The following is a 55,594-nucleotide window of genomic DNA, read 5'->3' as shown; positions in this document are numbered from 1 at the left end:
CGCACCGCATCTTCCGGCGCGCCCTGCCCCTGTTCGGGCAGCAGTTGACCCCACCAATCGAACAGCCGCTTCCAGCTGCCGGGGTCGTCGCCAGCCGGCGCACCGGGCGTGGTCGCATGGCGCAGGGCATCGCCCCAGGCGCCGAAATACTGCCGGGCCAGCGTCTCGAAATCGCTGCTGCCGGCATCATGGGCCGAGCTGGTCATCGCAGGCCTCCGCAGCGCTGGCTCATGGCTTGGGGATACGCAGGGTCTTGCTGATCATCAGCGACCCGGACAGGGCGAACAGCAGCACCATCGGATGCAGCTGCCACGGACCGATCTGCCACTGGCCGAACCAGATGTCCCGACCGATGGCGCCGGTGCCGGCAGCGATCGCCAGCACGATCACCAGCACCAGGCTGGTCGGGATCGGGGTGCCTTCGAAATACGTGACCTTGCCCTCGTCGCCGGCCAGTGCCTCGGCGGTGACGTTGTAGCGCGCCAGGCGGCTGACGCCGCAGCAGACGAAGTAGCTCAGCACCAGCCAGTCCCAGCCGCCCTGCATGCCGCAGGCATACGCCAGCGCCGCCGGGGCCACGCCGAAGGAGATCACGTCTGACAGCGAATCCAGCTCGCGGCCCAGGGTGGAACTGGACTTGCGCCAGCGCGCGATGCGCCCGTCGAGGGCGTCGAAGATGAAGGCCAGCGGGATCAGTGCCATGCCGAACAGCAGGTAGCCACGCTCGCCATCCTGCAGGAAGCGCATCGCGGCAAACACCGCACCGGTGCCGCAGAACGCATTGGCCAGGGTGAACCAGTCGGCCAGCTGGAATTCGCGCAGCATCGAGAAGTGACGTTTCATGGAGTCTCACGGGGCATCAAGGCCCACAGGTTACCGCGAGCGCCACCGCCGGCGACAGCGCCGACGGGACTGATTCTTCACCGCTCCCTCACCCACCCTCACCGGCGGTGAATTTTTCGCCACCCATCTTGACAGCCTAGGGGGGTGGCGCCTGTCGCGGCTTATCCACAAAGTTGCCCACGCGTAATCCACACCCCCTGTGGACAACCAGATCTCACCGACTGCGACGGTGGACATTTCCTCATCACCCTGGAGCGGGGTTTCCCTACTTCCCAAGCCACAAGGTCGGCGCTATGGTCACCGGCGGACCCGCCGCCGCCACGTCCGAAACTCTGCAACGGACGATGATGATGCTGGATGCTCCCACCCTGGCCGCACAGCTGCGGCAGCCCCATGGCGAGGCGGCGCTGGCGGTCGCCGACTCGATGAACCGCAGCAACGGCGCACTCAACCTGGCCTCGATCGGGCTGCTGGCCGTTGGCGCTGGCGAACGGATCCTGGAGGTCGGCCCGGGCAATGCGGCCTTCGCGCCGCTGATGCTGCAGGCCGCCGGCAGCCACTATCTGGGCATCGAGCTGTCCACGGCCATGGTCGAGGCCGGCAACCAGCGGCTGACCAGCGCCGGGTTGACCGAGCGTGCGGCGATGCGACATGGCGACGCCCATGCGCTGCCGGTCGCCGATGCCGCGATGGATGCCGCGCTGGCGGTCAACACCCTGTACTTCTGGCCGAACCTGGCCCCGGTGCTGGACGAGCTGGCGCGGGTACTGCGCCGGGGTGGCCGCCTGTGCCTGGCCTTTGGTGATGCCAGCTTCATGCGCAGCCTGCCATTTGCCGCCGACTTCCAGCTACATGAGCTGGACGCGGTGGAGCTTGCCCTGCGTGTGTCCGGCTTCCGCGTGTCGGCCTGGAGGAGCCACCGGGAATCCACGGCCGGCAATGACGGCCAGACCCGCGAAAAGCACTTCCACCTGCTGCTGGCACATCGGCGCTGAAGTGGTAGAGCCGGCCGCTGGCCGGCTGCCCCGGCCATTCCGGATTGCCGGCCAGCGGCTGGCACTACCCAGCCTGCACCCGCCGCCAGCGAGCAAAACAGAGCACCTGCATCACCAGCATGGCCACCAGTCCCAACGGCCACGCCCACCACAGCCCCGGCAGACCCTGCCGCGCCTGCAGCCACATCGCCAGCGGCAGCTCCAGCAGCAACACGGCAGCCATGCCCAGCAACGCTGGCAACAGCACCGTGCCGCTGCCGCGCATCACTCCGACCAGCACCGCACTGCCTCCCATCGCCAGCACGCCCCACACCACCGTACGCAACTGCTGCGTGGCCAGTTCGCGCGCCTCTGCAGCCGCCAGGATCAAGCCAGTCAGCCATGGCGCCAGCGCCATCACCAGCAGCACCACGACTGTCAGCATCGCCAGACCCAGCATCACCCCGGTGCGGGCGATGGCGGGCAACCGCTCCGTACGCCCGGCACCCATCGCATGCGCCGCGAGGATGGTGGCGGTGATACCCAGCGACATCGCCGGCAGCTGCACCCAGCTCATCAACTGATTGACCGCGCCGTAGGCGGCCGTGGCGGTATAACCGTGGCGATTGATCCAGCCCAGCAGCACGATCTCGGCCACGGCCAGACTGAGCATCTGCAGCGAAGACGGTACGCCGATGCGCAGCATCGAACGGATCAGCGCTCCATCGAAGCGGATGGCTTGCAGCAACTCATGCCCCGGTGCCAGCGGGTGCCCCATCCGCTGCCACTGCCACATCAGCCAGGCCAGGGCCAGCAGCGAGGCGAGCGCCGCCGAGACTGCCGCACTGGCCGCGCCCAGCCGTGGCAGGCCGGCCCAGCCCAGGATCAGCAGCGGCGTGCACAGCAGGCCAACCACCGTGGCCAGCAGCAGCGCATGCAGCGGTGTCTTCGGGTCGCCCACCGCACGGCTCACCGTAGTGGCCAGCCACAGCAGGAAGAACGCCGGTGCAGCGAGCAGCAGAACACGGGCATAGACGATGGATTCGCCGAGGATCGGCGCTGGCGTGCCCAGTGCCGCCAGCAGCTGTGGCGCGAAACCGCCGCCCACCGCCATCACCAGCACTGACAACAGCAGAATCAGTGCCACCGCACTGCCGGCCACCGCGCGAGCCTGTTGCGGCCGGCCCGCGCCCCAGGCCTGGCCGATCAGCACCATCGCGCCGGTCGCCAAGCCCAATACCAGGGCCAGCAGCAGGAAGAAGACAGGGAAGAACGCCGCGGCGGCGGCCACCGCCTGCGTACCCAGCAGATGGCCGAGGTAGATGTTGTCCAGCGTGCCTGCGGCCAACTGCAATGCGTTGGTCAGCAGCATCGGCAGCAGCAGGGTCAGATAGGTGCGCCAGAGGGCCGGCGCGACCGGGGGGATGGGATGTGCGGGGGTGTCCATGGGGTTCTCTGGGCAAGGCGCCGCCCTGACCGGCGTTTCCGCCAGCAAAGCAAGCACAGGGGAGCGGGCGGTAGCCCGCGATCAGGTGGCGCCGCCGCTCAACGACGGCTCGATGGCTCAGCTGTCGGCGTGGCCCGAAGAATCATCGAAAGCCAGGCGCAGGGCGTGATCGCGCACATCCTCGGGCCAGCTGCGCAGCGCCATTTCCAGGCCCGCCCGGTCGTGCGCGAACAGGACACGGATCGCTTCCTCGAAACCCGGAAGGTCACCGGCGATGGTCTGCAGGAAGTGATAGGCACGCTCGCTGTGGCGGCGCTGCCGGTCCTTGTCCGCACCGGCACGGCTGGCCGACTCCACCAGCCTGCGCAGAACCACGGAGGCTCCACCCGGCTGTTCTGCCAGCCATGCCCAGTGGCGCGGCAGCAACGTCACTTCGCGGGCGACCACGCCCAGCTTGGGGCGGCCGCGGCCGCGCGGGGCAACAGGTGCGTCTTCGAGAGCGATTCCGGCGTCCGCTTCCACGGCCGATGGAAACGCCTCCGCCACCCGCGCCAGCAGTTCTGCGTCGCAACCGCGCGTATCGAAATCACGGGTGCGGCCGGTAGCGTTGTCGAACACGAGCAGCGGACCGGCAGCGTTGTCGGCGCGCAGCTGCTTCAACGCCAGCGCAGCCACTTCCCGGGTACCGGAAGCGACCAGGCGGTGGCCGTCGAAGCAGCTGAAGGGAGGGAGTCGGGACGCAGGCATGGCACTGACATCAGAGGCGATGCGCAAATATTACCCGGGTAATTTTATCCCGTCAATATTGCCCGGGTATTAATCGATCAGAAGGGCGTGCCAACCAAGGTTGGCACCCACCCGAATGGTAGGCACCCACCAGATCCCCGGAGTCACAGCCGGCTGTAGGACCAGCTCACCATGCGGCCATCCTTGTACGGCATCACGCCGTGGAACGGGCGCGGATCGGCGTCGAACACCAGCGGCAGGAAGTTGCGGTCGCCCTCCCACATCGGCAGCGTGTCCAGCTTGTCCAGGTCCACCCACTCCAGCGTGCCTTCGTGGTTGCCACCATGTGGAGTGCCCTCGAATCCATCGATGACGAACACGAAGCCCAGCCAGTCTTCGCCGTGCTTGCCGAAACCCGGCCAGCTGATGGTGCCGCGCAGGCGCATGCCGGTGCAGTCGATGCCGGCTTCCTCGGCGATTTCGCGGCGCATGCCTGCCGCGACGTCTTCGGTCGGTTCGATCTTGCCGCCCAGCCCGTTGTACTTGCCCAGGTGGTGGTCACCCGGCCGGGTGTTGCGGTGGATCATCAGCACCTGGCGACGATCGGGCGACAGCACGTAGCCCAGGGTGGCGACGATCGGGGTATAGGGCATGGGGCAGCATCCAGCGGCAGGTCAGCCGGGGATTATGGCCGATCAGCGCACCAGCGACAGGCGGCGCTCGGCAGCCGCACCGGCGCCATCGGGATCGCGGCGCAGGGTGGCCACACCGTGGCCGCGCTCGGCCAGATATTCCAGCCACTTGCCGAGGAAGGTATTCATCCGCATGCGGTGGCTGATCAGCTCCGCCGGCGGCGGGTACAGGCCCATGGTGTCCTGCCAGCGACGGCCCACGTAGCAGTGGGTGGTCTCGGCCTGGCGCGCGTCACGGTACAGGCGCACATAGGCTGACGGATCCGGCTCGCCGGTGACCGGGTCGGCCAGGTCGTAGGTCAGGCGCAGTTCCACCGTGTAGCGATGGCACTCGATCACGTCCAGGCGAACATCCAGGCCGTCGCCGATGGAGGAGATGTAGCTGCCCGCCACCAGTCCGGCCGGTTCGAACAGGCGCACCAGGTGGCGGTAGTTTTCCGCGTACAGGCCCATGAGCCAGCTCAACCGGCTCAGGCGGGGAATGCGTTCGGTGCGGGGCAAGGCTCGGGCCATGGGTCGATCCTACACGTTGGTGCTTCAACGTGGGGGCGCCTCGAGCCACAGCCAACCCGACGACGACGACCCCCCTGTAGAGCCGAGCCCATGCTCGGCTGCTGTTCGGGAAGAACCCGGCGGCCCAGCCGAGCGTGGGCTCGGCTCTACAGCACGAAGTGCGGCGCGCCGGAAAGGATCAATACAGCTCGCGCTGCAGCCCCAGCGTGGCCAGCACCTTGCTGGAAATCTCCTCGATCGAGGTGTGGGTGGTGCTCAGGGTCGGAATCCGCTCCATCTGGAACATCACCTCGGCCGCGGCCACCTCACGCTTGCAGGTGTCCAGGTTGGCGTAGCGCGAGTTCGGGCGGCGCTCCTGGCGGATCTGCTGCAGGCGGTCCGGGTCGATGGTCAGGCCGAACAGCTTGCGCCGGTAGGCACGCAGGCGCGGCGGCAGGCGGTCGCTTTCCAGATCCTCGTCGGTCAGCGGGTAGTTGGCCGCGCGCACCCCGTAATGCAGGGCCAGGTAGATGCAGGTCGGCGTTTTGCCGGCGCGCGAAACCGCCACCAGGATCACGTCGGCATCGTCGTAGTTCACCGCGATGCCGTCGTCATGGGTCAGGGCGAAGTTCATCGCATTGATGCGGCGGTGGTAGGTGTCGAAGTCCACCATGCCGTGGGCCTGGCCAACCCGGGCAAGGCGCGGGCTGGCCAGTTCACGCTCCAGCGGCTCGATGAACGGTGCGAACACGTCCAGCATCAGCGCCCCGCTGTCGGCCAGGATCAGGCTCAGGCTCTGGTCCACGCAGGAGTTCACCACGATCGGCCGGACCTGGTACCGCTCCCCCGCCGCCTGGATCCGGGCGCAGGCTTCACGCGCTTTTTCGGGGTCGTCGACAAACGACATGCGGTCGGTAATGAAGCTGAATCCGGAGAACTGGGTCAGCAGGCTATGCCCAATGGTTTCAGCGGTGATACCGGTTCCATCGGAAACGTAGAACACCGGACGGATGGTCGACATGCGCGCTTTTACCCCCTACGAAGCTTAAAAAGGCCGTCAGCACAAGCTTGTGCCGACGGTGCTCTGCCCGGCATCATATCGGCTTCTTCCTACGGACGCGGCCACTCAGCCCGCCTCGGGCGATGGCCAAACGGAGCATCGCGCTTGAACGAGAACATCCTGTGGTTGCACGAACTGCGTCTGGCCGATCTGGCCCGCGTAGGCGGCAAGAATTCGTCCCTGGGCGAGATGATCGGCAACCTGGCCGGTCTGGGCGTTTCGGTGCCGGGCGGTTATGCCACCACCGCTGAAGCCTTCAAGGACTTCATCGCGCACAACGACCTGTCCAAGCGCATCTTCGACAAGCTGGCCACGCTGGACGTCGAAGACGTCAACGCGCTGACCGCAGCGGGCAAGGAAATCCGCGGCTGGGTCATCGATGCTCCGCTGCAGCCGCAGTTGGACCAGGACATCCGCACTGCCTACGCAAAGCTGAGCGCCGAAAACGGTGGCGGCGACGTGGCCGTGGCCGTGCGTTCGTCGGCTACCGCCGAGGATCTGCCCGATGCCTCCTTCGCCGGCCAGCAGGAAACCTTCCTCAACGTCACCGGTGCCGACGATGTCGTGCACAAGGTCAAGGAAGTGTTCGCCTCGCTGTACAACGACCGCGCCATTGCCTACCGCGTGCACCACGGCTTCAAGCATGAGGACGTGTTCCTGTCCGCCGGCGTGCAGCTGATGGTGCGTTCGGGCGTCGGTTCCTCCGGCGTGCTGTTCACCCTGGACACCGAGTCCGGCTTCCGTGACGTGGTGTTCGTCACCTCGTCCTTCGGCCTGGGCGAAATGGTCGTGCAGGGCGCGGTCAACCCCGACGAGTACTACGTCTACAAGCCCACCCTGCAGGCCGGCAAGCCGGCGATCCTGCGCCGCTCGCTCGGCAGCAAGGCGATCCGCATGGTGTACTCGGATGTCCCGGGTGAGCGCGTCAGGATCGAAGATACCCCGGCCGAACTGCGCAACACCTTCTCGATCAGCGACGAGGACGTGCAGGAGCTGTCCAAGCAGGCGCTGGTCATCGAGAAGCACTACGGCCGCCCGATGGACATCGAGTGGGCCAAGGACGGTGTCAGCGGCAAGCTGTTCATCGTGCAGGCGCGCCCGGAAACAGTGAAGTCGCGCAGCCACGCCACCCAGATCGAGCGCTTCGCGCTGACCGAAAAGGGCGGCAACGTGCTGGCCGAAGGCCGTGCCGTCGGCGCCAAGATCGGCTCGGGTGTGGCCCGCGTAGTGAAGACGCTGGACGACATGAACCGCGTGCAGCCGGGCGACGTGCTGATCGCCGACATGACCGATCCCGATTGGGAGCCGGTGATGAAGCGCGCCTCGGCCATCGTCACCAACCGTGGCGGCCGTACCTGCCACGCCGCGATCATCGCGCGCGAGTTGGGCGTGCCGGCCGTAGTCGGTTCGGGCAACGCCACCAAGGTCATCGAAGATGGCCAGCTGGTCACCGTCAGCTGCGCTGAAGGCGATACCGGCTTCATCTACGAAGGCAAGCTCGGCTTCGAGCGCACCACCACTGATCTGGGCAACATGCCGCCGGCGCCGCTGAAGATCATGATGAACGTGGCCAACCCGGAACGTGCCTTCGACTTCGGCCAGCTGCCGAACGCCGGCATCGGCCTGGCCCGCCTGGAAATGATCATCGCCAGCCACATCGGCATCCACCCGAACGCGCTGCTGGAATACGACCGCCAGGACGCGGCAACCAAGAAGAAGATCGACGAGAAGATCGCCGGCTATTCCGATCCGGTCGGCTTCTACGTCGACCGCCTGGCCGAAGGCATCGCCACCCTCACCGCCTCGGTCGCACCGAATGCCGTGATCGTGCGCCTGTCGGATTTCAAGTCCAACGAGTACGCCAACCTGATCGGCGGCAGCAACTACGAGCCGCACGAAGAGAACCCGATGATCGGCTTCCGCGGCGCCAGCCGTTACGTCGACCCGAGCTTCTCGGCCGCCTTCGCGCTGGAGTGCAAGGCCGTGCTGCGCGTGCGCAACGAAATGGGCCTGGACAACCTGTGGGTCATGATTCCGTTCGTGCGCACCCTGGAAGAAGGCCGCAAGGTCGTCGAGGTGCTGGAACAGAACGGCCTGAAGCAGGGCGAGAACGGCCTGAAGATCATCATGATGTGCGAAGTGCCGTCCAACGCACTGCTCGCCGATGAGTTCCTGGAGATCTTCGACGGCTTCTCGATCGGCTCCAACGACCTGACCCAGCTGAGCCTGGGCCTGGACCGCGACTCGTCGATCGTCGCGCACCTGTTCGACGAGCGTAACCCGGCGGTGAAGAAGCTGCTGTCGATGGCGATCAAGGCAGCACGTGCCAAGGGCAAGTACGTTGGCATCTGCGGCCAGGGCCCGTCCGATCATCCGGATCTGGCCGAATGGCTGATGCAGGAAGGCATCGAGTCGGTGTCGCTGAACCCGGACACCGTGGTCGATACCTGGCTGCGCCTGGCCAAGCTGAAGGCCAACGGCTGATGCCATGATGGCCGCAGGCTGACGTCATGTTCATCGACGTCAGCTGATACTGCTGCTGCACGCAAGCCCCGCCTCTGCGGGGCTTGCTGTTTCTGGCGTCCGCACACGCCACGCGCACCTCGCGCCCGTCCCGCAGCAGCAAAGGAACTCCCGCATGATCGCCGCCGCAACGCCCGCCCCCGCCGCAACCCCTTGGCTCCATTCACTCGACTGGGAACGCCTGCTGGAAACCTATGGCGTACCGTTGCTGGCCGCGATTGTGGTGCTGCTTGTGGGCCTGTGGGTGGCACGACGCCTGTCCAACGCGATGCCGCGCGCTACGGCGCGCATGGGTGTGGACCCGATGCTCGGCAGCTTCCTGCGCAACGTGGTGTATGCCGCATCGCTGGTGATCGTGGTGGTGCTGGCCATTGGGACGCTGGGCGTGCAGATCACCCCGCTGCTGGCCGTGCTCGGCACCGCTGGCCTCGCTGTTGGCCTGGCATTGAAGGATTCGCTGTCCAACATCGCCTCGGGCGTGATGCTGGTGACGCTGCGACCGTTCCGCGTGGGCGATGTGGTCACCGTGGCCGGGCAGACCGGCACGGTGCGCGAAGTGCGCATCTTCCAGACCGTTCTGACCGGTGCCGACAACCAGCACACCACCATTCCGAACACGCTGATCACCGCCGCGCCGATCATCAACCTGACTGCCGAGCCGACGCGCCGCGTCGAACTGGTGATTGGCATCGGCTACGAGGACAACATCCAGCTGGCACGCGATACCGCGCTGGCACTGATGAAGGCCGACCCACGCGTGCTGCAGACGCCAGCACCGGACGTGGTGGTGTACGAGCTGGGTGCGCATGCAATCAACCTGGGCATCCGCTGCTACGTGAAGTCGGCCGACTGGTTCGGCACCAAGGTCACGCTGCTGGAGCAGCTGAAGCTGGGCTATGACAAGGCGGGCATCAACATCCCGTATCCGCAGCAGGACATGCACCTGTACCTGCATGGCAAGGATGGTGGGGTGGTAGAAGCTGACGCGCTGGTGCGCGACAAGCCCTGATACATGCCGGTAGTGCCGACCAACGGTCGGCACCCACCCATCGGCGATACGACATTGAAATGCCGGCCAGCGGCCTCCAGGATCAGGCCGCGACGCTCTCTTCCAGCGTCGGGTAATCGGTAAACCCAACCGCACCGCCGCCAAAGAACGTCGCCCGATCCGGCGGATTCAGTTCCGCCCCCAGGCGCAGGCGCTCCGGCAGGTCCGGGTTGGCGATGAAGGGGCGACCGAAGCCGATCAGGTCAGCCCAGCCTTCGGCCAGTGCCTGCTCGGCGCGCTCGGCGGTGTACTTGCCGGCGTAGATCAGCGTGCCCGGGTAGCCCATGCGCAGCGCCTGCTTGAATGCCACCGGCATCGGTGGTGCATCGTCCCAGTCGGCCTCGGCGATGTGCAGGTAGCCCACACCCATCTCGCCGAGCAGGTGCGCTGCGGCCAGATAGGTCGCCTGCGGCGTATCGTCCACCGCACCCTGCAGCGTAGTCAGCGGCGCCAGGCGCACGCCCACGCGATCACCACCGGCTACCGCGACCACCGCCTGCACGACCTCGCGCAGGAAGCGCAGACGGTTCTGCAGCGAACCACCGTAACGATCGGTGCGCTGGTTGGCCTGTGAGTCGATGAACTGGTTGATCAGGTAGCCGTTGGCGCCGTGCAGTTCCACACCATCAAATCCTGCGGCCAGCGCATTGCGCGCAGCCTGCGCGTAATCGGCGACGATGCCCGGAATCTCGTCCTCGCGCAGCGCGCGCGGCATCGAATGCTGGATCATCTCGCCCACACCGGCTTCGGGGCCCGCCCCTGTCGGGTCGACGAACACCTTCACGCCTTCGGCCAGCAATGCCGAGGAAGACACCGGCGCCGCGCCATCGGGCTGCAGCGCCACATGCGAGACACGGCCGACGTGCCACAGCTGGGCGTAGATGCGGCCACCGGCGGCGTGCACCGCATCGGTCACCTGCCGCCAACCCTGCACCTGTTCGGCGCTGTGGATGCCCGGGGTCCAGGCGTAGCCCTGGCCCTGTTGGCTGATCTGCGTGCCTTCGCTGACGATCAGGCCGGCACTGGCGCGTTGCGCGTAGTAGGCGGCCATTTCCGCGGTGGCGACGTTGCCGTCGGCGGCACGCGAGCGGGTCATCGGCGGCATCACGATGCGATTGGGCAGCGCCAGCGCGCCCAGGCGGTGGGGGGTGAACATCATGGCGGCAATCTCTTGCGGGGGGAGTGCCGCAAAGGATGGGGATGCCGGCCGCCACGCAACAGGCATGCACTGGCAAAACAATTGTTCCCCCAAGGCAAGGATCACCCGGTACAAGGGCTCATCCACGCGTGGCGTGGCGCTACTCCAGCCTTGGCTCGATCTTGACCGCGCCATGCGCCACGCGGTCATAGCAGGTGCGCACCACATCTTCCCCGTACTTCAACTCCAGCCGGCGCACGATGAAGTGGCCGCGCGCCATGTCCTGGTAGTAGTCGGTGAACATGGTATTCAGTGTTGCACCGGCGGCAGCACCGACGATTGGTACCGCCTGTGCAGCAAATTTTTCGGTGACCACCACGCCGAAGCGCGCCGCCACCTTCTCCACCATCTTCGCCAGCAGCTTGCCGGCCTCCTTAGGCGCCACGCCCAGGGTCAGGTCACGGCCGGTCACCACACGCCCGGCCAGTTCAGCCGACAGATGGCGCATTACATCAGTGGTGAAGCCGCGGGCCAGGTAATAGCCGGTCTCACTGGCGTCATCGCGCGGCGAGTTGCCACCCAGCGCGAACACCTCCAGGCACGCCTGACGGGTGCTGAACTCGGACAGGTCGAACCCCTCGCTGCGGGCCACGTCGGCCACCGCACGCATCATGATGGTGGTCGACACCGGCAGTTCGATGAACAAGGCTGCGAAGCCAAACGCCCCGCCGACCGCGCCCGAGGTGGCCGCCGCCAGTTTGTGCCAGCGGGTGGACGCCCCCTTGCCGGGGGTGTTGTCCATGCTCCACAGCGCGGCCTGCGCCGATTTGCTCAGCGCTGCCTGCACCGCACCGTGGATGCGGTTGGAGACCGAGCTGGGCAGCGCCTTCACCGCGAACTCCAGCGGCGTGCCGACCAGATTGGCCATGCGCGCGGTCAGGGTCGGCGCTTCCAGCAGGGCCACCGCCCGCTGCAGGTCGGACCAGTCACGGGCGTCATGGGCGATGTCGCGGGGGAGCAGGATGGGCTCGTTCATGGCGCCGATCTTAGCGCCAGGGAGTTGAACGGTTCGTCGCGGGGCACGACAGAGGGGTCAGAGCCCTTTCCGCTGGAAAGGGATCCGACCCAAGCCTTGCCGGCCATCGGCCGGCACTACCGATCAAGGCGTCGAAAGCCCCGAAAGCGCGCCCATGAACTGGCGGTAATGGCGCAGCTCGGCGATCGAATCGTGCACATCGCTCAGTGCGGTGTGGTTGCTGTTCTTGCCGACGCCGGCAGCCACGGTCGGCGCCCAGCGCTTGGCCAGTTCCTTCACCGTGGACACGTCCAGGTTGCGGTAGTGGAAGTACTTCTCCAGACGCGGCATCTGGCGGTGCAGGAAGCGACGGTCCTGGCAGATCGAGTTGCCGCACATCGGCGACAGGCCAGCCGGGATCCACTGCGCCAGGAAGTTCACGGTCTGCGCCTCGGCCTGGGCCAGCGTGGTGGTACTGTCCACCACGCGCTGCCACAGGCCCGAACGGCGGTGCTGGTTGCGGTTCCACTCGTCCATCGCTTCCAGCGTTTCCAGCGGATGATGGATGGCGAATTCCGGGCCCTCGGCCAGCACATTGAGCTGGGCATCGGTCACCACCGTGGCGATCTCGATGATCGAATCGTTATCGGTATCCAACCCGGTCATTTCCAGGTCGATCCAGATCAGTCGCTCGTTGGCCGCGCCGGTGTCCGCCATTGTGTCGCCTCGTTGCTGGGCAGGCGCGCGGCCTACCGGTAAGGGAAAGAAGCGCCCATCATACCCTTTCGCCCCTCAGCCCTCGCCGGCGTGGTCTTCCAACAACAGCGGCGGCTTGCCACGCTTGGCGCGGAAATAATTGGTCAGGCGCGTACTGGCTTCCTTGGCCAGCACCCCGCCGTGAATCTCGACGCGGTGGTTGTGGCGGGCGTCGCCAATGAGGTCGAACACGCTACCGCAGGCACCGGTCTTGGGGTCGCTGGCGCCGTAGACCAGGCGCGAGACACGTGCATGCACGATTGCCATTGCACACATCGCACACGGCTCCAGGGTCACATAGAGCGTGCTGCCAAGCAGGCGATGATTGGCCAGCAACTTTCCGCCGGCCCGCATGGCCACGATCTCGGCGTGTGCGCTGGGGTCGTGCGAGGCGATGTTGAGGTTCCAGCCCTCGCCCAGCAGCTGCCCATCGGCCCCCACCAGCACGGCTCCTACCGGAATTTCGTCGAACTCGCGCTGCGCGCGCTCGGCCAGCGCCAGCGCGTGGCGCATCCAGCGTTCATCGGTGTCGTGCACCGGCACACCCAGGGCATCGGTCATGGCGGTTCTCGCGTGAGTACAGGGCCAGGATGGCCGCCGGGGCCGCATTGTACGCCCGCGGCCGTGCAGGCGCCGCTAGCGCGCGTCGAAGCGCTCGCGGGCGGCATCCAGCGCCGGGAAGTTGTGCTCGGCCCAACGATCCAGAGCGGACAGCGTCTCGACCAGGCCGCGCGCGACCTCGGTCAGGTGGTACTCCACATGCAGTGGTTTGCTGCCCAGATCACACCGCTCGACCAGGCCATTGCGCTCCAGCTGCCGCAGGGTCTGGGTCAACACCTTCTGCGAGATGCCTTCGATCTTCCGCAGCAGCGCACCGTTGCGTTGCGGGCCCTGCGCCAACGCCGGCAACAGCAGCATCACCCACTTGCCGGAGATCAGCGCCAGCGCATCGCGCGCCGAGCAGTCGGCGGCATAGACATCTCCGGGAAAGGCCATGGTTACCTCAAGGTGCGTAATTGCCGGTGCATGCCGGCGCCGCGAGGATGGTCGCACACTCCTCGAACACCTCGCCCCATGCGCGCCCTGATCCTGCTTGCCCATCCCGAACCCCGCTCCTTCAACGCCTACCTGGCCGCGCAGGCCGCCGAGCAGCTGCGGCATGAGAACCTGCAGGTGGACGTGGCCGACCTGTATGCGGAAGGCTTCGATCCGCTGGAAGCGGCCTGGCACCATCCACGGCGCCTGCAGCCCGAGCGCTTCGATGCCCAGCGCGAACAACGCTACAGCGCCGAACACGACCAGCTGCCCGCCGATGTGCAACGTCACCTGCACCTGCTGCGGGCTGCGGATCTGGTGATCCTGCAATTCCCACTGTGGTGGTTCACGGCGCCGGCCATCCTCAAGGGTTGGCTGGACCGCGTGATGGTCTATGGGCCGATGTACAACAGCCGTCAGCGCCACGAACATGGCGTGATGCAGGGCAAGCGTGCGTTGCTGAGCGTGACAACCGGTTCGTCGGCACGGGCGTGCGCGGTCGATGGCCGCGAAGGCGATACCCGGCTGTTGCTGTGGCCGTTGATGTACAGCCTGCGCTACGTCGGCTTCGAGGTGATGGAGCCGCATGTGGTGCACGGCGTGCGATCAGGGCTTGCGGCGGAACGCGTACAGGCCCACGACAAAGCGCTGGTTGCAGCCACCCTTTCCTACCGCGGGCGACTGACGCATTGGCGGCAGTGGCCGACCGTGCCCTTCAACGACAGCGGTGACTTCGAGGATGGCGGGGTCCTTCGCGCGCAAGCCACTGCCTACAGTCCCTTCATCCGCCATCGCAACGCGGGATGAACCCGCACCTGCAGGCGCGGCCGGAAAGCTCCATACTGCGCATTCCTGTCAAGCACCTTGGTGAACATATGACCACCCTGCGCCCCTCGCGCGCCGACGACGGCGTCGCCCTTGTCGACCTCTGGCGCCGCGCCGTCGACGCCACCCACGACTTCCTCAGCACTGAAGACCGCCAGGCGATCGATGCCGAAGTCGCCGGTTTCCTGCCGCACGCGCCGTTGACCGTTGCTGTGGATGCGCAGGATCGGCCGCTGGGCTTCATGCTGATCGATGGCACGCACATGGAAGCGCTGTTCATCGATCCGGACGTGCGTGGCACCGGGATTGGTCGCCAACTTCTGCAGCATGCGCTGTCCCTGCATCCGCAGCTGAGCACCGACGTCAATGCGCAGAACGCGCAGGCAGTGGGCTTCTACCGACGCATGGGCTTCGTCGAAACCGGACGCTCGCCGCTCGATTCGCAGGGACGTCCGTATCCGCTGATCCATCTCCGGTACAACGGCTGACATCTCTCGGTAGGAGCCAGGTGCGGGCGTGACGCCGTCAGTTCACTTGAGCACATCGGCGGCTACCGCATTCCGAAGCCGCAACCCGAGCCCACCGTCTGGCGTGCGCCCTGATCTTCCGCATGCTCAGGCGGTGGCTTCGAAGGCCATGGAATAGCTCACCTCGCCCTGCGCCATCGGCGGCCGCAGGCACAGCGCCTGGAAGTACTCCGCCGGCACACCCGGCAGCACCAGGCCCGACTCGGCGCGGAAGCCGAAACGACCGTAATAGGCCGGCTCACCCAGCACCACGCAGCCATGCGCACCCTGCTGACGCAGTGCTTCGAGTGCGGCGCGCATCAGGACCGCACCGATGCCCTGCCCCTGCCACGCGGGCAATACCGAAATCGGGCCCAGGCCGAACCAGCCCATGCTGCCATCGCTGATCGTCACCGGCGACACCGCCACATGGCCGATCACCTTGCCGTCCATCTCGGCCACCAGCGAAACGCTCAGCTCCCCACGGGCGCGCAGGGCGTCGACGATGAACTGCTCGGTATGGCTGCTGTGCGCAGCATCCCAGAATGCGGCCTCGGTGAGCGCACGGAGGGTGGCATGATCATCAATGGCTTCGGCACGGATGGTGTAGTTCATGGCGTAATGTTCGCTTGCGTGAGCGCTGGGTGAATTTGCGACCTTTGTCACAAATTGGCGGCGAAATGTCGAGCGCGAGGCGCAATCGCCCCGCGAACCTCGAATCGCCCGTGCCGCAATCGATTCGGCGACACCACCGAACGCTGAATGCGTCAAAATTCCGTCGCAGACGCCCTGCCGTCGCTGGCGTCGGGTTTCCAGAACACTCCATAATCGATAAACCTGTCACCAGGGAAGGATATATGGACACGGACGCACGATGCAGGATGCCGCCATGGATGTAGCCATGCCGACACGCAAGGGACGCCATCTGGTACCGATGGGCCTCTTGCTGGCACTGACGGCCTGCTCGCCCTACGCGGACGCAGAGCGTGACGTTGCCGCAGGTGGACGCGGCCTGGCCAAGCTCAACCCGTCACCGCAGCAGGGCTACGAGCTGGTACTGACACTGAAGGATGCCCCTGGTCCCTTCGCGGTCGTCGAGGGCGTTGCCCAGTACGACGTCAGCAACCACAAGGACTGCGGCCGGGTCCTGAGGGCGACCGGTACCGCCAGCCGTATTACCAGCCAGGAGCTCGTCACGCTGCGCAAGGTCGGTGAGAACGAGTACCGCGGCACGTTCTACCTCGACCGCATGCAGGACGAGGACTACTACGGGCGTGGCGTCTGCCATTGGTCGCTGACAGGTGTCGGTGCGATGTTGCGCGCCACGAACGGCAAGGCGGATACGCGATTCCTGACGTTCATCGACAAGGAGCGCATGGAGAGCGACTCACCTCTTACGCTCTATTACCCAAACCTTATCTATCCGCGCGCCGCCACTGTCGCCAACTTTGGCGCCAGTGGCGAGGAAGATCCGTCGGGGTACAGCGAAGATCTGCGCAACGCGCTGTTCTCAACCACCACCACTGTGCAGAAACTCGCGCCATGAGCTGCCAGTTCAACCATCCCTACCCCCAAGGAGGCCGACATTGCGCCACAAGATGATCCCGTGCCTTGCTCTGCTTCTATTGACCGCCTGCAATCCGGAGACCGCCATGAACCAGGAACGTGCCGCTGCTGAAGCCGATGTCGCCCAGGGTGGGCGTGGCCTCGCCAAGCTCAACCCCAGCCCGCGCAAGGCCTATGAACTGGTGCTGCGCCTGAAGGATGCCCCCGGTGATTTCGCAGTGGTCGAAGGCGTAGCGCAGTACGACGTCACCAACGAAGACCAGTGCGGCCACATCGAACCAGCCACCGGTACCGCCGCACGCATCACCAGCCAGGAGCCGGTGGAGCTGCGCAAGGTCGCTGAGGGTGAGTACCGCGGCACGCTGTATGTGGACCGCATGCTGGATGAAGACTACTACGGTCGTGGCGTCTGCAAGTGGGAGTTCACCGGTGCCGGGGCAATGCTGAAGGCGACGGGTGCCGAAGGCGAAACGCGCTTCCTGACCTTCGTCGAGGCCAAGCCACTGACCGAAGGTAGCGCGCATACGCTCTACTACCCGGACGCGGCCTATCCGCGGGCACCGCTTGCTGCCAACTATCCGGCCACGGGCAAGACCAATCCTGCAGACTACGTCGCCGAGCTGCAGGGCAAGCTGTTCACCATGAGCCTCAGCGCCAGTGAGGTCACCCAATGACCATCACCTCTCAGGACTACGCCGCACTTTCCGATGACGCCTATAAGGATCGTGCAGTCGGGCGACGGGCTCCGGGTCAGGAAGAGAAAGTCACGCTCAACGGACACGAGTACAAAGTACTTGAGCATGTCGACAATCGACTCAACGGCTACCAAGGCACCATTTACCAACGCACCGACACCAACGAGATCGTCGTCGCTCATCGCGGCACCGAACAGATTGCTCGTGATGCAATCCTCACCGACGGAGGCATGGTCGTTGCCCGCACCAACGTGCAGGCCCCCGATGCCATCGCCCTGACCAAAAGCGCGCTGGACTATGCGAAGCAGGAAGCTGCATTTGGAGGCCGCGCGCCTCAGGTCACCGTCACAGGCCACTCCCTCGGCGGCGCCTTGGCCCAGATCACCTCGCACCATTTCAACGTCAAGGGCGAGACCTTCAACGCCTATGGCGCGGTCAGCCTCAGCTACCGCATTCCGGAAGGCGGCAACACCATGATCAATCACGTCACGGCGTCCGATCCGGTCAGCGCCGCCTCGCCGCATTTCGGCCAGGTCCGCATCTATGCCAAGCCCGACGAGATCAAGACGCTCGCGGCAAACGGCTTCAGCAATCACGCCCTGCGTGATCTGATTCCGGACCGGCCGATCATTGCGGCGACCAGCTCGTTCGGCGCGCACAAACTGGGCAACTTCCTCGACGAAGGCTCGGTGCTGAAACATCCGGAAACCCAGAAGCTGGCAAAAGACAACGCCAAGATGATCGAGGAGTACCGCGATGACGTCGAGTCACTGCGTCGCGGCGTCACCCGCGCGGCACGGGGCATCCCGGGCGGCGCCATCGATCTGTACGACCACATCCGCGGCCCGCTGCAGCCCGGTGAACCGGCACGCCGCGAGGCGGAGAAGAACGGCCATCACACCAGCATGCTGCGCATGGACGATGCCAACCACCTGGGCAACCCATTGTTCAACGATGCGATCCGTGGCGTGCATGCGCAGGACGTTCGCGTCGGCCGCGTGCCGGATGTGATGAGCACGCAGTTGGCCGGTAGCTTGGCGGCGGAGATGCACGCTGCAGGCGGCAAGCGCATCGACGAGGTGGTGATGAATGCCGACGCCTCACGCAGCTTCGCGGTGCAGGGCCAGGGCGGCGACCCGGCACACCTGCGCGTGTCGGTGGATACGGCGGTGGCGATGAACACGCCGCTGGAGCAGAGCAGCCAGCGGATTGATCAGCAAGCCGCGGGACAGCGCCTGGCACAGGACCGCGATCAGCAACTGGAACAACAGCAGAACCAGACCCGCAGCATGCAGGCCTGATGAACAGCGCGGGAGCCGGTCAATCCGGCTCCCGCTTCAGCACCGTGCCTCAGGGGCTGGTGGCCGCGACCGGTGCAGACGTACTGGCGGTCACGAACAGATCCGGCCCGGAATCCGGGAAGCCGCCACAGGCGTGATCGCCCGGCGCTACCGGGTCACAGGGCCACTGCGCCCGCGCGACCTTCTCACGCAGCTCGAAGCGATCCCCCGTCCAAACCACGAACGCGATGTGCTCGCGGTTCCAATCACCGTAGGCGCGTGGACCGCCCTTCTGGGCTGTCTCCGGATATTGCACGAACCAGCGCATGGCCGGGCCGAACTGCAGCTTGCTGTGATCCAGCGTGATCCTGCCTTCGCGAGCCAGCTGGCGCGCACGATCGGCTTCCGTCAACGGTGGCATGGCCGGCATGACCTCGGCCGTTACATCCCTCGGCGCGGCATCGCCGCGCACCTGGTATACGCGCTGAGCGATGTAAGCTTCGCGGCACTCACCGGCCGGCAGGCGCACCGGCTCCTGCAACTGCACTGTGGTCCCGGCCGCCGGATTGCTGCAGAGGAAAGGCGCCGAGACCAGATAGAACGTGCTTTCGGCGTCACGGCCCTCCAGCGAACGCACCCAGATATCCCCCATCCGCGCAATGAAGTCCGGACGCTGGCCAAAGCCCGGCACCGCCTTGAACCACACCTTCTGGCGCACCTCACGCTCGCGCCAGCTGCGCGGCAGGTGAATGTCCTGCTCGGGAAGTGCCACCAGCACGGCCGCCAGGTGCGCCGGCATCTGCCCCTCGCAGGCACCGATCAGCAGGTCGCCCTGGGCCGCCAGGCGACCGGCCAGATCCACCGGGCAGCGGGCGCCGAGCGCGCGCTCGGTGGCCTGTTCCGGCGGCAACGGCACGATGGCGAGTGCGGGAGGCGTCGGCGGATTGGGGGCGCGCACCACGGCGGGTGATTCGGGCGCCGCAGACGGCGCGGACGTGGGCGCTGCCGCTTGGGTCTGGGTTGGCTCGGATGCAGGGGCCAGTTCCTGCGCCGCAGCGGGTGCAGGAGAGCGCATCGCCGACGCCTGAGCCACCGGAGCCGGTGCATCCGGCACTCCGGCGGCATCAACCACCGTCGGTGCGGCCAACGCGGGCGCTGCTGCCAGCTCGGTCAACGGCGGAGCCTGCGGCAGCGGTGGTGGCGCGTCCTGGGCCTGCGCCAATGAAGCCACCAGACTCAATGACAGGAGCCAGACTGGCGACGGGCTCGGCCGGACAGACGCGAAGCTGGCAACGGCGTGCTGGAACACTGGAAGTACGGTTCGCATGTGGTGTCCTTACGTTGGGTTTCCCTATCGGCGCCGATAAGCGCCACGCGTCGTGCGTCCAGCGCCTGCGGGCCTCCACCCCGCAAGCGCCCCCTTGAATCATATTGAGCGCGAGCGCTGCTCCTGCTCACGGGCAACCGAAGCTGCCTGATCCTGTTGCGAAACACTGGCCGCCACCTGCTGGCTGCTTTGCGCCAACGGCTGCTGGGCGGCCTGTTCCCCGTCTATGGACGCGCGCAGCATCGCCGGATCACCCAACGTGCCCTGCACTGCAAACAACGTGCGTCCGTCGTTGCCCGCCAGCAGATGGTCAATGCGCGACATCCCCGCCTTCTGTGCACTCAGCGCCAGTGCGCCGGCCGCATTGTCCAGTTCCTGCGCACTGCGCAGCCCGCTCTGCGGCCCCATCTGCTGCAGGTGTTGGCGTGCGTCCTGGAACAGGACGTGTCCCGGCTCGCCCGGCTGCGACATGTCCCGTGCACCGGGCTGCTGCGCCGGCGCACCGACTTCGCCCCTATCCAGCCGCGCCATCACGTCCGGCGTCAGCTTCTGCTGCCAGACCTCGAAGCGCTGCTGGCGGGCCTCGATGCCATTGAGTGCGCCATTGATCGCACGCGTGGCCTCGCGCACATCCTCGCGTGCCGCCTCCGGCACGCGTGTCTGCCATTGCCAGACCGCGATGCGGCCGGCGTGCTCGGGCTGCGCAGCCAGTTCGGGATGGTTCACAAGGTCCAGGTCCAGCGCCTTGCCGGCACGCTCGTAGTTCTCCTTGCCGACCAGCGGCAGATAGCCGCGGCCGTGATACTTCAGCGCGTCGCCCGGTGCGTCATTGCCCATCCGCCCGCCGTACATCAGCTCGGCCAGGTTCTCCGGGCGACCGCGCAACGCCTCTTGGCGGGCACTCTCCAGCGCACCATTGCCATTACGCCACGCGGCCTCGACCGGGATCTGCGAGATGCCCCGGGTGAAGTTGAAGCTTTCATTGAGCCTGCTCAGGCCACGCGACTCGTGCCCGGCCTGCGCCATGAAGTTGGCCAGTTCCCGGGACGAGGTGATGCCGGCCTCCGTGGCCTGTCGCAACAATTGCGACTCTCTATCCTGCGACACGGTCAAACTCCTGCTCGATCATCGTGGGGTCCTCCTGCCTCCTCACAGGCGCGGCACTCAAGGCAAGCTCACGTCGGCAACCACGGACGGGTCAAAGTCCTCAAACCGTACCCTGCCCAGCTCGGCCGCCGAGAAGTCACGGGTGTGGGTTGCCTCGGTCTCGGTGTCGACCACCCTGCGCTGCACGCCATGGACCCAACAGACCTGCTCGGACGGCGCGTAGCGGAACGTGTAGGTGCTGCTCCATCGCTCGCGGCTGCCGCCGTTGGTGATCACGCTGAACGCGCCATCCTCGATCGTCACGTAGGCGAAGGGATCACCGGCAATGCCGCCGCGGGTAGAGCATGGCACCAGCTTGTCGTTGCGCGCCGCCAGCTGCCATCGGCCGGCAGCATCGCCCAGCAGCAACAACAGCACCCGGTTGGGACCGTGCTCGCCCGGCACCAGGCCATCGGGGGCGGGCTGATCGATCACCAGCAACTGGTCGTCGATGCCATTGCCGGTCAGATCACCGCGCACGGCTTCCAGCAGGTTCGCGCCGGACGGCACGAACGCCAACGCATTGTCCATGTTCGTGCCGCTCCCCTTCTGCATCCGCTGCCACTCCTTCAATCCCGTCTTGCCAGTACCCGTGCGCCGGCCGGGACACCGCGCAATGCGCCGCAGGCCCCGGTGTCCGCCAGAGCGGATGATAGCCCCGGCCCTGCGGTGGTGGTGTTGTGGGTGTGCGTCACCCGCACCGCGGGTCGTCAGCGTCCTCATGGACGGGAAAGCTCCTGCGCTCGATGGCACCGATGCGCCGGAATTTTGACGCGCACGCAGCTTACTTCGAGGAGCCCTCAGTCGTCGAAGGGGGAACGGAGCGAAAAGCGGACTTGATCACATAAAAGCGGGATTGGCTCTGCTGACCTATCTGACGCCTTATCAATACTTCCGGAAGACGGGCAAGGAGCATTCGGAATAGACGACGCGGCCATGTACCTCTGACTGCCGAGCAAATCGCGTGAAGGTAGTGACGGTGGTGTACCGGCCTGCACCAACATACGCTCCCCTAAAGCCACCAAGCATCCGGACGCCGCCTGGACACACTTTCAATACTTGCGGAAGACCGGCGCGGAACATGCCGAGTAGATCATCCTGCAATGCGCCCCGCCTGCTACCTGACAGTCACGCATGGCCTACTCCCCGGCGCTCTCCACGGTCCCCGAACTGGCGTACTGGGTACCGGTGGATGCCAGTTCCGAGGTGACAGCAGCCACACATTGATTCTGGTAGGTGAACTCGATCCTGCAACGTCCACCGTTCTTCTCGCAATTCGAAATCGCGACCCTCTTCGCAGTACGCTCACTGGGTTCGCCCACAGACGCGCCGCCCTCCGAACCGCTGGATGAGCCAGCGAGTGCGCCCCAGGTCTTAACCCATTCACCCAATGGTCTGGGCGGAGGAGTAGGAATCGTAGCGCTGCCCCCAGAACTGGCTCCTGGAATTGGCGCGCAGCCCTGTACTCCCTGCCCTCCAATCGGATACATACCGGGAGGGCAGTTCCCTTCCGCACTTGCGGATGAGAATGCTAGAAAGAACATTGCTGCGATGACCGCTTGCATCAATCGACCAGTCATGACCACACAGCCACGCCCGAACTCAGTTTCCAGCCATCTGCGAACATGCATGAAGTCTCCCAGACTCCTCGGAACAAAGTCACAGCCATAGCAGATGCGGCCCGAGTAACGCCACCTTCCAGTGCAGCATGAATACCTGCTGATAGCCGTCATGCAGAGCCTGGCGATCAGCGATACGCCCTGAATTCCGACATGCTGCAGGCCGAGTAGGCCACTTCACACGCTCCCCCATCATTCACAGAGGCGCATTCCTTAAACGCGAGCGATTGAGCTTCGTCAAGTGTTTCAGCACTGGCAACGATTGAATTTCCGGCAGCCTTTCCGCCCGAGCGGGGCGACGGATCGGCGATCGCGGCGCATTGATCGTGATAGCTCAAACGAATCTCACACTTGCTTCCTCCTCGCCGGACACATCCGTCGATCGCCGCCGCTTCCGCAGCTCGCTTCGATTTCTGGGATACGGAAGCACCGGTTGCCATCAAGCCACCAGTTGCTGGTTTTTTGTCCTCAGCGATGGCTCCCCAGCGCGTCTCCCATTTTCCGGCGGGAACCGGCGCAGAAGATCCAGTGGAGGGAGAGCTGCTTCCGCCAGGAATAGGCGCACACCCGCCGACGCCCTGCCCACCAACAGGGTACTGCCCAGGGGGACACCTCCCCTCCGCCAGAGCGGAGAAAGGGGCTATCAGCAGCGTGACCACAAGAAAGAATCTACCCACTGCTCTCACTCCTGCTCTCATCCGTGAAAATTGCAGCCCAGTCAACGGCCTGCAGCCAGCTGCCGTGTGCCTTCCCCACCTTGGCATTGCGACACGACAGCTGCCACATGACCAACCATTCCACCCAGCCGGTACAACTGGGTCAGAACTGCTCGAAAACAGGATCACTACACGCTGAATACATGACCTTGCATTGCACTCCTCCCTTCTTTCCGCAGCCAGCCATCGCGTCCTCTTTCGCGTCTCCAACTTCAGCCGCGCTCGCGAAGAACGCACCGGTCTGCGAGGCCTGAGGCGAGGCAATAGCAACGCACTGATTGTGGTAGGTCAACTTGACTTGGCAGTTCGTTGCCCCCCCCAGTGGCACACTGGGAAAGAGCTTCCTTTTGGGCTTCTCTTGCTGAGCTTCTGCTTGGACACACCAGTATCGCCTTGTCCGCCTGTCGCAATAGCGCCCCACGTTTTGTGCCACCGGCCCGTGGGATGGCTTGCCTGTATACCGACCTGCCGCTGCCCTCCAGTTCCAGCACCGGGAATCGGAGCACAACCTTGCACACCCTGCCCTCCTACAGGGTAGAAACCCGAAGGGCAGTTCCCTTCAGCCATTGCGATTGGCGTCCATGCACAGAACAGGAATGGGCCAAAGACGTGCCCGCCGCTGCCCTCCGAGATGCCATCAAGCTAGCCATGTCCTTGGAAGATCATAACGTCCTTGCACACGCCGCCGTGCAAAATTGAGCGGTCACGGGTCGGCCTCATTCTCAGCTGCAGCAGCGCAGCCGCGCCCGAGGCTTCTAGGAGCCAAACCGCCGTGCACGCAAATTGCAACAAACAAATAGGGATACGCGTCAATGCAAATCATCCCGAGCACGGCCGTTTCAGTACTTCCTGAACAAGGGCTCGGTACAATTTGCATACACAGGAGCACAGGCTCCCGGCTTATCATTCTTGCAGACTCCCTGAGCAGCCCGCTCGGCATCACCAGGAGTAGGACCCGTGCCAATTCCTGACAAGCCATTTCCAGTCCTTCCGCTCGGGATGACCCAGGAAACGCACTGATTGAAATAGGTCATGCTGACCTTGCAATCGCTTGCTCCACTGGCAGCACATTCTGAGACGGCTTTGCGTTCCGCCTCCTTCTTTGACCGGTGCCCCGTAGAAACGCCGGCATCGGAAGTGCTGGCGGATACCGCAATTCCACCCCAGGTCTTGATCCACTCACCCGTAGGTTGCGGAGGAGGAGGTGGAGACTGCTGGGCGGCGCCACCAGACGACGCGCCGGGAATTGGTGCGCATCCCATTGCCCCTTGTCCCCCACGGGGTAGTAACCGGGAGGACAGACTCCGCCTTCTGCACGTGCAGAGGAAGCTGAAGCTGCAGCTATTGCCAGAGACAGCAGGCTAAAGAGAGCAGATCGCATGAAAACCCTCACCTGTAAGACGGGCCGAAGCGTAGCCACAAAACGCGGGCTCAGCCTCAATTCTCTTTTGCACCACGGCTCATAAGGATGAATACGTGCGTCAGCCAAGACTCAGCAAAACGAAAGCCTCACTGTTGCCCTGCGACCCGGGCGAGTCGGCGAACCCACGAATACCCCGAAATGACTCAGCTCGAAGGACTCAAAAACAGGTTCCGAACAGTCTGAATACAACACCTTGCACTGTCCTCCGCCATTTCTGGCGCAATAGTCCAGAACGCGACTCGCCGTATCCTCCTCGGAGCCCGCGACCGAGATGGAGACTATGCCCTTACTGCCCGGGGCAGTGTCAGCATATGCCACACACTGATTCTTGTTGCTCGTATCGATCTTGCAGTCTTTCGCGCCATATTTCCCGCAGCGTTCCAGCGCATCCGATATCGCTTCCCGCTTTGTTCTCTGGCCTACCGACGCCTCCAAATCACCGGTGCTTGCTGCCCCGGCTATCGCGCCCCAGGTCTTAATCCATCGCCCGGTCGCGAGACGCCATTAGGGACAACGGTACAACGCATCTCACATCAGTGCTCCTGTGCCGCGCGAGGCTATGGCCGCCCAAGGTGCACAGCTCCAAAGCCTGCATCCGAGCTCTCACGAAATCCGATTGCGTCAATGCAACTCGTGCAGCAACCACAACCAGGTTGGCATGCCCCAAAGAAAATTCGCAGCGACAGGAGGACTTCTAGAACCTCTCAAAGATGGGATCGCTGCACTCGGAGTACATAACTTTACACCCGACACCTCCCTGCTTCTTGCAACCCGAGAGCGCCACAGCACCGGCCTTGGCAATACTGCCATCACGCGCTATATGGGCGCCGGTCTGTGAGGCCGTGGGAGACGCAATCGCCACACACTGGTTCTCATACGAGATCTTGACCACGCAGTTTCGCGCACCCCAGGTCGCACATTGACTTAGCGCTTCCTGCTCAGCCTCTTCACGGGAGTACTTCTGCTTTGCAACTCCCGTATCCCCCTTTTCACCCATGGCAACGGCACCCCAGGTCTTATGCCAACGCCCTGTAGGCTGCGGTGGGGGTGACGGCAACTGTTGCTGGGAAGAGACGCTGCCCGCACCGGGGATCGGAGCGCACCCACTGACACCCTGCCCACCAATTGGGTAGAAACCAGACGGGCAGTTGCCTTCAGCCATGACCGTTGAGGACCAGCATGAAGTCACCAAAACAAGTAGGCCAAATGTAAATCGCATTAGATATCCGCAACGGTGGGAAGCCATAGTGATTTCAACCTCTACTCAGTAGCCGCAGCACCACGCCTCCCTGATGGAGGAGATGCATCATGCGCCGGCACTCCAGACCCGCTAATTCGTCCCATATTGTTGGAATTCTCAATATGACCGCCACCGTTGCTTCGAGATGGTGCAGTTGGAGTGAAGAATCCACCCGACCCACTGGAGCCCGGCGGCTGCCCGTTCGGACCCGGCGAGGTCGGCACCGGGCTACCACCTATCTGCGAATATGCCATGAAGGTACCCAGGGTGCCCTGGAAGAACATCGCGGCCATTGGGGGCGCAGTCAGGATCAGCGTCGTCAGGATCAGGCCCATGCCGCCCTGCTGAAGCGCCATGCTGCTCATGCCCTCGGTCAGGTTCGACCCCAGCAGTGCACCCAGCGCGGACGCGCCCCAGAACGAAGCCGCCACGCGCGCCACCATTTCCATGGCAATGCCGGTCATCGCCGCCAGCACGGCCATCGAGAACATGGTGCCGATGCCATAGAACAACCATCGTTGGAACAGCGACTTTGTCTGCTCGAACAGCAGGCACAGGATAAACAGTGGTCCGAATCCGATGAACAGCGCCAGCGCAATCTGGTACAGCAGCAACATCGCGCCTGCGGTCACGGCGGGACCGCCCGTTCCCAGGCCGATGAACCACATCGCGCGGGTCTTGGCACTATCCAGAGCCACGTCGCCGGCCACATCCAGCACGCTTACCGACGTGAGTGCCAGCTGCATGTAGCCCAGGTTCTTGTCGATCAGCTCCGAGGCGGTCGACTTCTTGCCGGTCACGATGTAGGTGATCTGGTCCTGCACATCGTCGGTCAGGAAGTTCTGCAGCTTGGTTCCGAACATCGCCATCGACGTTGCGACGGTGACGATCAGGGCGGCGCGCGCCATGTTCGTCATCAGCGCAGCCATCGAGTCACGGCTCCGTCCGGTCACGATGCGGAAGCCCTGGATGAGCACCCACAGCGTCATCAGCACCAACGCCATCGTGCCGACCCAGGTCATCATCCGGCTCAGGATGCCGTTGCCGAAGTTGGTGATCTCGTCGCGCAGATAATCCAGGATCAGCCGGAAGAAGACGAAGTCGCCCACCGAGGCGAACAACGTGCCGTGCAACAGATCATTGAACACCATACCGTGCATCATTCCCTGACTCATCACATCACCCGCCCCGCATCGGGGCCCTGCTGGAGTGCGTTGCGCACGTGATTCACTTCGAAAGCGCGGCCTTCAGCGCGCCGGCCTTGATGACGCTGCCAATCGGATTGCGCTCGCCACGCAACGCACGCTCGGCCAGGTTCTTCTGCCGCCCCTGAAGGGCAAGAATCTGCTGATCGTAGACCTTGACGGTGGTTTCCCACTTCTTGAACGCCTTATCGAGTTCGACCGCGGTTGCCGTATTGTTGGAGATATCCTCCTGCAGCGCGCCTTCGTTCTTGAACGCGTTGCGGATCCGGCGCAGCTGCTGCAGCATCTGCTCCATCGCCGGCATGGACATCTGCACGACCTCGACGGTCTCGTTGTACTTCTTGTTCTCAAGCACCTGGATGTACGAGCAGATCGCTCGCTGCTGCGCGCCGATATCGCCGCCCGGGCTCATGTTCAGCACTGCCATCAGGCCGCTCATGCTGATCATGGAATCGCCACCGCACTTTTCGGCCACGTTCCAGTTTTCGGGAATCTTCGTCAGCGTGGGTGTCGGCGGCATCAGCGGCGAAGCAATGATCTGGGTCCAGTTCTGCAGCTTGGACAGCCAGTTGTCGATGGTCTTGGTGTACTGTTCGGCCGTCTGGCTCCAGCGCGCAGCCGTCTCGAAGTACTCCTTGCCGGCCTTCATCTCCTGCAGGAAGTTCATGACCCAGTTGAACGGGTCATAGACGGTCATCGCCTGCGCCGGGCTGGTGCCCGTGCTCACGGTCAGGCCCAGCGTCAGTACGGCTGCCATCAGGGGCGCCATGCGACGCCGGCGAATGGGCTTGCGTTGGGTTTCGGTCGTCATGGCAGTTTCCTTGTTCGTTTGAGTGGGCAGGTTCATGCCGTCTCCTCCTGATCCTGTTCGGCTCGCTTGCCCGAGCCCTTTCGATTCTTGTAGAACGCGTCCAGCCACTGATCCGGGGTCAACTCGTCCACCGTCACACGGTTGCGGACCGCTGCCGTCTGCAGCACGCGATGCATGATGTCGATGTTGTCGGTCGAGGCCGAGATCACCGACAGGATGTCGTCCATGCCGCGCAGGTTGAGCTGGCAGACGCTCGAGGCATGACCCTGCTTGACCAGGAAGCAGCGCGACCGCTCGTCCAGCGCGGTAACCACCTTGAACTCGGCCTCGGTCAGCTTCAGGCCATCCATGTAGTCGCTCTTGCTGGCGTTCGGGTTCGGCAGCAGAATCAGCGTGGCGGTCTGTTCGATCAGGGCCGCGGAGATGTCGCTCTTCAGCGCATCTTCCGGGCTCTGCGTGGCGAAGATGCCCAGGCCGTTCTGCTTACGGATGGTCTTCTGCTTGTTCTTCGCGAACTCCTTCAGGCCACCCTCGCCGTCCAGGATCTTCCAGAACTCGTCCATCACGTAGATCAGCGGACGGCCGTCGATCAGCGACTCCAGGCGGTGCAGCAGGTAATTGATGACCGGCACGCGCACTTCAGGGTTGTCGATGATGTCGGTGTAATCGAACCCGATGATGTTGGCCTTGCTCAGGTCAACGGTATCGACCGGGTTGTCGAACACCCAGCCCAGCGAATTGCCCGAGGTCCAGCGGCGCATGCGCGCGTAGAGACCGTCATCGCCCATGTTGGGCAGGCTCTTCTGGAAGTTGGTCATGTTGCGCAGGTGCATCGGCGTATCGAGCATGCTCTCCACTGCGCGGTAGATGTCCTCTTCTTCACGGGCACTGTACTCGCGCTTGCCGGCCAGCACCTTGATCAGGTCGGCCAGGAACTGCACGTTCGACTCGTTGTTCTCGCACTGGAACGGGTTGAAGCCAGTCGGCGCACCGTTCTCCAGGGCCAGGTAGTTGCCGCCGCAGGCACGCACAAAGATCTCCGCACCACGATCCTTGTCGAAGAAGAAAATGGTCGGCGACGGCTCGTACTTCTGCACCTGGCTGAGCAGGAAGTTGATCAGCGCGGTCTTACCGGTACCTGACTTACCGATCACCATGGTGTTGGCGATCGCCTTCTCGCCCAGCGAATTCTCCGACGGATGGGTCGCGTGGAAGTTGAAGTAATACGGCTGGCCGTTGGTGGTCTGCAGCGTGGTGACGCAGTCGCCCCAGGGGTTGTTGTGCTGCTTGCCGGTAGCAAAGTTGTGCAGCGGTGACAGACCCAGGAAATTCAGCGAGCTGACATTGGCCAGGCGCGTACGGTAGCGCCAGTTGCCCGGCAGCTGCGAATAGAAGGACGAGGTAACCGCCAGGTCTTCCTTGGTCGACACGAATCCGGCGTTGGACAGCTCGGCCCGGGTCGAGGCGACGTTCTGCGAGAGCTTGGCCTGCGTGTCGCCGTACACCGCCATGATGAAGTGGTACTCGCCCAGCACGAAGTTGCCGGACGACAACTGATCCATGGCCTGGTCCAGCTCGACGATCTGGCTGACCGCCTTGTCGCCGGAGGAGATCATCATGCCCTTGGTGCGGTCGAGCACCTTCAGCGCGTCCTGGCGCCCCATCGGGCTGAACGAATGGGTGATGACATACTCGTAGTCCAGGTACTTCAGGCCGTTGAGAATGCCCGGGTAGGTGCCCTCGGCATACTCCTTGATGTTGAGGATGGCACCGAAGTGGTTGGCGCCATTCGGGGTGTTGATGACAAAGTCGCCGGTCTTGGCCGAGAACATGTGCCGGCTGACCGGCAGGTAATCCTTGATCGGCGCCGGCAGCACCGGCACCGGTTCGTCGATGCGGTTGATCAGGTATCCGAACAACTCCAGCGTCTCGGAGAACACCACGCCATTCTTTGCCTCATACATGCCCAGGCGATACGGCGCGTAATCACGGATCACTGCCTCGACGTTGCCGGCCAGCTCCATCAGCTTCTCGATGGCCTGTTCCTGCTCGGCACGCAGACGATCGACGTTCGCCGACTTCTCCACGAAGCGCTTACCCGATACCACCGGGCGATAGATCATGGTCAGGTACAGCTCGTTCTGCATGATGCGCTGCGAGGACAGCATGCCCATGTACTGGTCGGACACGTCCTGGTTGAAGCGCTGCCGGTAGGTGCTCTTGCCTTTCAACGTGCGGCGGCGACGGATGTCGTGCACCCAGAAGGCGACGTTGACGAAGTCCGGCGCACGCAGCGTCTGCAGCAGGCGATTGAAGGTGTTGTGCCGATGTTCCAGTTCCCATTCCTCGCGGCCCACGAACGGCAACCCCTCCAGGTACCAGGTCAACAGGTAGTCACCGCCCGTGGTCTTGACCACGTTCGGGGCGACATGCGTCGACAGGGGAATGAACTCACTGATGGAGGTATCTGGGCTGAACATACGACTGCTTCCAAAGAGTTACTGCCAGGGAACTTCGAGGTGGCCTGGCGGGCAGCACGCGCCCGCCAGGCCATTCCGGACCTCAATCCATTCGGGCCGGCTTGTTGCGGTAATGATTCGGGTTGAATACCCACATGCCGTCGTGCTGCTGCACGTTGCGCACCCGCAGCTTGAACATCAGGCGCAGGCCCATCAGACGAAAGATCATCTCGTCACGTTTGGCCATCTGCCGCATGATGAAAATTGCTACCGGAATGGTGAGCAGGAACCAGAAATTGGTGTAGACGCTCAGCAGCAGCAACCCACCTGCCACCATGAAGAATGGCAGGTAGGGAACGCCCAGGAACATTGCCGGGCGAGTGCAACCGCGGAAGACGACGTTCTTATGCACTGTAGTAGAGCACTGCCTGCTGGATCAGCATGCCGGTCTTGCCTTCGCAGGTGCCGTACTCGTCACCCAGCAGCATGCGGGCGATCTGGCCGGCGGCACCGATCAGGACGCCACCGATCAGGATCGGCGAGACCTCGCTGATGCGCTTGTGCGCGAAGGCAATCTGATAGCCGGCGAAGATGACCGCGATGGTGACGACGGCAATCGAGGCCATGTTCAGCAGGCCATTGATGTTGGAGAAGAAGCCGCAGACCTTGCCGTCGGTACCGCCGTAGTTGGTGGCGCCGTTGGTGGCGAACACCTGCGGGGCGAACAATGCGCCGACGAAGATCGTTGCCATCAGCAGGGTCTTCAGCGTGCGCTGGGCCTGGACGAGGTCGAGATTGGATCGCTTCATGGATTGATTTCCTTGTTGATGGACTAACACAACTGAATCGACCAGCCGGGGGACTGGCCGCACCACGACTTCGTCAGAACACGAAGGCCGCATCCCCTGCGGGAATCTGCTGCACCGGCGCGCCCTGCGCCGGCGCGTTGTACGAATCTGCGCTTTCCGCCACCGGTAGGTTGCGTTCGCTCCACGGACGCAGCATCACCGGGCCATTGTCGGTGCCGCCCGCGGCACCAGGAAGCTGTTGCGGCATTGCCAAGCTGTTCTGGGACGGCAGGCGTTGGGCCATGCCCTGCGGGAACTGCACCTGCTGCGGCTGTGCAGCCCCGCCCTGCTGACCTGCCTGCTGGGGCTGCATCATCCGGTCCACCGACCCCAGGACGACCTTGGACAGCGCCTGATCGGCAATATTCAGCAGACTGCCGCGCGCCATCGCACCGGTGGACGGGTACACCACGTACGCACGCGCTGGATCATCCGAAGGAACGTACACCGGTCCGTTCGACTGGGCGACAATGCGCGCCTGTGCCGGCGACGCCAGCTGCGGGTGATGCTCGATCTTCACACTACGGCGTTCGCCACGGCTCACGACGTCGATAGGCGCAACGCCGTTGCTGGCGACCTGCTGCCCACGGCGGATCGAGTCGTAGACCTTCTGCACATAGCCGTGACGGAAGCCGGTTTCGAAATTGCCCGAGTAGTAGCAGCTGAACGACTTTCCCCAATCGCCACCCGAGCGCTTGTAGCACTCGGCGAGGATGCGGGATCCGGCCTGCAGGTTCGGGCACTGCTGGAACGCTTTCTCGTACGAATCCAGCCCGTACTTGCCCAGGTTGTAGCGGTTGACCTGGGCCAGGCCGATGGAGAAGTTGTAGCCCTTCTCTTCCAGCATGCGCACGGTGGCCAACGCCTCGTCCAGCGCCTTGGGCTGGCGCACCAGCGCTCCTCCCACCACGCCGATCGCGTAGGGATTGCGCGACGATTCGACATTGATGACGTGCTGCATCACGTCCATCGACACGGCCATCTCCGGGCACGCCATCATTTCCAGTCCTGGCAGCATCCTTCAGCCCTCCTGCCCCTGGGCGCGCCCAGGGTTGAAATCGATACCGGTGATGTAGCGGGAACCGGCATGTGCCTTGATGTGGACGACGATGTCGATGGTCATCATCAGCAGTCGCTTGATCACGTTGAACTCAAGCCCAGAGCCTTCGCTGGAGGCCTTGACCATCAGCGCCAGCTGGTCCCAGGTCTGCTCCGGGCTGCCGGCATGGCAACTCGTGATCGACCCCGGATGGCCCGATGCGCAGTTGCGGATGAAGTAGAACGCCTCGTCACCGCGCAGCTCGGCCAGGATGATGCGTTCGGGCTTCATGCGCAGGCACGCTTCCATGCAGCTCTTGGCGGTGACATTGCTTGCGCTCTGCCCACCCTTGGAGTACAGCAGATGCACCACGTTTGGTTGGGTCAGAAACAGTTCGCGCGCGTCCTCGATCGTGACCAGGCGTTCACTGTCCGGGATATGATTCACCAACGCTTTCATGAAGGTGGTCTTGCCGCTACCCGTCGCACCCGATACCACGATGTTCTTGCGGTACATCACCGCACGCCGGAAGAATTCGGCGTACTCACGCGAATGGCGCAGCTCCAGCAGCTCGCGATCGTGTTCGCTGATGCTGCCGTCGCTCTCCAGGATCTGGTTGAAGAATCCATCTTCGTGATACTGCGTGAGTGACTTGGTGTGCTTGGACGGCAGGCGGATGGTGATCGACACCTTGCCCGCGTCACACGCCGGTGGAATCACGAACTGGGCGCGCTGACCGGTGGGAAACGTGAGCGAGACCACCGGATCTGCATCGGTGATGCGCTGCCCGGTGTTGCTCTCGTTCACCACCGCGGTGCAGAACTGCCGGGCCCGCTCGAAAGTCAGGCCCGGCACGTCCACCCGCTGCCACCCTGCACGGGTTTCCAGGTACAGCTCGCCGGGACGGTTGATGCAGATTTCCGTCACTTCCGGCGAAGTCATGTACTCGGCGATGCCCAGCACTTCGTACTGATAGCGCAGGAAGTCGCTGGAGACGAGGGCGAGGGGTGACACTTCAGCGTCCATGGTCGTTCGTTGGGTTACCGGCGGGGATTCAACACGTTGGTGAAATCGACGTCCTTGGCAACGTAGACATTCACCACAGTGCCCTGGTTGATGGTGACGGTCGGCGGACGACGACTGCTGCCGAGTGCCTCATTGGCCAGGCGCTCCATGGTGCGCGCAGTAGCGCTTTCATACGGCGACTGGATGGTCATACCGTTGTTGGCCACGGTCGTGGTCTCCGGACCGTGCTCTGCAGCGGCATACTTGAACGCGTCGGCCAGCAGGCTGATCATCAGGGCAGAAGCGATACGGCTGCCCCAATGCGCGCTGTACTGACCGGGATGGCCCGCGCCGCCCAGACCATCGGTACCGGGGCTGGACATGGCCACGTCGATGCCATTCGGGGTGGTGATGCGATCCCAGATGACTTCCACACGCTTGCCCGTGGGACCACCGCCGTAGGCGCCATAGATCTTGGAGCCCTTGGGCAGCAGCAGATTGCGGCCGTTGATCGAATACACCGGCTCCGTCAGCAGGCACGAGGTGTAACCGGCGATGTCGGTGATGATGCGGGTTTCCAGCACGCAGCGCAGGTAGGTGCCCCGCACCAGCAGTGCATCCGGACTGCGGATATAAGTGGCGCTGGAGACATCTTCCACATCCGGTCCACGGCGCACCTTCTGCGGCTGCGCTTGCGGATTGGCCGCCGCCTGCATGGCCGCGATCATCGCCTGGTTGTAGTCGGAGCCGCTCTGGCCGTTGGCGGCGCCGCCCGCCTCGCCCCCGCCCACGCCGGAGCCGCTGCCCATGCGACGGTCCATCAGCGTCGGTCCACGCTCATGATCCGCCTTGGCCTCGTTGCCCATCGGGAAGCCCGGCATTGGCACTTCCTGCTGCGGCGGAGGCGGCAGCATCGGGATCGGATCGGCAACCGCGATCGGCGGCGCCGGCTCGGGCGCCCCGACAACGCTCGGAAGCTGCGGCGTGGTGGCACGTGCTTCTTCCTGTGGTTTCTTCTGCTCGGCTGCGTCGTCCTGCCCCTTGCGGAAAAGCAGGAAACCCATTGCCATCAGCAGCAGGACGATACCCCCCAGGAACAGCAAAGCTTTGCGGTTCAGGCGCTGCTCTTCTGCCGAGCGCAACTGAGGCGCGCCAGCATCCAGATCAGGCGCAGCCTGCTGGTCGTTGGCGTTGCCGAAGTACGGGTTGGACGGCGGCTCCTGGCCAGCGGCGCCCTGGGAATAGGGAGACGGGTTCGGGTCATTTCCCGGAGTGTTCTGCTGGCTCATTTCTTCACGTTCCTTCGCAGGCCGACGACGAAGTCGCCATGGCGGATGACCAGGTACGGGTACGTCCCGTGCACGATCAGCGTGTTGCCTTCAACCGTGGTGTTGACCACGAAGTCTTCACCGTATTCCGATTCACGCCCGAACACCGCCGGGAAGATGCCGGTCTTGTACTCGGGCGAGTTCGGCAGCCTCAGATAGGTGAAGCGACCATCGTCATAGGCGTTGACGGGAATCAACCACCCCATCTTCTTCGCCTTGCTGGTCGAATAGGAGTAGTTGAAGTTGTACTGGCGATCCTTGGCCAGTTCAGAGCTCAGCAGCGGTTTGGCTTCCTCTTCGACCGCTTCCTGGGCGACGCCGAACACGGTGTCGTTTGGATAGACGAAAGCGATCTTGTACTGCACGCCCGCGCGACGGGCCTGTTCCAGCTGACGCCAGTCGGTGGCCACCACCTTCAGTTCGAAGATGTAGGAATGGGTCTCCGTGCGCACCATCATGTTGGTGTCGACGTCGACATTCTTCGGCTTGAGATAGAACACGTTCTCGCGACGCGTCAGCTCCCAGCCATTGCTGAAGCCAGTGCTGTAGTCAAGGATCTTTTCGTTCGGACTCAGCTCGATCTGCGTGGTCAGGCCCAGGCCGGTGCGAACAGGATAGATGCGATCCTTTTCATACTCGTAGTGGTCAACCGCCTGCGCCATCGCCGTTGCACAGAACAGCAACGACAACATCGACAGCAGCGCCAGCGCGCTTCCCCTGATATTTCGACTACTCATCGGTTGCTTGCTCCATCAGCAGTTCCGGTGGAATTGTTCTGTGCCGGCCTCATGGCCGGCTGTGCGGGCATGGCCTGCCCCGGCATTGCTTGACCCTGCACCGGTTGACCCGGCACCGGTTGACCCGGCACTGGCTGGGCTTGCATCGGCTGCCCCTGAACCTGACCGTTGGGCGGAACGGCAACGGGCTGGCCAGTTGCGGGATCGATGATGGTGGCGGCAGCCGGATTGTTCGGGTCGTACACGCCCTGCGCCTGTTGCGCCGCCTGCTGGGCCTGTGCCTGCAGCGCGCCTTCATCCGGCACCGGAACGCCACGCGAGTAATCGTTGTCGACGCGGTACTCGGTGACCTGGAAAGCCAACGGATTGAGGATGCGGTCCTGCTCGGACAAGGCGAGATTCTGGTTGTACTCGAAGCGCATCGTCACCAGCTGGTTGTCCAGGTAGGTAGACGCACCGGTGCGCTTGTCCAGCAGGCTGCGCTGGATACGGACCGAAGCACCCCGGAAGCTGCCGTTAGGCTCGGCCCCCAGCGGCGTGATGCTGAGGATCTTGACCCGGATCGCCTTCTCCCGGCCGTACATCACGAATGGGTTCTGCGGGTTGTTGCCTGCATAGCGCTGACGCATCGACTGCGACACCGGGCCGTTGGACATCACGAACACCAGCTCCCAGTCGCGCAGGCCCATCACCGCCGAGTCGTAGGATTCACGCGCCAGCACGTACTGGGCGACGTTGCTGCGGTTGATCGCTTCATTGGTGGTGATCGTCTCGCCCTGGAAGGTGCCACGCAGGCGAGCGACCGTTGCCGTGCCGGTATACGCATCGGCCATCACCAGGAACGGCACCTTCTCCTTCAGCGGCAGCATGTAGTAGTAGCCGCCCGCCAAAGCGAGCGACATCAGCAAAGAGCCGGTGGCGACCCACCATGCGCGCCGCTCGCTGCGGCGTGCCATGTCGGCCACGGTGATCTCGTAGCTGACCGCCTTGGCGACCGACTGCTCGACCTTGGGACTATTGCCGGGATCCTTCTTGCGGAACATGGATTCTTCCGTACTGCTGAAACATCAATGGGCGTGGCACCCCTGCGACAGGCGCGGGGAGCGGCACGTTCGATGATTTCGAGGTGGACTCAGGTGCCGCTGTTGGAATCAGCGCCCTGCGCCGACGCGGTGGGCGTCGAGCCAGCGCTCTGCACAACGATCTGGTTGCCAACAATGGAGACGGAGATGCCCTGTGCCGCATAGGCCGCCGTGAGATCGATCACGGCCTGCTGAGCGTTGGTGGTGTCGATGTTCGAGACCGCGCCGTACAGGGTGAAGTCCGAGCTGAGGCGGTAATCAAGCGTGCGTCCGGAATCCTTGGCCCAGCGCTCGAGCATGGCTTTGAGCGTGCCATCCATCGGCGAGGCTTGGTAGACGTAGCTGGAGTACAGCGGGATTTCGGTCGTCGCCGCCGCAAAGCGGTTGACCGGCTTCCAGCGGCCGCCGAAATCGGGAGCGGACTTGGTGGCACAACCTGCCACCATCAGCGCCGCGACTGCGGCGATGGACATTTTCGCGATAAACGCCTGATTCATACGGGCTTCACTTTGACGTACGAAAAAGCAGTCCCGAGCGTTGGCTCCCTGGTCGTCCGGCGCTGCATGGCGCACGCCGGAATCGGGGAGACGCGCTGGCATGCAGCACACCTGCCCCGGCTCCCCTGCAGCCCGAAAGCTGCCAACCAAGTCGCGGGGCCGCCAGACACTGTCGACGACACACCCGCACACCCTCACCAACGTCGAAACCATCCTTGTTTCCATGGCACAAACTCCTGGCCACCCTGCGCTACAACTTTTGCCATCCAACACACACTTCTGGATGACGAACACAGAGTTACACAACCACGCGTCAATTCCATGTCAGACAAGTCTGAAAATCCATGAACAGATGCCGAATTCTTGACTCATCTCACGTTTTCACGTCGATGAATATGAATCTACGTCACAAATTTAGCGACGTGAATTAGACGTTAAGCATGGGGACGTCGACTTTTGGCAGCAGCCTCGAAGTGAAGTAGCGGTCCTTGTAATAGCGGATCTTGTCGCACTTCACTGGATGCGGTATGCCCTCGTACAGGAACACTTCCTTGTCCGGCCCCATTGCTTTCAGTTCCTGCGGCAGCATCAGCGCGCGCCGCTCTTCGGTGAAGCTGTGGGTCTTCTCGCGGGCGTGGGTGACGTTCTTCTTGCGGATGGTGGTGTAGCCCAGCATGTCCGAGTAGTCGTTTGCATCCTGCTGCTCGCGCGGCGCATACAGGATCTGCAGCGCGTGGTTGGTGATGATCGTGCGCGACACCTCCCGCCCGTAGGTGGCATCGAGCTGGGACATGCTCTGGATGATTGGCAGCAGGCGGATGTTGTAACCGGCCATGTAGGACACCGCCGAGGCGATGATCTCGACTTTGCCGATCGAGGTGAATTCGTCCATCAACAGCAGGCACTGGTACTTCAGGTCCGGGTTGGACTTGGGCAGTTCCTTGGTATTGAGGTTGATCAGCTGGCTGAAGAACAGGTTGATGATCAGCCGGCTCTCGGCCAGCTTGTTCGGCTGGATGCCGATGTAGATGGTCATCTTCTTCTTGCGGACGTCGGTCAGCAGGAAGTCGTTGCTGCTGGTGGCCTTGTCCAGCACCGGGTTGATCCAGGGATTGAGCGGTTCCTTGAAGGTGCCCAGGATCGAGGCGAAGGTCTCATCGGCCTGGGACAGCATGTTGGCGAACGCCGAACGCGCGTTGGCGCTGAGGAACGGCCGCTCCGACAAGGCCTTGAGGTACTTCTTCAACTCGGTGCCGTCACCCGATGACAACCGGTAGACAGCCCCCAGCGTGGGCGTGCCCGAGCCGCCCGGGAAACCGCTGCTGCGCTCGTCGTCCCAATTCTCGAACAGATAGAGGGTGAAGGCCATGAACGCGTTGCGCGCCTGACTGACCCAGAATTTCTGGTCCTCGGCACCATCCGGATACAGCATCGCCGCAATGCTCATCAGGTCCGAAACCCGGAACGCCGGGTCATCGGACACGTAACTGAGCGGGTTCCAGCGGTGCGTGCGCCGATCTTCTGCGAAGGGATTGAACAGGTAGATCTCCTGGCCCTGGCTGGCGCGCCAGCCGCTGGTCAGATCGAAGTTCTCCTGCTTGATGTCCAGCACCACCAGCGATTCGCCGTACTCCAGCAGGTTCGGGATGACCACGCCCACGCCCTTGCCCGAGCGGGTCGGCGCGGCCAGGATCACGAACTGCTGGCCGTCCAGCCGCACCAGCTTGCCGCCATGGCTGCCGACCACGATGCTCTGACCGGTCTTCTTGAACATGCCGTGCCTGGACAGGTCGGCGCCGGTGGCGAAGCGCGCGTCGCCATGCAGCGAGCGCTTGTCCTTCTTCAGCAGCAGCACCAGGCCGGTCACCACCAGTACCAGCAACGGCAGGCCGAAGCCCACGTAGCTGGCCCATTTGATCTTGCCCACGAAGGGCGCGACCTGTGGCTGGCCAATGGCGTGGTAGTACTGGTAGTACGTGTTCCAGGTGAACAGCTTGGTATCCAGGCCCAGGAACAACAGGGTCAGGTAGCCGGAAAACACGAAACCAAGCAGCAGGGTCGCCAGCGTGACGATGGCGATGAGCAGATACTTCTTACTGGGCAACACCCGAATCCTCCATGATGCGCACGAGGGCGCGACGGCCTAGCGGCGGCGCCAGCGCGACGCCTTCTTCCGCAGGTTGTTTTCGTTCTCCAGCCCGGGCTCTTCGCCCTCTTCACGCACCCGCTGCAACAGCAGTTGACGCGCTTCGGCCAGTGATACCAGGTCGGTCAGACGATCCCCATCGTCGGCGACGACCGCATGGCCGACCACATCGCCCGGAGCGTACACCGGCTCGTAGGACACTGCTACCAGCTGATAGCGGCCGCGGGTTTCCAGCACATGCCTGAATTCCTGCATCGCATTCCTCCTTGTCGGGGCGACACTGCGTCCCCTGCCCAGCCATCATGCCCATCGCAGTGTCATCGGCGTATGCACAAGCGCTGCGGGTTTTGCGCGAAACTGTCCGCGGATATCCAAGGAGACTGCGATGGACTGGGTAGCACTTGCACGCACGCTGGCCACCGAAGCCCACACAGGCCAGATCGACAAGGCTGGCCAGCCTTACATCTGCCATGTGGCGCGGGTGGCGGCCGCAGTACGCGGCGACGATGACGCCGAAGTGGTGGCCTGGCTGCATGACGTAGCCGAAGACTGTCCGGCGTTTGCCGCACGGATCGAGGCATTTCCCGCACCGCTGCGCGAGGCGGTGCAACTGCTCAACCGCGACGCGGCCCCCGACGCGGACAGCTACTACGCGCGCATTGCCGCCCACCCGCTGGCACTGAAGGTGAAGCAGGCCGATCTGGATGACAACGCCGATCCGCAGCGCCTGGCTATTCTCGACGCGGCGACGGCCGGGCGCCTGCGCGGCAAGTATGCGCACGCCCGGGCGGCGCTGGGCATCTGATCGCGCAGCGCGGTGGCGGGGTGGGCGAACGTGTCACCGATCAAACGCTGATTTACCCTGAGTGCTGCTGCCCTTGTTGCGGTGCAGCAGTACAATGACCGGCTCCCCGCCCCCATCGCGCCCCGCATGAGCCCCAACTCTTCCCTGGCTGCGCGGCTGACGCCCCGTCAGCGCACCCTGATCATCCTAGCCCTGTCCCTGGGCGGCTTCGCCATCGGCACCAGCGAATTCGCCAGCATGGGCCTGATGCTTGAGATCAGCCGCGGCCTGTCGATCTCCGAAACCCAGGTCGGCCACCTGATCAGCGCCTACGCCATCGGCGTGGTGGTCGGCGCCCCGATCCTCGCCTTCGTCGGCGCCAGCTTCCCGCGCCGCAAGCTGCTGCTGGCACTGATGGGCTTCTATGCCGTCGGCAACCTGGCCAGCGCGCTGGCACCAAACTACGGCACGATGCTCATTGCGCGTTTCGTCGCCGGCCTGCCGCATGGCGCCTACTTCGGCGTGGCGATGCTGGTGGCCGCCGCGATCAGCCCGGCCGGCCAGCGCGGCCAGGCGATGTCGCGCGTGTTGCTGGGCCTGTCGATCGCGATCCTGGTCGGCAATCCGCTGACCACCTGGCTGGGCCAGCAGCTGAGCTGGCGCACCGCCTTTGCCCTGGTCAGCGTGCTGGCCGTTGCCACCGTGGCGATGATCGCGCGCTTCCTGCTGCCGGATCCGGACGAAGTGCGCACCTCGCCGATGCGCGAACTGCGCGCCTTCAACACCCCCCAGGTGTGGCTGGCGCTGGCGATCGGCGCCGTTGGCTTCGCCGGCATGTTCTGCGTGTTCACCTACCTGGCGCCGACCCTGGTGCAGGTCACCGGCGTGGCCGAATCCTGGATGCCGCTGGCAGTGGGCGTGTTCGGCATCGGCGCGATCATCGGCAACATCGCCGGTGGCTGGCTGGTCGACAAGTTCCACTTCAAGGCCGCTGCAGTGGTGCTGCTGTGGTCGATCGTGATGCTTCTGCTGTATCCGCTGGCCGCGCAATCGGTGTGGACCATCGGCCCGATGATCATCACCGTGGGCACGATGGGCGCGCTGGCGGCGGTACTGCAGACGCGCCTGATGGACGTGGCCGGCGAAGCGCAGACCCTGGCCGCCGCCTCCAACCATGCCGCCTTCAATACCGCCAATGCCCTCGGCCCGTGGCTGGGCGGCATGGCGATCAGTGCCGGCTTCAGCCCGGCCAGCACCGGCTATGTCGGTGCGGCCACCGCGATCGGCGGCCTGCTGCTGTGGTGCGTGGCGGTGATGCTGGACAAGAAGCGCAAGGCAGCCGGCGTGGGCAGCCACTGACCTTCGCGTCGGATCGTCAGCTGCCGCCCGCGCGGCGGCGGCGATCCGGCCGCAGCAACGCTGTGTCGCCGGCCGCCAGCGTCGGTCGCGCCAGCTCACCGCGCTTGACGCGCTCCAGCACCCGCCGCGAGTTGGCCGCGCAGTCGATGCCCTCCGGCCGTGCCTGGATGTCCTCGATCAGCGCCAGCAGGTGCTCCCGGCTCTGTGCCAGCCGCAACTGCAGCGCCTCGATGTCGGCCACCTTCTGCTGCAGCATCGTGATCAATGCGTCGTGCTGCCACTGGCCCATGTCCGGTGGCAGCAAGGCGCGTATCTCCTCCAGGCTGAAACCGGCACGCTGCGCACCGGTAATCAGTTCCAGCAGCAGGACCGCCTGCTCGGGATAGTCGCGGTAGCCGTTGGCCTGCCGCTGGGCCACCAGCAACCCGGCCTCCTCGTAGAAGCGGATGCGCGACGCTGCCAGGCCCGTGCGGCGGGCCAGCTCACCGATCTTCATCTACCTGAATCCTCGGCATCGGAACCTGTTGACCTTCAATCAAACTTGAAGGTTAGCGTAGCGCCATTCCCCTGTCCTGGAGCTGTCCGATGTCGCTGTTCTCGCCCCTGGCACTGCCCTCTGGTGCCGTCATCCGCAACCGCATCGCCAAGGCGGCGATGGAAGAAAACATGGCCGACGCCGACCACGCCCCCTCCGAAGCGCTGCTGCAGTTGTACCAGCGCTGGGCCGACGGTGGCGCCGGACTGATCATCACCGGCAACGTGATGGTCGATGGGCGCGCGATGACCGGGCCGGGTGGCGTGGTACTGGAGGACGACCGCCACCTCGACCGCTTCACCGCCTGGGCGGACACTGCCCGCACGCGGGGCGCGCAGATGTGGATGCAGATCAATCACCCGGGGCGGCAGATGCCGGCCGCACTTGGCCAGCCTGCGCTCGCGCCGTCAGCCGTCGCATTGCAGATGGGCGCGCTGTCCAAGCAGTTCGCACCGCCCAAGGCGATGACCGAGGACGACATCGACTCGGTGATCGCGCGCTTCATCCGCAGTGCCGAGCTGGCCGAGCGCGCGGGTTTCAGCGGGGTGGAGATCCATGCCGCGCACGGCTACCTGCTCAGCCAGTTCCTGTCGCCGCTGTCGAACCGCCGCGATGACCGCTGGGGTGGCAGCCTACAGAACCGTGCGCGCCTGCTGCTGGAGATCGTGCAGGGTGTGCGCGCGGCCGTGGCGCCCACGTTCGTGGTGGCGGTGAAACTCAACTCCGCCGACTTCCAGCGCGGCGGTTTTTCGCCCGAGGACGCGCGCGCAGTGGTGCAGATGCTGGCGCCCCTCGGCGTGGATCTGGTCGAACTGTCCGGCGGCAGCTATGAAGCACCGGCCATGACCGGCGCCGCACGCGACGAACGCAGCGTGGCCCGCGAAGCGTACTTCCTCGAATTCGCACGCGAGATCGCTACGGTGGCAACGATGCCGCTGATGGTCACCGGTGGCATCCGCCGCCGCGAAGTGGCAGAGCAGGTGCTGGCCAGCGGCGTGGCCATGGTCGGCATCGCCACGGCGCTGGCGATCGAGCCGGATCTGCCGCAGCACTGGCAACAGGGCCGTGACCCGGTGCCGACACTGCGCAACATCAACTGGCGCAGCAAGCCGCTGGCGGCCAGTGCGCACATGGCCGCAGTGAAGTATCAGCTGGGCCGGTTGAGCCGGCGCCGCCCCACCGCACCCACGGTCTCGCCGGTATGGGCACTGCTGCTGGCACAGGCGGCCGCGAAGTGTCGGACCCGCCGCTGCCGACGCTGGATCGGCGCCCGCGCCATCGCACATTGAGCCGCGCGGTCTTCTCATCACCGCAGCGATGCTCCACCATCTGCAGGATCGGCGGCAGTTCCGCCGCCGGTCGCAGCATGGAGATGGAACCCACGTGGCAGCAGGATCGACCAGGAACCGCGAGAAGCTGCTCGATGACCTGCTCTCGCTTGGCCGCAACTGGGCACTGGCGATCGCCATCGCCGGTGCCGGGGCAGCGGTTCACTACAGCGAGTCGGTGTACGAAGCAGGAATCTGGCGAGGCCTGCTGCCCACGCTCTGCTTCCTGGTCGCGATCATCTGGATCGTGCTCAGCATCATCCGCTTCGACCTGACCCTCCAGCAGCACTTCGAGCGCAAGCGCACGCGCTGGCTCAGCCGCCTGCTCTATGTCGTGCTGCTCGGTACCGGCATCACCGCCGTGTTCTTCGTGACCGAACTGGCGTCCAGCAACCACATCGCAAGGATGTGCGACGCCGTGGCCAACGAACCGGCCAGCCGGATTCACCGGTCCGCCGAGTGCCAACGCCTGTACCAGCATCGGGCGGCCTACCGGCAACGGCTGGAATCGGCCGAGGGCGAGTTCGACTGAGGCCCGCGCCGGCTGCGCATTGCATGCGCGAAAAACACATGGCGTGGATATGCGGTCGGGCACAGTGGCTGCGCCTTCCTCGCAGCGAACGAACGCCGCCGACATGCACCACCCGCCCGCCCCTGCCCGTCACGATGCCATCGCCCTGCAGGCGGGCGTACTCGGCAGTGTGCTGGGCGTGACGCTGTTCAAGGCGATCGCGCTGTCCGCACCCGCCAGTGGATCCTTGATCGTGATCGGGCTGTGGCTGCTGGCCTGCGCGCTGCTGGCTGCCTGGGCACTGGCCGCCTGCCTGGCCTGCCTGGCGCTGAGCCGGCGCATATTCGTGCTGATGCTGGCGCTGAGCATGATCCTGATGATCTGCGTCGCCTGATCCCAGCAGGCGCGGGACTATCGCGCATCTGTTATAGAATAACAAGTGCGGTTGGTCGGATTGTGCGTGCCCGGGGTCACGGATTTGAATTCCATGGCCAGCCCGGCACCACCCGAGACCTCCCCATGACCCTGCAGCCCCTGCTTCGCGCCTCCCTCACCGCCGTTGCCCTGGCTTCGCTCAGCGCCTGTGCCACCTATGACGACAGCAACATGCACCAGGCCTGCCAGGAATCGCCGCACCTGAAGGACCTGCCGCGCGAAGTGGCTGCCCGCGAAAGCCGCTGCAACAAGAGCATGGAAGTGTGGTCGAGCGAGCGCAAGGGCAGCGACAGGCCGATCGACCTGAGTGGCAAGAAGAAGGATCTCTGAGCTGCCTGGCATCTTGATCGTTCCAATGCATGCGGATGACCGGTCCGTCACGATCGGGAGGGCAGGATAAGGCCTTCCCATCACGACGACTCTCCCGATGCCGGCCACTGGTCACCCTGTCATCCATGCCTTTGAAGCTGTGTTCGATCTGTCTGGCGGGGTCGAGCGCATTACGGCGCTCACTGTCATCTGCCGGCATTGCTCGGAAACCCGCTCGGCCAGCGAAGACAACCTGGTCCAGCTGCCGGGCGGTGCCTTGTTCCGCTGCGACGGATGCGGCAGTCATCAGGCGGTGAGCCATGCGCGGGTTGCCGATTGGCAGGTGAATTCGCTTCTGGGTGTCTGAGGCTGCAATACGACGGTGCCACGACGCAGGCCGTTGGCGCGGAGATGGCGATGCAGCCAGAGGACGCCGCGCGAGCACCTTCGTCCGCCGCGAAGGGCCGATCAAAGAGAGGGCGCAGGACCTGTGCAGGGCGCAATGACATCACCTCGGCTAAGCTGCGTCACCTTTCTTCGCGCACGGCCATGCATCCCTTCCCCCTACCTGTCTCGGCACCTGATCAACTCGCTTACCGACTGCTGCAGGACAGCGACTGGGCCCGTTCGGCCGACGCCACCGACGCCCCGCCCGAACTTCGCGCTCTGCTGGCGATGATCCTGGATTCTCCGGAGCCGCTGTGGATCGCATGGGGCCGCGACAACAAGGCGTTCTTCTTCAACGACGCCTATCTTCCGATGCTGGGCGGCAAGCTGCACGGTGCCATGGGCAGCCGATTGGAAGACGTCTGGGCGGACGTCTGGGCCGACGTCGTGGATGCTGTCAACGATGCCTTCGGCGGCACAAGCCGCAGTTTCAAGAACATGCCGTTGATGATGGACCGTGATGGCACGTTGCGCGAGACATTCTGGACATTCTCCTACTCGCCGCTGCGTGCCGGTTGCGGAGGCGTGGCCGGCATCATCTGCGTCGTCAGCGAGCAGACCGAACGGGTGATCGAGCGCGACCGGCATACTCGCCAGGTAGCAGCCATCACCGAGCAGGCACGCGAGGCCCACCTTGAACTGGTACGCGCCCGCGAACAGCTGCGGCAGTCGCAGAAGCTGGAGGCCATCGGCCAGCTGACCGGCGGCGTTGCCCACGACTTCAACAATCTGCTGCAGGTCATCACCGGTTCCGTGGACATGCTGCTGCATACCTGGCCGGCCGAAGATGCGCGCCTGCGCTATGTACAGGCCATCGAAACCGCCGCTGACCGCGCCACTCGCCTGACCGCCCAGCTTCTGGCGTTCTCGCGCCGACAAAGCCTGTCGCCGCAGGTGTTCGACCTTTGCGAGAGCGTACGCGCGCTTTCAGACATCATCACCACAGTGCTGGGTGCCCGCATCTCCGTTTCGGTGAACCTGCCTGACGCCCCGTTGCCGGTACTGCTGGACCGGACCCAACTCGACACCGCACTGATCAACATCGCGGTGAACGCGCGCGATGCCATCGACGGCCACGGCAGGGTGACGATCGATGTGGAACAGCTGACATCGGTGCCTTCCGTGCGGTTCGCGGCGCCGATGAAAGGCAATTTCGCTGCGATCAGCGTCAGCGACACCGGTGCCGGTATCGATCCGTCCGTGGTGGACCGGATCTTTGAGCCCTTCTTCACCACCAAGGGAGTGGGTGCGGGCACCGGGCTTGGCCTCAGCCAGGTGTTCGGTTTCGTCAAGCAGTCCGAGGGCGAAGTGGACGTACAGAGTCAGGCCGGTGTCGGTACGCGCTTCACGCTGTATCTGCCGCTGGCACAGGCAAACGCCTCCATCGAGCTGCCGACCGCGCAACCGGGGCTGCTGCATGGCCACGGATTGTGCGTGCTGGTGGTGGAAGACAATGTGGATGTGGCCGAGTTTGCAGTCGGGGCGCTGCGCGAGCTTGAATACAACGTCGTACTTGCGCGCAATGCCGACGAAGCACTGGCGGAGCTGGAGCGCGACGCTGCGCGTTTCCACGTGGTGTTCAGCGACGTGGTCATGCCTGGGACCAATGGGCTGGATCTGGCCCGCACCATCCGCAGCCGCCTGCCCGACCTCCCGATCATTCTTACCAGTGGCTACAGCGAATTGCTGGCCCGCGATCCAGGCCATGGTTTCACGCTGCTGCGCAAGCCCTATTCACTGAAGCAGCTGGCCTCTGTGATGACCGAGGCCAGCTGTCGCTCCAAGACGATGGTGACTGCGCTTTAGCCGGCAGATCACCGCGTCGGACCGGTCCAGGAAGCAAGCGCTGAATCGAGGCCGGACATATCCCCTCCTACGCCGCAGGCCCAGGCCACGATGCCATCCGGGCGCACCAGCACCGCCCCCAGACCCGGTGCCGCATCGCCAGTATCTGCGGCGCAGGCGATGGGAAGCTGCCAGCGTTGGCCATGCTGCGGCGACCAGGACGCCGGGTCGAAAACAAGCAGCGCCCCCTTCCCCGTTCTCAGCAGTTCGCCCAGGCGGCGACCATCGGCCAGCCGGAAGTCAGGCGCGCTCCTGCCGACCAGCGGGTGCTCTCCACCAAGATCCAGCTGCTGCGAAACACCCCAGATCCGCTCGGCCAGATACGTGGCCCCATCGCGGGTGCCAGCCAGGTCGGCCATGATCGCTGCCAACGCGCGCGAACCGTCGCCGGGACGCATCAGCGCAACCTGTGCGCGCGACCAGTCCAGTACTTTGGCGGCCACTGGATGGCGCTCAGCCTGATAGCTGTCCAGCAGCGCCTCATCGGCCTTGCCCCGCGCCACGGCGGCCAGTTTCCAACCGAGGTTCATCGCATCGCCGATGCCGAGGTTCAGTCCCTGGCCGCCCAACGGCGAATGCATGTGCGCGGCATCACCTGCCAACAGCACACGGCCGCTGCGATAGGCCGTCGCCTGGCGCGCAGCATCGGTCCATGTCGTGGCCAGGTGCAATGCAGTGATCGTTGCCTCGCGGCCAGACACCCGCCGCAGCAACGCTTGCGCGGTGTGCCGGTCCAGTGGCGTGCGATGGCCCGCGCCACCGTCGAAGTCGGCCAGCGCCAGCATGCCTGGCGGGTTGAAATTGCACATCCCGTGATCGGTGAACTGTCGGCCCGGTGTGAGTACACACCCATCTGCCAGTTCGACCAGCAGCGTGTAACCGGTGAACTCCGGCCCGGTTCCAGCAAAGAGGAAGCCCGATTGCTTGCGTACCGTGCTGCGGGCCCCATCACAACCGACCAGCCAGCGGCCGTGGACCATGCCCGAGCCGGTGCGCACGGCAACCTGCGCCTCGTGCGCATCCACCGCCTGTACCGCACGCCCGCGTTCGATGCGCACGCCCAGCGCAATCGCACGTTCGGCCAACACCGCTTCCAGGGCCTGCAGCTCCACCGCCATCTGGGTGCCCACCGGCGTCGGCAGGCGCCAGGTCCAGCGCGTCTGGTCCACATCGTCCAACGCAAATGGAATACCCGCAAAGTGCCCACCCAGCGCACGCGGTTGCGCCATCCAATGGGCGGTGCCGGGCGGCGGTGCCCCCTTGTCAGGCTTGAGCACCTGTGTCGCGGCGACCGCGTCCAACAGGCCGCGCCGATCCAGCGCCTCCAGCGTGGGGGCGTTAAGGCCGCGCAGCCCGAATGGCAGGCGTTTCAACGGCGAATCAGCGGACCCGGCCTGTTCCAGCACCAGCACCGAACACCCGGCCTGGGCCAGTTCGCAGGACAGGAACAAGCCAACCGGGCCGGCACCGGCAATGATGACGTCGTACAGCATGGGGATTCCTTGTGAACGCCGGGTCGGCGCTCTGGCGGGTCTAATGTTACACTCGGTGTACGTTTTCACACGTGAACCGCCCATGACCCCGCCACCAGGCCGTCGCGAACAACGCAAGGCCGAGACCCGACAAGCGATTTCGGACGTCGCCACCGAGCTGATCATCCGGCGTGGCTTCGAGGCCGTCTCCATGTCCGAGATCGCCGAAGCCGCGGGCGTCTCACGCAAGACGGTCTTCAACTACTTCGCCAGCAAGGAAGACCTGGTGTTCGACCGGGATGAGGAGGCGCGCACACTGCTTCGCGAGGGCATGATGGCGCGCAGCAGCCTGACCCCGCTGGCGGCCTTCCAGTCACTCGTGCGCGAGTTGCTGGAGGCTGGCCATCCGCTGCTGCGCATCAATGCCGGCGCTGCCGCCTTCTGGGGCACCGTGGCGGAGAGCCCGGTGCTGGTCGCGCACGCGCGACGGCTGCAGGCGCAGTTGACTGACGATCTGGCGGGATTGATGGCCCTCGCTGCCGGCCGGCCCGGACATGACGCCGAAGCGCGATTGGGCGCGGCCATGCTGCTGGCATCGATGGTGGCGGCCTATGAGAAAGGACTGGCGAGCCAGCTGCAGGGCGAGGACCCGCGCGAGGCCATGCTGCAGCTGATCGTGCGCGGTGCCACCGGGGTACTGGTGGCCCTTGCGGGCACCCCCTATACGGACCCCGGCGCGCGTCCATAGCGCATTCGGGGAATAGGCTTCGATGTGTCGCAAATGCTAATCTTTCTCATTTGCAGACACATATTCCTCTCCCAATGCCCCTCCCCACGCCCCTGCAACGCACCCTGTGCCTGGCACTGACCCTGCCCCTGGCAACCCTTGCCCATGCTGCCAAGCCCTCGGCTGCCGCACCCAAGGACCTGGACAAGGTCGAGGTCCGCGGACGTGCGCAAACCCTGTACCGGGTGGACGATGCCGCGGTCGGCACCCGCACGGATACACCGCTGGAGCTGGTCCCACAGTCGATCCAGGTCATCCCGCGCGAACTGATCGACGACCAGGCCGCGCGTCAGGTGACCGACCTCTATCGCAGCATCAGCGGTATCAGCTATTTCAGCTATGCCGGGGTGACCCTGCGCGGCTTCCGCCAGGAGAACGTGCTGTATGACAGTCTGCGTGGCGACCCGTATGCAGGATTTTCGGTGCCGCAGCTGTTCAACATCGAGCGCGTGGAAGTGCTGAAGGGGCCGGCCGGTGCGCTGTATGGCGGTGGTGATGCGGGCGGTGTCATCAACTACGTGACCCGCAAGCCGAAAGCCAGCGCCGAACGCCGCATCGAGGTCCAGCTGGGGGACAAGGACTTCCGTGCCGGATCGATCGAGGGTACCGGGCCGTTGAATGCCGTCGGCAGCGTACGCTATCGCGCCGGGCTCTATGCTGACAGTGAAAAGGGCGTGCGCTGGAACACCGACAGCGAGAGCGTGATCGGCGACGCCTCGCTGGCCTTCGACGTTGGCCAGACCGGCGTACTGGTGCTGCAGTTCACCGACATCACCCAGAACCTTGGCGGCAACCGCCTGCGTGGCGTGCCGGTCAACGATGCAGGCACGTTCCTGACCGACCGCCGCTGGAACCACAACGAGGCCAGCGACTTTCTCGACATGCGCGCCAAAGTGGCGCTGGCGCAGTACCGTTTCGCGCCGAGCGACACTCTGGACCTGGACTTCGCCGCCCGCTGGTTCAGCAACAACGAACACCAGATGTACCACGAGCCGATGGGCCTGATCGATCGTGACCGCGATGGCGTGGCCGAGTGGATGACACGCCAGCTGCGCAACCAGATACGCGACAACGAAGCATTCACTGCCAACGGCAATGCCGTCTGGCGGGTGGCCACCGGCACGGTTGAGCACAAGGTGCTGTTCGGCGCCGATGTGTACCAGCTGGATGCGGATTTCACCGCACAGACCGCGAACAGCGCTGACCTTGCGCGTGGTGCCGGGCCGGTGCGCGGCATCGACCTGTTCAATCCCGTGTATGGCGCCAGTACCTGGCACGACTACAACCTGGCCGCCCTGCCCTGGCGCAGCACCTCAACCCGCAGCAGGCGCTATGGCGGTTACCTGCAGGACGAACTGGCACTGGGCACACGCTGGCATGTGCTGGCCGGGCTGCGCTGGGATGGCTTCAAGGATGCGGATCGCATTAGTGGCAGCAGTGTGGCTGGCAACGATCTCAGCTGGCGGCTGGGCAGCACGTTCACCGTACGCGAGGGCCTGAATGTCTACGCCAACGTCGCCAGTGGTTTCGTGCCACAGAGTGCCGCCAACCAGAACCCGGCCGCTGGCGGACCGTTCGATGCCGAGCGCAGCAAGCAGTGGGAAGTGGGCATGAAGTCGCTGCTGGCCGACCGTGTGACTTTGAACATGGCGGCCTACCGGATCGACCGAAGCAACATCGTGCAGGCCACCGGCGAGGTGATCGGTGGCGTGAACCAGCTGGCCGCGCTGGGCCTGGTGCGCAGCACCGGCATGGAGCTGGACCTTCTGGCCGATCTCACCGAGCGCTGGGTGCTGAACCTGACCTATGCCTACAACGATGCGCGGGTGAAGGACGCCGGCCCGAGTGGCATCACCAACGCCTCCGGCGACCGATTCGCCAACGCGCCGCGCAACACGCTGGGCGTGTGGACGCGTTATGACCTGCCGGCGATCAATTCCGCCATCGGCTTTGGCGCCGATCACGTCGGCGAGCGCGTCAGCCTGGATGGGCAGACGGTCAAGGCCTACACCGTATTCGACATGAGCTGGAAGACCACGTGGAGGCAATGGCAGTTCCAGGCCAACGTCAAGAACCTGTTCGACAAGGTGTACGCGGCCAGTGGCTTCATCGAACGCAACGGGCATTTCCCGGGTGAGCCGCGGCGGGTGTATCTGCAGGCGGCGTACAGTTTCTGAGCCGTCGTTCCGTAGCGCCAAGGGCGCGCTTGCAAGCCCGCTCTTGGCTGCACCCAGCATGATCCAATGACCCGCCCCATGGATGAGGCCTGATGCAATGACACGGATCCGCACCCTACTGCAGCGCTCGTTGCCATGGGTGCTGCTGCCCCTGCTCGCCGCCTGCCAGAACGAACAGGTCAGTGAGTTCCAGCCCGTGGGCCGGCAAGCTGCACACACTTGCAGCAAGATGCCGTTGGGCCGCGGTCAGCGCCAGGCAGCAACCCGCAGCCGTCCGCTCTCACAGGCATTCGCCTGATTACCCTGGTAACACGCGCCCGCCCGGAGGCCGGTTTGAGCGCTGGGGATGCCAGATAGCAGACCGCCCCAATTCAGGTATCCTTGCGCGCAGTCAGCCACGCCTTCATGCGACCGCTGAAGCACAGCATCGACGTTGCGGACGAAAACACGATTCACCATGGATGTTTCAACATAATCACAGGGGAAAATGGATGAAGAAGTTCCTGTTCGCAGCGATCCTCGCTGCGTCGCTGGCGGGTTGCACCACCAATCCTCCGCTCAATTTCTCGGTTCCCAACGTCGGGGTCAGCAGCAAGAAGATCGACGGTGAGCTGAAGTCGCTGACCGTTACCCTGGCCCGCCCGGACGAGGCCAAGGGCAAGATTCCGGCGCAGGCCCAGCACGAAGTGCCGCAGATGTGGCAGAACGCGCTGACCGAAGCGTTGAACAAGATGGCGGTCTTCCGTGACGACGCGCCGGTGAAGCTGAGTCTTTCGGTGAAGATCCTGGCCATCGACATTCCGAATTTCGGCGCCTCGATGACCACCAAGACGATCGCCCGGTATGAGCTGATCGATCGCGCCACCGGCAGCATCGTATACACCCAGGATGTCAGCGCCTCCGGCGAAGTACCGTTCAACTATGCCTTTGCCGGTGTCATCCGCGCTCGCGAGTCGATCAGCCGTTCGGCGCAGAACAACATCGCCCAGTTCCTGCAGGCGCTGGAGACCGTGGACATCACCAAGCCGATGTTCCCGAACAAGCAGGAAGCGCCGTGAAGCGCCTGCTGCTGGGTGCGTCTGTTGCCGCAATGCTGACGGCCTGCGCGCCCAACGTGCGAACCGACAGCTACTCCATCGGTTCGGTGGGACAGGTCAATCGGACTGTCGGCGGTACGGTCATCAGTGTTCGCCCGGTAAGTATCGACGGCAGCCAAGGTGGCGGCGCCGTCGCAGGCGCAGCTGCTGGCGGCGTCGCCGGCTCGACCATTGGCGGTAGCGATCAGGCGGCCGCCATTGGCGCCATCGGCGGCCTGGTTGTGGGCGCGATTGCCGGTGCCGCTTCCGAACGCGCACTTTCCAAGACCCAAGGTCTGGAGTACGTGGTGCAGACGGAAAACGGCAACCTGATGACGGTTGTGCAGGGCCCCGATCCGGTGTTCAGCACCGGCATGCGGGTCCTGGTGCTGTATGGATCGCCCTCGCGCATCATTGCCGACCCGCGCCAAGCGAAGACAACGCCGTAAGCCCCAACGATGCCCCTTCCGAGGGGCATCGTTGTATTGGACACCGAGGGGGAGCAGCAGGAAGGAAGCCGCGGTGGTGCCGGAAATCGCGAAGTATTTTGCGGGGCTGGATACTGATGGCGATGGCTATCTGTCGCTGAAGGAAATGCAGCAGGCCATGGTGGCCGAGCAGACAGCAGACGCCCCGGCGAAGTAGCGTCCCGGTGCCGGATGCGACGTCCGGATACTCACCCTTACGCGTCATCCGGTCGATCTTCGCCACGACCACCGTCGCGGCAGCCGGTACTTCCGGGTTCCAGCCAAACACGCCCACGGGGCCGTGGAACACGGCGGGTGCAGAGCATCGAGGCGGCGGTCCGGGCACACGAGGCGGAGCTGCGGCAAGCCGGGACCCTAGCCCATGCGCATGGCCGGGGTGTCGCGTGCCTGCACATCGATCTCCTGTTGCTGGCGCTGCGCGTGTGCCTGTTCACGATCCGCACCGACTGTCCGCATGGCCTGCAGTGACTGCTCGACCGGCGTCTGCACCGCCCTGTCCGTGGGCATGGAGGCCCGGAGATGCGCCGGATCATTCAACTCACCCTGCACCACAAATACGTTGCGGCCGGCCGGCTGATCGGCGGTCTGAGCGCTCAGCAGCACATGGTCGGCACGTTCGAGCTGGTTGTGGCGCGCCAATGCCATCACGCTCGCCACAAGGCGCTCGCTGTTCTCATCGTGGGTCCGTCCCGCGCTGGCATCGATCGCGGCCACGCCTTCGCGCACCTGCTGCATCAATGCGTACTCACGGTGGCCAGGACCAATGTCGGCCAGACGGGTCGGTGCCTGCGAGGGATCCGGCACGTCGTCCACGGCTGCGGTAAGCGGGCTGCGGGTAATGGTCCGGTACGGGTCGTCCGGGTGGAACTGGGTACGTTTTTCCTGCCGTTCCAGACGAACCTCGCGCGCGTCGTTGAGTTCGGCGATACGGGCCGGATCGGTGATCTCGCGCATCGACATGTGGCCGCCGCCCGCACTGATACTGGCCCACTTCCTGTCCGCTTCGAAGTACGTCGCATAGTAGCTGTTGCCACCGATGACATTCGGATCGACCGCCGAGCGGCCCTCCAGCGCCTGGGTGGCTTCCAGCACGCTCAACCGGGTCAGGTACTGGCCACCTTTCGTCCATCCCATCTGGCTGACGGCATCGACGCTGGTGTTGCCTACGCGTGGACCGCCCGCGTAGTCGTTGTTGAGCATGTTGGTCCAGATCTGTTCCAGCTTCGAGGGGCCGCTCTTCTGTTCAGCCGCCTGCAGCAACACGCGCGGCGTCCAGCAGTTGGGATCAAGTTCATGCCGTTCAAATGCCCGGTCGTGAGCCAGCATCACATCCTTGCCGGGAAGATTCAGTGCCAGGTCTGGACGGCGCTCGTTCATCCACTGCTGCCGCAACTCAAGATCTCTTTCGAGCAGGGTCTGCCCAAAGGACTCCCATTGCCGCTCCGTCAACTGTGCATTTGAAAACCGGGATCCCTCGTCCTGCTGGGTCTTCGCGTAGCTTTGTGCATACGCGTTCGCGACGCGTCCCGGCAGGCTGTCATTGCGTACAACACCCAGTGCCAGTGTCCCGTATCCATCGGCTCCCGGCAGTTGCGACAGGTAGTTCCAGTAGAGCTCGCGGTTGCCGTCTCTGGCATAGCTGCCAAGGACGCTCAGATCCCGTTCGGTCAATCCACTCATACCTGCCCCTTCTCTTCCTTGAATCACTGATCACTTGGACCGGGTGCGCGCGATGACGTCCCTGACGGCCTCTTCCATGCGCTTCCAGTCCTTCAGAAACGCTCTCTTGTAGTCCAGGCTGACGGACAGCTTGTTGTCGATGTCCACGAAGTAATGAACGCAGCCCGCTGCCACTTCCCCAGGCTCACTGATCACCTCGCGCCCCTCCAGCCGCACGCCGTCGTGTCGGAATTCCTCGCCGTCACATTTGATGAACGAGCTGATCCGGCCGTCGCCCTGACGTGCGATATACCAGTCTCTTTCGTAGGCGGGATTACGCACAGGCGGCTTTCCGTACCGCGCCTCATACTTCTTCGCGTACACCACCATCTTCGCGTCATCGATTGCATAGGGCGTCAGGCCCAAGGTCTCCGGCTGTGCAACGCGTTGATCGAGACGGTCCCTGGGATCCTCCCTTTCCACAGAGCCCTCCTCCGTGATGGCTTCATTTGACGACAGCCTTGAAAGCAGTGTTTCAACGGGGACGCGATCGACGTAGTTGATCCGAATGGGAATCTCCTTCCGGAAATCATTCGTACGCGGATTGGCCCGGGCGCCCGGCGGCGTCGGCGTCATGTCCGGCCACTCGATGACCAGCGTCACGCCCTCGCCCGGCCACGGTGCGATCTGGCTGTCCAGGTAGTTGGCCGGGATGCGGAAGGTGTTCGGCCCGAGCTTCACGTCAACGGGCGCATCGGTATAGGTGTGGCCGTTGATCGTGCGGCCGGTCTGCGTTGCGCCGGACATGGCGGGATTCCTTTCGAGTTCGGTGGACGGTGGCCGCGCACACGCGCTGGCACTCACTGCGACGGCAAGTGCAAGCGTCAGGCAACGGCTGGGGGACATCACGTGCATGGGCATTCCATTGCAGGGTTCCAGAGCCACTATAGGCAACCGGGCGTCAACGAAACAGGAGCCGCATCGCAGCCCTTCATGGAGCCAGGCGGCGCTCATGTGCTGCCTGCGGTGCTGCGGTTATTGCTTCGGCGCTCCACTCCAGGTCTCAGCCGTCGCTGTCCGTGCTTCCATGGCCGCGATAGGTTTCACCCCACTCGCGCATCGCCAGCAGCACC

60 protein-coding genes (2 of these 60 running past the window's edge) are annotated in these 55,594 nt (G+C 64.3%); 20 read left to right on the top strand and 40 right to left on the bottom strand.

All coding sequences use genetic code 11. The features are described from left to right. Nucleotides 1-206, bottom strand: partial view of a class III poly(R)-hydroxyalkanoic acid synthase subunit PhaE gene (gene phaE / locus HLA98_RS13900; RefSeq protein ID WP_057501865.1) — the beginning only. The gene continues 859 nt to the left of window position 1, outside the view; only the first 206 of its 1,065 coding nucleotides appear in the window; it begins with the start codon at nt 204-206; the stop codon falls past the left edge of the window. Between the two features lie 22 nt (nt 207-228). Continuing rightward, a complete protein-coding gene (locus tag HLA98_RS13895; protein WP_049444631.1) occupies nt 229-843 on the bottom strand; it encodes a CDP-alcohol phosphatidyltransferase family protein in 615 nt (204 codons plus the stop codon). Between the two features lie 344 nt (nt 844-1,187). On the opposite strand from HLA98_RS13895, the gene HLA98_RS13890 reads away from it, so the two are divergent. Then, nucleotides 1,188-1,838 carry a class I SAM-dependent methyltransferase gene (locus HLA98_RS13890; protein WP_057501866.1) on the top strand — a complete coding sequence of 217 codons (651 nt, stop codon included), beginning with the start codon at nt 1,188-1,190 and terminating at the stop codon, nt 1,836-1,838. Nucleotides 1,839-1,902: 64 nt separating this feature from the next. Here HLA98_RS13890 and HLA98_RS13885 read toward each other — a convergent pair whose 3' ends face one another. The 5 genes from HLA98_RS13885 to ppsR form a co-directional block, all read right to left on the bottom strand. Continuing rightward, nucleotides 1,903-3,264, bottom strand: a complete 1,362-nt coding sequence (locus HLA98_RS13885; RefSeq protein ID WP_057501867.1) for an MATE family efflux transporter — start codon at nt 3,262-3,264, stop codon at nt 1,903-1,905. Nucleotides 3,265-3,381: 117 nt separating this feature from the next. After that, entirely contained in the window at nt 3,382-4,011 is a 630-nt protein-coding gene (locus tag HLA98_RS13880) for a DUF2239 family protein (protein WP_057501880.1), read from the bottom strand. 143 nt (nt 4,012-4,154) lie between these two features. Beyond that, the gene (locus HLA98_RS13875; RefSeq protein WP_049444636.1) at nt 4,155-4,643 is read right to left on the bottom strand and encodes an NUDIX hydrolase; all 489 of its coding nucleotides are present in this window, start codon (nt 4,641-4,643) and stop codon (nt 4,155-4,157) included. A 42-nt stretch (nt 4,644-4,685) separates the two neighbouring features. After that, on the bottom strand, nt 4,686-5,195 hold the full coding sequence (locus tag HLA98_RS13870; protein WP_049444638.1) for a DUF1249 domain-containing protein: 510 nt from the start codon (nt 5,193-5,195) through the stop codon (nt 4,686-4,688). 178 nt (nt 5,196-5,373) lie between these two features. Continuing rightward, nucleotides 5,374-6,195, bottom strand: a complete 822-nt coding sequence (gene ppsR, locus HLA98_RS13865; RefSeq protein ID WP_049444639.1) for a posphoenolpyruvate synthetase regulatory kinase/phosphorylase PpsR — start codon at nt 6,193-6,195, stop codon at nt 5,374-5,376. A gap of 144 nt (nt 6,196-6,339) precedes the next feature. Here ppsR and ppsA point away from each other — a divergent pair, with 144 nt between their 5' ends. Together ppsA and HLA98_RS13855 are read left to right on the top strand one after the other, a co-directional pair. Next, the gene (gene ppsA / locus HLA98_RS13860) at nt 6,340-8,718 is read left to right on the top strand and encodes a phosphoenolpyruvate synthase (protein WP_057501868.1); all 2,379 of its coding nucleotides are present in this window, start codon (nt 6,340-6,342) and stop codon (nt 8,716-8,718) included. A 154-nt stretch (nt 8,719-8,872) separates the two neighbouring features. After that, nucleotides 8,873-9,766: a mechanosensitive ion channel family protein gene (locus tag HLA98_RS13855; protein ID WP_049444642.1), complete on the top strand. Its 894-nt coding sequence runs from the start codon at nt 8,873-8,875 to the stop codon at nt 9,764-9,766. Nucleotides 9,767-9,848: 82 nt separating this feature from the next. Here HLA98_RS13855 and HLA98_RS13850 read toward each other — a convergent pair whose 3' ends face one another. The 5 genes from HLA98_RS13850 to HLA98_RS13830 all read right to left on the bottom strand — a co-directional run bounded on the left by HLA98_RS13850 (nt 9,849) and on the right by HLA98_RS13830 (nt 13,710). Beyond that, a complete protein-coding gene (locus HLA98_RS13850; RefSeq protein WP_057501869.1) occupies nt 9,849-10,964 on the bottom strand; it encodes an alkene reductase in 1,116 nt (371 codons plus the stop codon). A gap of 139 nt (nt 10,965-11,103) precedes the next feature. Beyond that, nucleotides 11,104-11,979 carry an EcsC family protein gene (locus HLA98_RS13845; protein WP_057501870.1) on the bottom strand — a complete coding sequence of 292 codons (876 nt, stop codon included), beginning with the start codon at nt 11,977-11,979 and terminating at the stop codon, nt 11,104-11,106. 123 nt (nt 11,980-12,102) lie between these two features. Further along, on the bottom strand, nt 12,103-12,675 hold the full coding sequence (gene orn, locus HLA98_RS13840; RefSeq protein ID WP_043402905.1) for an oligoribonuclease: 573 nt from the start codon (nt 12,673-12,675) through the stop codon (nt 12,103-12,105). Nucleotides 12,676-12,750: 75 nt separating this feature from the next. Then, nucleotides 12,751-13,275 (bottom strand): tRNA adenosine(34) deaminase TadA, encoded by a 525-nt coding sequence (gene tadA, locus HLA98_RS13835; RefSeq protein ID WP_057501871.1) that lies wholly within the window; start codon nt 13,273-13,275, stop codon nt 12,751-12,753. A 75-nt stretch (nt 13,276-13,350) separates the two neighbouring features. Further along, complete coding sequence (locus tag HLA98_RS13830) at nt 13,351-13,710, bottom strand: winged helix-turn-helix transcriptional regulator (RefSeq protein ID WP_057501872.1); 360 nt, start codon at nt 13,708-13,710, stop codon at nt 13,351-13,353. A gap of 78 nt (nt 13,711-13,788) precedes the next feature. Here HLA98_RS13830 and HLA98_RS13825 point away from each other — a divergent pair, with 78 nt between their 5' ends. Next, nucleotides 13,789-14,556: an NAD(P)H-dependent oxidoreductase gene (locus tag HLA98_RS13825; protein ID WP_057501873.1), complete on the top strand. Its 768-nt coding sequence runs from the start codon at nt 13,789-13,791 to the stop codon at nt 14,554-14,556. A 68-nt stretch (nt 14,557-14,624) separates the two neighbouring features. Further along, nucleotides 14,625-15,062 carry an acetyltransferase gene (locus tag HLA98_RS13820; protein WP_057501881.1) on the top strand — a complete coding sequence of 146 codons (438 nt, stop codon included), beginning with the start codon at nt 14,625-14,627 and terminating at the stop codon, nt 15,060-15,062. 126 nt (nt 15,063-15,188) lie between these two features. Here the strand turns inward: HLA98_RS13820 and HLA98_RS13815 are convergent, their stop codons facing one another. After that, nucleotides 15,189-15,695, bottom strand: a complete 507-nt coding sequence (locus HLA98_RS13815; protein ID WP_057501874.1) for a GNAT family N-acetyltransferase — start codon at nt 15,693-15,695, stop codon at nt 15,189-15,191. A 274-nt stretch (nt 15,696-15,969) separates the two neighbouring features. Here HLA98_RS13815 and HLA98_RS13810 point away from each other — a divergent pair, with 274 nt between their 5' ends. Genes HLA98_RS13810 through HLA98_RS13800 form a run of 3 tightly spaced genes read left to right on the top strand, consistent with a single transcriptional unit; the run spans nt 15,970 to nt 18,642 of the window. Continuing rightward, nucleotides 15,970-16,626, top strand: a complete 657-nt coding sequence (locus tag HLA98_RS13810; protein ID WP_375516116.1) for a hypothetical protein — start codon at nt 15,970-15,972, stop codon at nt 16,624-16,626. Nucleotides 16,627-16,666: 40 nt separating this feature from the next. Then, nucleotides 16,667-17,320 (top strand): hypothetical protein, encoded by a 654-nt coding sequence (locus tag HLA98_RS13805; RefSeq protein ID WP_057501876.1) that lies wholly within the window; start codon nt 16,667-16,669, stop codon nt 17,318-17,320. Beyond that, entirely contained in the window at nt 17,317-18,642 is a 1,326-nt protein-coding gene (locus HLA98_RS13800) for an XVIPCD domain-containing protein (protein ID WP_057501877.1), read from the top strand. Before HLA98_RS13805 ends, HLA98_RS13800 begins: the two co-directional genes overlap by 4 nt. 49 nt (nt 18,643-18,691) lie before the next feature. Here the strand turns inward: HLA98_RS13800 and HLA98_RS13795 are convergent, their stop codons facing one another. The 22 genes from HLA98_RS13795 to HLA98_RS13690 all read right to left on the bottom strand — a co-directional run bounded on the left by HLA98_RS13795 (nt 18,692) and on the right by HLA98_RS13690 (nt 39,504). After that, entirely contained in the window at nt 18,692-19,948 is a 1,257-nt protein-coding gene (locus HLA98_RS13795) for a hypothetical protein (protein ID WP_232015512.1), read from the bottom strand. Nucleotides 19,949-20,047: 99 nt separating this feature from the next. Beyond that, nucleotides 20,048-21,055: an XVIPCD domain-containing protein gene (locus tag HLA98_RS13790; protein ID WP_057501883.1), complete on the bottom strand. Its 1,008-nt coding sequence runs from the start codon at nt 21,053-21,055 to the stop codon at nt 20,048-20,050. Between the two features lie 57 nt (nt 21,056-21,112). Then, complete coding sequence (locus HLA98_RS13785; RefSeq protein WP_049455020.1) at nt 21,113-21,649, bottom strand: hypothetical protein; 537 nt, start codon at nt 21,647-21,649, stop codon at nt 21,113-21,115. Nucleotides 21,650-22,233: 584 nt separating this feature from the next. Then, complete coding sequence (locus tag HLA98_RS21465; RefSeq protein WP_425480870.1) at nt 22,234-22,584, bottom strand: DUF4189 domain-containing protein; 351 nt, start codon at nt 22,582-22,584, stop codon at nt 22,234-22,236. A gap of 257 nt (nt 22,585-22,841) precedes the next feature. Beyond that, the gene (locus HLA98_RS21385) at nt 22,842-23,411 is read right to left on the bottom strand and encodes a DUF4189 domain-containing protein (protein ID WP_265340563.1); all 570 of its coding nucleotides are present in this window, start codon (nt 23,409-23,411) and stop codon (nt 22,842-22,844) included. A 121-nt stretch (nt 23,412-23,532) separates the two neighbouring features. Beyond that, nucleotides 23,533-23,757: a DUF4189 domain-containing protein gene (locus HLA98_RS21275; RefSeq protein WP_232015567.1), complete on the bottom strand. Its 225-nt coding sequence runs from the start codon at nt 23,755-23,757 to the stop codon at nt 23,533-23,535. 511 nt (nt 23,758-24,268) lie between these two features. After that, on the bottom strand, nt 24,269-24,691 hold the full coding sequence (locus HLA98_RS13765) for a DUF4189 domain-containing protein (protein WP_232015510.1): 423 nt from the start codon (nt 24,689-24,691) through the stop codon (nt 24,269-24,271). A gap of 230 nt (nt 24,692-24,921) precedes the next feature. Further along, nucleotides 24,922-25,314 carry a DUF4189 domain-containing protein gene (locus HLA98_RS13760; protein ID WP_265340564.1) on the bottom strand — a complete coding sequence of 131 codons (393 nt, stop codon included), beginning with the start codon at nt 25,312-25,314 and terminating at the stop codon, nt 24,922-24,924. Nucleotides 25,315-25,546: 232 nt separating this feature from the next. After that, nucleotides 25,547-26,014 (bottom strand): DUF4189 domain-containing protein, encoded by a 468-nt coding sequence (locus tag HLA98_RS21380; RefSeq protein WP_080392954.1) that lies wholly within the window; start codon nt 26,012-26,014, stop codon nt 25,547-25,549. 98 nt (nt 26,015-26,112) lie between these two features. Continuing rightward, nucleotides 26,113-27,243: a TrbL/VirB6 family protein gene (locus HLA98_RS13750; protein ID WP_232015508.1), complete on the bottom strand. Its 1,131-nt coding sequence runs from the start codon at nt 27,241-27,243 to the stop codon at nt 26,113-26,115. A 76-nt stretch (nt 27,244-27,319) separates the two neighbouring features. After that, nucleotides 27,320-28,108 carry a TrbJ/VirB5 family protein gene (locus HLA98_RS13745; protein WP_232015507.1) on the bottom strand — a complete coding sequence of 263 codons (789 nt, stop codon included), beginning with the start codon at nt 28,106-28,108 and terminating at the stop codon, nt 27,320-27,322. 32 nt (nt 28,109-28,140) lie between these two features. After that, on the bottom strand, nt 28,141-30,588 hold the full coding sequence (locus HLA98_RS13740) for a VirB4 family type IV secretion/conjugal transfer ATPase (protein WP_049455396.1): 2,448 nt from the start codon (nt 30,586-30,588) through the stop codon (nt 28,141-28,143). 82 nt (nt 30,589-30,670) lie between these two features. Continuing rightward, entirely contained in the window at nt 30,671-30,979 is a 309-nt protein-coding gene (locus tag HLA98_RS13735; RefSeq protein WP_080392955.1) for a VirB3 family type IV secretion system protein, read from the bottom strand. Continuing rightward, nucleotides 30,972-31,376, bottom strand: coding sequence for a TrbC/VirB2 family protein (locus HLA98_RS13730; RefSeq protein WP_053443246.1), 405 nt, complete (start codon nt 31,374-31,376; stop codon nt 30,972-30,974). Before HLA98_RS13730 ends, HLA98_RS13735 begins: the two co-directional genes overlap by 8 nt. Before the next feature lie 73 nt (nt 31,377-31,449). Beyond that, complete coding sequence (locus HLA98_RS21460; RefSeq protein WP_057501879.1) at nt 31,450-32,433, bottom strand: lytic transglycosylase domain-containing protein; 984 nt, start codon at nt 32,431-32,433, stop codon at nt 31,450-31,452. A gap of 3 nt (nt 32,434-32,436) precedes the next feature. Then, a complete protein-coding gene (gene virB11, locus HLA98_RS13720; RefSeq protein ID WP_088479781.1) occupies nt 32,437-33,480 on the bottom strand; it encodes a P-type DNA transfer ATPase VirB11 in 1,044 nt (347 codons plus the stop codon). 14 nt (nt 33,481-33,494) lie between these two features. Beyond that, nucleotides 33,495-34,748 (bottom strand): TrbI/VirB10 family protein, encoded by a 1,254-nt coding sequence (locus HLA98_RS13715; protein WP_100442801.1) that lies wholly within the window; start codon nt 34,746-34,748, stop codon nt 33,495-33,497. Further along, a complete protein-coding gene (locus HLA98_RS13710) occupies nt 34,745-35,524 on the bottom strand; it encodes a TrbG/VirB9 family P-type conjugative transfer protein (protein WP_057499284.1) in 780 nt (259 codons plus the stop codon). Before HLA98_RS13710 ends, HLA98_RS13715 begins: the two co-directional genes overlap by 4 nt. Continuing rightward, entirely contained in the window at nt 35,521-36,567 is a 1,047-nt protein-coding gene (locus HLA98_RS13705) for a VirB8 family type IV secretion system protein (RefSeq protein WP_057499285.1), read from the bottom strand. The genes HLA98_RS13710 and HLA98_RS13705 overlap by 4 nt, the downstream gene beginning before the upstream one ends. 89 nt (nt 36,568-36,656) lie before the next feature. Then, nucleotides 36,657-37,103, bottom strand: coding sequence for a hypothetical protein (locus HLA98_RS13700; RefSeq protein WP_012480646.1), 447 nt, complete (start codon nt 37,101-37,103; stop codon nt 36,657-36,659). A gap of 427 nt (nt 37,104-37,530) precedes the next feature. Then, nucleotides 37,531-39,210 carry a type IV secretory system conjugative DNA transfer family protein gene (locus HLA98_RS13695; RefSeq protein ID WP_057499286.1) on the bottom strand — a complete coding sequence of 560 codons (1,680 nt, stop codon included), beginning with the start codon at nt 39,208-39,210 and terminating at the stop codon, nt 37,531-37,533. Nucleotides 39,211-39,246: 36 nt separating this feature from the next. Then, nucleotides 39,247-39,504 carry a hypothetical protein gene (locus HLA98_RS13690; RefSeq protein WP_005410128.1) on the bottom strand — a complete coding sequence of 86 codons (258 nt, stop codon included), beginning with the start codon at nt 39,502-39,504 and terminating at the stop codon, nt 39,247-39,249. A gap of 130 nt (nt 39,505-39,634) precedes the next feature. Between HLA98_RS13690 and HLA98_RS13685 the strand changes: the two genes are divergently transcribed. Both HLA98_RS13685 and HLA98_RS13680 read left to right on the top strand, forming a co-directional pair. Beyond that, entirely contained in the window at nt 39,635-40,054 is a 420-nt protein-coding gene (locus tag HLA98_RS13685) for an HD domain-containing protein (protein WP_129550510.1), read from the top strand. A 126-nt stretch (nt 40,055-40,180) separates the two neighbouring features. Next, on the top strand, nt 40,181-41,392 hold the full coding sequence (locus HLA98_RS13680) for an MFS transporter (protein WP_129550509.1): 1,212 nt from the start codon (nt 40,181-40,183) through the stop codon (nt 41,390-41,392). 16 nt (nt 41,393-41,408) lie between these two features. Here HLA98_RS13680 and HLA98_RS13675 read toward each other — a convergent pair whose 3' ends face one another. Further along, the gene (locus tag HLA98_RS13675; RefSeq protein ID WP_057500566.1) at nt 41,409-41,888 is read right to left on the bottom strand and encodes a MerR family transcriptional regulator; all 480 of its coding nucleotides are present in this window, start codon (nt 41,886-41,888) and stop codon (nt 41,409-41,411) included. 89 nt (nt 41,889-41,977) lie between these two features. On the opposite strand from HLA98_RS13675, the gene HLA98_RS13670 reads away from it, so the two are divergent. The 5 genes from HLA98_RS13670 (at nt 41,978) to HLA98_RS13650 (ending at nt 46,763) form a co-directional block, all read left to right on the top strand. Further along, a complete protein-coding gene (locus HLA98_RS13670) occupies nt 41,978-43,216 on the top strand; it encodes an NADH:flavin oxidoreductase/NADH oxidase family protein (RefSeq protein WP_057500567.1) in 1,239 nt (412 codons plus the stop codon). Nucleotides 43,217-43,310: 94 nt separating this feature from the next. After that, the gene (locus tag HLA98_RS13665) at nt 43,311-43,787 is read left to right on the top strand and encodes a hypothetical protein (protein ID WP_057500642.1); all 477 of its coding nucleotides are present in this window, start codon (nt 43,311-43,313) and stop codon (nt 43,785-43,787) included. Between the two features lie 103 nt (nt 43,788-43,890). Continuing rightward, nucleotides 43,891-44,160, top strand: coding sequence for a hypothetical protein (locus HLA98_RS13660; RefSeq protein ID WP_057500568.1), 270 nt, complete (start codon nt 43,891-43,893; stop codon nt 44,158-44,160). A gap of 125 nt (nt 44,161-44,285) precedes the next feature. Then, nucleotides 44,286-44,531: a hypothetical protein gene (locus tag HLA98_RS13655; RefSeq protein WP_057500569.1), complete on the top strand. Its 246-nt coding sequence runs from the start codon at nt 44,286-44,288 to the stop codon at nt 44,529-44,531. A 528-nt stretch (nt 44,532-45,059) separates the two neighbouring features. Beyond that, nucleotides 45,060-46,763: an ATP-binding protein gene (locus HLA98_RS13650; protein ID WP_057500570.1), complete on the top strand. Its 1,704-nt coding sequence runs from the start codon at nt 45,060-45,062 to the stop codon at nt 46,761-46,763. 8 nt (nt 46,764-46,771) lie between these two features. Here the strand turns inward: HLA98_RS13650 and HLA98_RS13645 are convergent, their stop codons facing one another. Then, a complete protein-coding gene (locus HLA98_RS13645; RefSeq protein ID WP_057500571.1) occupies nt 46,772-48,295 on the bottom strand; it encodes an FAD-dependent monooxygenase in 1,524 nt (507 codons plus the stop codon). An 82-nt stretch (nt 48,296-48,377) separates the two neighbouring features. Here HLA98_RS13645 and HLA98_RS13640 point away from each other — a divergent pair, with 82 nt between their 5' ends. The 5 genes from HLA98_RS13640 (at nt 48,378) to HLA98_RS13620 (ending at nt 52,959) form a co-directional block, all read left to right on the top strand. Continuing rightward, nucleotides 48,378-49,022, top strand: coding sequence for a TetR/AcrR family transcriptional regulator (locus tag HLA98_RS13640; protein WP_049448517.1), 645 nt, complete (start codon nt 48,378-48,380; stop codon nt 49,020-49,022). 74 nt (nt 49,023-49,096) lie between these two features. Then, on the top strand, nt 49,097-51,238 hold the full coding sequence (locus HLA98_RS13635) for a TonB-dependent siderophore receptor (RefSeq protein WP_057500572.1): 2,142 nt from the start codon (nt 49,097-49,099) through the stop codon (nt 51,236-51,238). A 491-nt stretch (nt 51,239-51,729) separates the two neighbouring features. Beyond that, on the top strand, nt 51,730-52,296 hold the full coding sequence (locus tag HLA98_RS13630) for a UDP-N-acetylglucosamine acyltransferase (protein ID WP_049458660.1): 567 nt from the start codon (nt 51,730-51,732) through the stop codon (nt 52,294-52,296). Continuing rightward, nucleotides 52,293-52,763 (top strand): outer membrane lipoprotein, encoded by a 471-nt coding sequence (locus HLA98_RS13625; RefSeq protein WP_057500574.1) that lies wholly within the window; start codon nt 52,293-52,295, stop codon nt 52,761-52,763. Before HLA98_RS13630 ends, HLA98_RS13625 begins: the two co-directional genes overlap by 4 nt. A 73-nt stretch (nt 52,764-52,836) precedes the next feature. Next, nucleotides 52,837-52,959: an EF-hand domain-containing protein gene (locus tag HLA98_RS13620; RefSeq protein WP_236495808.1), complete on the top strand. Its 123-nt coding sequence runs from the start codon at nt 52,837-52,839 to the stop codon at nt 52,957-52,959. Nucleotides 52,960-53,156: 197 nt separating this feature from the next. Here HLA98_RS13620 and HLA98_RS13615 read toward each other — a convergent pair whose 3' ends face one another. From HLA98_RS13615 to HLA98_RS13605, 3 genes are all read right to left on the bottom strand, one after another. Next, nucleotides 53,157-54,482, bottom strand: coding sequence for a Smlt3024 family type IV secretion system effector (locus tag HLA98_RS13615; RefSeq protein WP_057500575.1), 1,326 nt, complete (start codon nt 54,480-54,482; stop codon nt 53,157-53,159). Between the two features lie 30 nt (nt 54,483-54,512). Next, the gene (locus HLA98_RS13610) at nt 54,513-55,376 is read right to left on the bottom strand and encodes a Smlt3025 familytype IV secretion system inhibitor (protein WP_057500576.1); all 864 of its coding nucleotides are present in this window, start codon (nt 55,374-55,376) and stop codon (nt 54,513-54,515) included. A gap of 148 nt (nt 55,377-55,524) precedes the next feature. Next, on the bottom strand, nt 55,525-55,594 hold the final stretch of the coding sequence (locus HLA98_RS13605; protein WP_057500577.1) for a winged helix-turn-helix transcriptional regulator. Its footprint extends 278 nt past the window's final position; 70 of the gene's 348 nt are visible here — the last part of the coding sequence; its start codon lies off the right edge, out of view — the gene reads right to left on this strand; its stop codon occupies nt 55,525-55,527.

It is taken from the genome of Stenotrophomonas africana, from assembly GCF_013004645.1.
In the GTDB taxonomy this organism is placed as follows: Bacteria; Pseudomonadota; Gammaproteobacteria; order Xanthomonadales; family Xanthomonadaceae; genus Stenotrophomonas; species Stenotrophomonas africana.
This window is presented reverse-complemented; position numbering and strand designations above follow the sequence as displayed.

Excerpts from the sequence above, each read along its gene's own strand:
- HLA98_RS13895 (WP_049444631.1), bottom strand. The coding sequence starts at position 843 with ATGAAACGTCACTTCTCGATGCTGCGCGAATTCCAGCTGGCCGACTGG.
- HLA98_RS13890 (WP_057501866.1), top strand. The coding sequence starts at position 1,188 with ATGATGATGCTGGATGCTCCCACCCTGGCCGCACAGCTGCGGCAGCCC.
- HLA98_RS13885 (WP_057501867.1), bottom strand. The coding sequence starts at position 3,264 with ATGGACACCCCCGCACATCCCATCCCCCCGGTCGCGCCGGCCCTCTGG.
- HLA98_RS13880 (WP_057501880.1), bottom strand. The coding sequence starts at position 4,011 with ATGCCTGCGTCCCGACTCCCTCCCTTCAGCTGCTTCGACGGCCACCGC.
- HLA98_RS13875 (WP_049444636.1), bottom strand. The coding sequence starts at position 4,643 with ATGCCCTATACCCCGATCGTCGCCACCCTGGGCTACGTGCTGTCGCCC.
- HLA98_RS13870 (WP_049444638.1), bottom strand. The coding sequence starts at position 5,195 with ATGGCCCGAGCCTTGCCCCGCACCGAACGCATTCCCCGCCTGAGCCGG.
- ppsR (WP_049444639.1), bottom strand. The coding sequence starts at position 6,195 with ATGTCGACCATCCGTCCGGTGTTCTACGTTTCCGATGGAACCGGTATC.
- HLA98_RS13855 (WP_049444642.1), top strand. The coding sequence starts at position 8,873 with ATGATCGCCGCCGCAACGCCCGCCCCCGCCGCAACCCCTTGGCTCCAT.
- HLA98_RS13850 (WP_057501869.1), bottom strand. The coding sequence starts at position 10,964 with ATGATGTTCACCCCCCACCGCCTGGGCGCGCTGGCGCTGCCCAATCGC.
- HLA98_RS13845 (WP_057501870.1), bottom strand. The coding sequence starts at position 11,979 with ATGAACGAGCCCATCCTGCTCCCCCGCGACATCGCCCATGACGCCCGT.
- orn (WP_043402905.1), bottom strand. The coding sequence starts at position 12,675 with ATGGCGGACACCGGCGCGGCCAACGAGCGACTGATCTGGATCGACCTG.
- tadA (WP_057501871.1), bottom strand. The coding sequence starts at position 13,275 with ATGACCGATGCCCTGGGTGTGCCGGTGCACGACACCGATGAACGCTGG.
- HLA98_RS13830 (WP_057501872.1), bottom strand. The coding sequence starts at position 13,710 with ATGGCCTTTCCCGGAGATGTCTATGCCGCCGACTGCTCGGCGCGCGAT.
- HLA98_RS13825 (WP_057501873.1), top strand. The coding sequence starts at position 13,789 with ATGCGCGCCCTGATCCTGCTTGCCCATCCCGAACCCCGCTCCTTCAAC.
- HLA98_RS13820 (WP_057501881.1), top strand. The coding sequence starts at position 14,625 with ATGACCACCCTGCGCCCCTCGCGCGCCGACGACGGCGTCGCCCTTGTC.
- HLA98_RS13815 (WP_057501874.1), bottom strand. The coding sequence starts at position 15,695 with ATGAACTACACCATCCGTGCCGAAGCCATTGATGATCATGCCACCCTC.
- HLA98_RS13810 (WP_375516116.1), top strand. The coding sequence starts at position 15,970 with ATGGATGTAGCCATGCCGACACGCAAGGGACGCCATCTGGTACCGATG.
- HLA98_RS13800 (WP_057501877.1), top strand. The coding sequence starts at position 17,317 with ATGACCATCACCTCTCAGGACTACGCCGCACTTTCCGATGACGCCTAT.
- HLA98_RS13795 (WP_232015512.1), bottom strand. The coding sequence starts at position 19,948 with ATGCGAACCGTACTTCCAGTGTTCCAGCACGCCGTTGCCAGCTTCGCG.
- HLA98_RS13785 (WP_049455020.1), bottom strand. The coding sequence starts at position 21,649 with ATGCAGAAGGGGAGCGGCACGAACATGGACAATGCGTTGGCGTTCGTG.
- HLA98_RS21465 (WP_425480870.1), bottom strand. The coding sequence starts at position 22,584 with ATGTATCCGATTGGAGGGCAGGGAGTACAGGGCTGCGCGCCAATTCCA.
- HLA98_RS21385 (WP_265340563.1), bottom strand. The coding sequence starts at position 23,411 with ATGAGAGCAGGAGTGAGAGCAGTGGGTAGATTCTTTCTTGTGGTCACG.
- HLA98_RS13765 (WP_232015510.1), bottom strand. The coding sequence starts at position 24,691 with ATGGGATGCGCACCAATTCCCGGCGCGTCGTCTGGTGGCGCCGCCCAG.
- HLA98_RS21380 (WP_080392954.1), bottom strand. The coding sequence starts at position 26,014 with ATGGCTGAAGGCAACTGCCCGTCTGGTTTCTACCCAATTGGTGGGCAG.
- HLA98_RS13750 (WP_232015508.1), bottom strand. The coding sequence starts at position 27,243 with ATGGTGTTCAATGATCTGTTGCACGGCACGTTGTTCGCCTCGGTGGGC.
- HLA98_RS13745 (WP_232015507.1), bottom strand. The coding sequence starts at position 28,108 with ATGACGACCGAAACCCAACGCAAGCCCATTCGCCGGCGTCGCATGGCG.
- HLA98_RS13740 (WP_049455396.1), bottom strand. The coding sequence starts at position 30,588 with ATGTTCAGCCCAGATACCTCCATCAGTGAGTTCATTCCCCTGTCGACG.
- HLA98_RS13730 (WP_053443246.1), bottom strand. The coding sequence starts at position 31,376 with ATGAAGCGATCCAATCTCGACCTCGTCCAGGCCCAGCGCACGCTGAAG.
- HLA98_RS21460 (WP_057501879.1), bottom strand. The coding sequence starts at position 32,433 with ATGCTGCCAGGACTGGAAATGATGGCGTGCCCGGAGATGGCCGTGTCG.
- virB11 (WP_088479781.1), bottom strand. The coding sequence starts at position 33,480 with ATGGACGCTGAAGTGTCACCCCTCGCCCTCGTCTCCAGCGACTTCCTG.
- HLA98_RS13715 (WP_100442801.1), bottom strand. The coding sequence starts at position 34,748 with ATGAGCCAGCAGAACACTCCGGGAAATGACCCGAACCCGTCTCCCTAT.
- HLA98_RS13710 (WP_057499284.1), bottom strand. The coding sequence starts at position 35,524 with ATGAGTAGTCGAAATATCAGGGGAAGCGCGCTGGCGCTGCTGTCGATG.
- HLA98_RS13705 (WP_057499285.1), bottom strand. The coding sequence starts at position 36,567 with ATGTTCCGCAAGAAGGATCCCGGCAATAGTCCCAAGGTCGAGCAGTCG.
- HLA98_RS13700 (WP_012480646.1), bottom strand. The coding sequence starts at position 37,103 with ATGAATCAGGCGTTTATCGCGAAAATGTCCATCGCCGCAGTCGCGGCG.
- HLA98_RS13690 (WP_005410128.1), bottom strand. The coding sequence starts at position 39,504 with ATGCAGGAATTCAGGCATGTGCTGGAAACCCGCGGCCGCTATCAGCTG.
- HLA98_RS13685 (WP_129550510.1), top strand. The coding sequence starts at position 39,635 with ATGGACTGGGTAGCACTTGCACGCACGCTGGCCACCGAAGCCCACACA.
- HLA98_RS13680 (WP_129550509.1), top strand. The coding sequence starts at position 40,181 with ATGAGCCCCAACTCTTCCCTGGCTGCGCGGCTGACGCCCCGTCAGCGC.
- HLA98_RS13675 (WP_057500566.1), bottom strand. The coding sequence starts at position 41,888 with ATGAAGATCGGTGAGCTGGCCCGCCGCACGGGCCTGGCAGCGTCGCGC.
- HLA98_RS13670 (WP_057500567.1), top strand. The coding sequence starts at position 41,978 with ATGTCGCTGTTCTCGCCCCTGGCACTGCCCTCTGGTGCCGTCATCCGC.
- HLA98_RS13660 (WP_057500568.1), top strand. The coding sequence starts at position 43,891 with ATGCACCACCCGCCCGCCCCTGCCCGTCACGATGCCATCGCCCTGCAG.
- HLA98_RS13655 (WP_057500569.1), top strand. The coding sequence starts at position 44,286 with ATGACCCTGCAGCCCCTGCTTCGCGCCTCCCTCACCGCCGTTGCCCTG.
- HLA98_RS13650 (WP_057500570.1), top strand. The coding sequence starts at position 45,060 with ATGCATCCCTTCCCCCTACCTGTCTCGGCACCTGATCAACTCGCTTAC.
- HLA98_RS13645 (WP_057500571.1), bottom strand. The coding sequence starts at position 48,295 with ATGCTGTACGACGTCATCATTGCCGGTGCCGGCCCGGTTGGCTTGTTC.
- HLA98_RS13640 (WP_049448517.1), top strand. The coding sequence starts at position 48,378 with ATGACCCCGCCACCAGGCCGTCGCGAACAACGCAAGGCCGAGACCCGA.
- HLA98_RS13635 (WP_057500572.1), top strand. The coding sequence starts at position 49,097 with ATGCCCCTCCCCACGCCCCTGCAACGCACCCTGTGCCTGGCACTGACC.
- HLA98_RS13630 (WP_049458660.1), top strand. The coding sequence starts at position 51,730 with ATGAAGAAGTTCCTGTTCGCAGCGATCCTCGCTGCGTCGCTGGCGGGT.
- HLA98_RS13615 (WP_057500575.1), bottom strand. The coding sequence starts at position 54,482 with ATGAGTGGATTGACCGAACGGGATCTGAGCGTCCTTGGCAGCTATGCC.
- HLA98_RS13610 (WP_057500576.1), bottom strand. The coding sequence starts at position 55,376 with ATGCACGTGATGTCCCCCAGCCGTTGCCTGACGCTTGCACTTGCCGTC.